The organism is Streptococcus mitis, assembly GCF_946190375.1.
Lineage (GTDB): Bacteria > Bacillota > Bacilli > Lactobacillales > Streptococcaceae > Streptococcus > Streptococcus mitis_CJ.
This window is the reverse complement of the sequence record NZ_CAMIAF010000013.1, coordinates 1-55,221: the sequence shown is the minus strand read 5'-3', so window position 1 is coordinate 55,221 and position 55,221 is coordinate 1. Positions and strand designations below refer to the sequence as shown.

Genomic DNA, 55,221 nt, shown 5'->3' with positions numbered 1-55,221 from the left:
ATCCGCCAGCTCTTTGATCGTTTTTAAGTCTTCACTCATGGTTTAAGTCCTGCCTTTTAACCGTTGGTAGATATTGTTCAATGGCTTTTTTGAGGTAGCGTGCGATATTATGCTTAGAATATTCTTCACGTCTGCTGGCAACATAAGACAAGTGGTCTTTAACACTATTTAGCCCTCTTAATTCTTTCAGTTCGTCATAGAGGGGGTAAACATGGACTTGCAATCCTGCCATGATTTTTGTATCTTGCATTTCAAACGGACTTAGCAACATATTTTCTAGCAATAGCGTGGTGTACTTGCTTTTCATTGCTTCAATAGCTAGCTTATCTTCGGTTTCTGCTTTGCGTGCTTTATCTTCTTGATAGGCGGTATCTTCTAACTTATAGCTGTTATCGTCTGCTCGACGTTTCTTTCGTAACCAGAAATCCAATGTTAAACCGTCCGCATCAATCGCTCGATAGAGATAATGCCAACGCCCCTTAATTTTGATATAGGTTTCATCCATTTTCCACGAATAGAAGGACTGTTTATTTTTCTTTTTCCAGAGATGATAGAGGATTTTACTGTATTCTTGAACCCACCGATAAATCGTAGTGTGATAAACATTTATTCCACGGTCATAGAGCAATTCCTGAACTTCACGATAGCTCAGATTGTAACGTAGGTAATAACCAACAGCGACAATGATGACGTCTTGTTGGAATTGTTTGCCTTTAAAATGATTCATCTCTCAAGCCTTACTAACCTTTTTTCTGCTCTTTGAGAAGCTGAAGGTCGTGCTAGTAACTACCTATTTGGTTTGATTAATTCCATCATTTATCTGGTGCTTGCCCTTCAAAAAGGCTTCTATGGTGAGGTTTTAACAACTCTCTATTTTACAATTATGCAGCCAATTGGTCTCTTGGTTTGGATTTATCAAGCCCAGTTTAAGAAAGAACAATAAGAGTTTGTCGCACGTAAACTAGACGGCAAGGGTTGGACCAAGTATCTTTCCATTAGTGTTCTTTGGTGGTTGGCCTTTGGCTTCATTTATCAGTCTATTGGTGCCAATCGTCCCTATCGCGATTCCATCACCGATGCGACCAATGGTGTAGGACAAATCATCATGACAGCTGTTTACCGTGAACAGTGGATATTCTGGGCAGCTACCAATGTCTTTTCAATCTATCTCTGGTGGGGAGAAAGCCTGCAAATTCAAGGCAAATATCTAATTTACCTCATCAACAGTCTAGTTGGTTGGTACCAGTGGAGCAAGGCAGCTAAGCAGAATACTGACTTACCTAACTAGGAAAAGATGTTTTAGGTTTTGGGATAAAACAGATAGAGTTGATAATAAAGGATTTTATATTATGAAAAAGAGGATTGGCGGATCCTCTTTTCTTGTTGAAAAGATAAAAAACTCACTAGCCTAGAAATAAGGTAACTGAGTTCTACTCTGTATTCAATTTTTAGGAATGAGAAGGTCTAGATAAAATTGCACAACTTCCTGGTCTGTAAAGTCTTGCCCTTTTTTGAGCCACCAGGTCAATGTCTCGATAAAGTTGGTTACAACTAAGTGTTGGAGATAAGAAGCAGGCAGACTTGGATGAGCTTCTTTCAACTCATCAGACAGCATGGGATAGACGTGGTGTTCCAACTCTCTCTGGAGTTGGCGGAGGAAGTAGTCATTTTTGGAGAATAGCAGACTGGTGATATGGTCTTGATTTTTCTGAAAATGCAGAAAGAGGTGGGCGAGGTAATCTTCGGTTGAAATGGCTTGCTCTCTTTCAAAGAGATGATGGAAGAGGTAGCGACAGAGCTCGTCCAGAAGTAGCTCCTTACTCTCATAGTGACAGTAAAAGGTGGAACGTCCCACATCTGCGAGATCAATGATATCCTGAACAGTAGTGGCCTCGTAGCCCTTAGCATTCAAAAGTTGTAGAAAAGCTTGATAGATAGCTTTTTTTGTTTTACTGATACGGCGGTCAATCTTAGTCATATGGACACTTGAGGCAAATTGTTCAGAACTGAATAAAGCTGACGCTTTGCTTCTATCCTTTCTTTGAGTTTTAGTGGATAATAATAATGAACAAGATGTTCATAAATCTATTATAACAAAGGAATGAGAAATATGAAGGCAAAATATGCTGTTTGGGTGGCTTTTTTCTTAAATTTAACTTATGCCATCGTCGAGTTTATTGCTGGTGGAGTATTTGGTTCGAGCGCTGTTCTTGCTGACTCTGTGCATGACTTGGGAGATGCGATTGCAATTGGAATATCAGCCTTTCTAGAAACCATCTCTAATCGTGAAGAAGATAATCAGTACACCTTGGGCTATAAGCGGTTTAGTCTGCTAGGAGCCTTGGTAACAGCGACAATACTCATGACAGGATCTGTTCTAGTCATTTTGGAAAATGTTACGAAGATTTTAAATCCGCAACCAGTCAATGACGAGGGGATTCTCTGGTTAGGAATGATTGCGATTACTATTAATGTGTTAGCGAGTCTAGTGGTTGGTAAGGGAAAGACAAAGAATGAGTCTATTCTGAGTCTGCATTTTCTGGAAGATACCCTAGGGTGGCTGGCTGTCATCCTAATGGCCATTGTTCTTCGATTCACGGACTGGTATATCCTAGATCCACTTTTGTCCCTTGTCATTTCTTTCTTTATTCTTTCAAAAGCTCTTCCACGTTTTTGGTCTACACTTAAGATTTTTTTGGATGCTGTGCCGGAAGGTATTGATATCAAGCAAGTAAAGAGTGGCCTGGAGCGATTGGACAATGTGGCCAGTCTTAATCAGCTTAATCTCTGGACTATGGATGGTTTGGAAAAAAATGCCATTGTCCATGTTTGTATGAAAGAAATGGGGAATATGGAAGCTTGTAAAGAATCTATTCGAATTTTCCTCAAAGATTGTAGTTTCCAAAATATTACCATTGAGGTTGATGATGACCTAGAAACCCACCAAGAACATAAGCGAAAGGTGTGTGACTTGGAGCGGAATCATGAGCATCATCATTAGAAAAAACGGCCTTGATAGAGGTCGTTTTGTAATCCTAATCATTCCTTGTACTTTCTCTCAAAGTCAGTCTGGTTCCCAGCATAGTCAAGCTAGGAATTTTGCGACCGTGGAGTACTTCCTTGTTAAGAATATCCATACCTGCCCGGCCCATTTCCTCGGTATAGACCGTGATGCTAGAAAGGGGTGGATAGACCTGCTTGGTCAGACTAGTGTCGTTAAAGGAAATGAGGCTGACACGGTCTGGTAGGCTGATTCCAGCTTCTTGGAGCGCACGGAGGGCACCGATGGCTAAACTATCGCTAGCTGCAAAAAATGCTGGCGGGAGTTGATCTCCCAAACTCTGAATAGCCTCCTTCATCAAGTCATAGCCAGACTGGGCAGTAAAGCTTCTTTGAAAGACCAGTTCATCATGATAGATTCCTTTGGTTTGACTGTAGTTCTTAAAGTTTTCAAGCCGCTTGTCCTGAATGATTTCTTCTTGGTCAGTTGTTTCCTCAAGGCCTGTGAGAATTCCAATACGGTTCATCCCTTGGCTGAGGAAATGGTCTACAACTTGTTTCACAGCAGTGTAAAAGTCAGTGATAATACAGGTATGACCTAATGAGAGGGTATCGCTGTCTAAAAATACAAGAGGCTTTTGGTATTCTTCAAAGGCAGAAATCTGAGCTCGGCTAAACTTTCCGATGCAGAGAATCCCAATCACTTCCTCGCTTAATGTAAAAGGATGGTCATTAAAATAGCGCAAGATATCATAGTCCAGTTCTTGGGCTCTTTTTTCAATACCGAGACGAATCTGGTAGTAGTAGAGGTCGTCTAGTTCCCCCTGCTCGCTGACCCATTGGATAATGGCAATCTTCTGCTTGGGCTTGTGGGATTCGCCTGTCTTGAGGTGCTTAGTGTAGTCCAACTCTTCAGCAACGGTTAAAATACGGTGCCTGGTTTCTTCTGTAACAGATAGACTCTGGTCTCGATTGAGGACACGGGATACGGTCGCGATAGAGACAGAGGCTAGCTGTGCAATGTCTTTTAAAGTAGCCATAAATCCTCCTTGATTAGGTTAGTATATCATATTTTTCTGCTTTTTACCGATAGTTTAGTAAAAGTTTAGTAAAAAGGATTGACCTTGGGAAATCCCTTGGATACAATAGAAGAAAACGATTACACGTTAAGACGACTTAACGAACAGTAAAAGGAGAAATCATATGACACAACATCTTACTGCTGAAGCGCTTCGCAAAGACTTTCTTGCTGTTTTTGGTCAAGAAGCGGACCAAACTTTCTTTTCACCAGGTCGTATCAACTTGATTGGTGAGCACACAGACTATAATGGTGGACATGTATTTCCAGCAGCCATTTCCTTAGGAACTTATGGGGCTGCTCGCAAGCGTGACGACCAAGTTTTATGTTTCTACTCAGCTAACTTTGAGGACAAGGGCATTATCGAAGTGCCTATCGCTGACCTCAAGTTTGAAAAAGAGCACAACTGGACCAATTATCCAAAAGGAGTTCTTCATTTCTTGCAAGAAGCTGGGCACGTGATTGATAAAGGTTTTGATTTTTATGTTTATGGGAATATCCCAAATGGTGCTGGATTATCTTCTTCAGCATCCTTGGAACTCTTGACAGGAGTCGTGGCAGAGCATCTCTTTGATTTAAAACTAGAGCGTCTCGATTTGGTTAAAATCGGAAAACAAACAGAAAACAACTTTATCGGAGTCAATTCTGGTATCATGGACCAGTTTGCTATCGGAATGGGAGCGGACCAACGTGCTATTTACTTAGATACTAATACTTTAGAGTATGACTTGGTGCCACTTGATTTGAAGGACAATGTCGTTGTTATTATGAATACCAACAAACGCCGTGAACTAGCAGACTCTAAATACAATGAACGCCGTGCTGAGTGTGAAAAAGCAGTGGAAGAGTTGCAAGTTGTCTTGGATATTCAGACCTTGGGTGAATTGGATGAGTGGGCCTTTGACCAATACAGCTATCTGATTAAAGATGAAAATCGTTTGAAACGTGCTCGCCATGCTGTGCTTGAAAACCAACGTACCCTTAAAGCGCAAGCAGCCCTTCAAGCAGGAGATTTGAAAACATTTGGTCGTTTGATGAATGCGTCACACGTTTCTCTGGAGCATGATTATGAAGTAACTGGTTTGGAATTGGATACTCTTGTTCACACAGCTTGGGCACAAGAAGGAGTTCTCGGTGCTCGTATGACAGGGGCAGGTTTTGGCGGATGTGCCATTGCCTTGGTGCAAAAAGATACTGTTGAGGCCTTTAAGGAAGCTGTTGGAAAACACTACGAGGAAGTAGTTGGCTACGCTCCAAGCTTCTATATCGCTGAAGTTGCAGGTGGCACTCGCGTCCTTGACTAGTCAAAAGGAGGCTCTATAGTGACCTTAGTAGATAAATTTGTAACACATGTCATTTCTGAAAGTTCATTTGAGGAAATGGATCGAATCTACCTGACCAATCGTGTCTTAGCACGAGTGGGAGACGGTGTTTTGGAAGTTGAGACCAATCTGGATAAATTGATTGACCTCAAGGACCAGCTTGTCGAGGAGGCGGTTCGATTAGAGACGATTGAGGATAGTCAGACTGCGCGTGAAATCCTTGGTGCTGAACTGATGGATTTGGTGACCCCTTGTCCGAGTCAGGTCAATCGTGACTTTTGGGCAACCTATGCCCACTCTCCTGAGCAAGCGATAGAGGATTTTTACCAACTCAGTCAGAAAAATGACTACATAAAACTCAAGGCCATTGCTAAAAATATTGCTTATCGTGTTCCATCTGACTACGGAGAACTTGAAATTACCATCAATCTCTCTAAGCCTGAAAAGGATCCAAAGGAGATTGCGGTAGCCAAGTTGGTGCAAGCTAGCAATTATCCTCAGTGTCAGCTTTGTCTAGAGAATGAGGGCTACCATGGTCGAGTTAACCACCCAGCTCGTAGCAATCACCGGATTATCCGTTTTGAAATGGCTGGTCAGGAATGGGGCTTCCAGTATTCGCCCTATGCTTACTTTAATGAGCATTGTATTTTCTTAGATGGCCAGCATCGTCCCATGGCCATTAGTCGTCAGAGTTTTGAACGTCTATTGGCTATCGTAGAGCAGTTTCCAGGATATTTTGCAGGCTCTAATGCCGACTTGCCGATTGTGGGGGGCTCTATTCTAACTCATGATCACTATCAGGGAGGCCGTCATGTATTTCCTATGGAATTGGCTCCCTTGCAAAATACTTTCTCTTTTACTGGTTTTGAGCAGGTCAAGGCTGGGATTGTCAAGTGGCCAATGTCAGTGTTGCGTTTGACTTCGGATTCCAAAGAAGATTTGATCAACTTAGCTGACAAGATTTTGCAGGAATGGCGCCAGTATTCAGATCCTAGTGTGCAGATTTTGGCAGAGACAGACGGGACACCGCATCACACCATCACACCTATAGCGCGTAAGCGTGATGGACAGCTTGAGTTGGACTTGGTTTTACGAGATAATCAAACATCACCAGAACATCCTGATGGCATCTATCATCCCCACAAAGATGTTCAACATATCAAGAAGGAAAATATCGGCTTGATTGAGGTCATGGGCTTGGCAATCTTGCCACCACGTCTGAAAGCAGAAGTGGAGCAAGTCGCTAGCTATCTTGTAGGAGAAGCTGTTACAGTTGCCGATTATCATCAGGAATGGGCTGACCAACTCAAAGCCCAACATTCAAATCTAACAGATAAAGAAAAAGCCCTTGTAATCGTCAAGGACTCTGTGGGTGCTATCTTTGCGCGTGTACTTGAGGATGTAGGAGTCTACAAGCAGACGGAACAAGGGCAGACAGCCTTTATGCGCTTTGTGGAACAGATCGGAATTTTGCCAGACTAGGAGCTTTCTCCTTGCACAGTCCTATAAAAAGTAGTATCATAGTGTCGTTTGAAATATCAGGAGGAAACGATGAAAGATTTTCATTTTGACGCTATATCTGCCTTTGAAAATTACGAAATTGAAAAAATGAGAGATGGTCACGTTGTGGTAACGACAAAAGTAGTGGACTCGTCGCTCAACTACTATGGCAATGCCCATGGTGGCTATCTCTTTACTCTCTGTGACCAGATCAGTGGTTTGGTGGTTATCTCGCTGGGGCTTGATGGAGTGACACTCCATTCTTCTATCAACTACCTCAAGGCAGGAAAACTCGACGATGTGCTGACCATTAAAGGAGAATGTGTCCATCAAGGTCGCACAACCTGTGTGGTGGATGTTGATATTACCAATCAAGAGGGCAGAAATGTCTGCAAAGCAACCTTTACCATGTTTGTCACAGGTCAGCGGTCAGAAGAAAGACAGGTAAGGATATAAAGAGTAATTTAATAGAGTGAGGTGAATTTTGGAATTTATAAAATTTGCCTTACTCATTTTTTAATATTGATATGATTTAATTCTAAAATAGAAAATTTAGTAATGTGGTAGAAAATACAAGAGTTGTGTTTTAATTTCTATGGTATAATTAAAAGTATGAAGATAAAAGAAATAAAGGAAGTTACTTTACAACCGTTCACGAAATGGACAGGTGGTAAAAGACAATTATTGCCTGTTATTAGAGAATTAATGCCTAAAATCTATAACAGGTATTTCGAACCTTTTGTTGGAGGTGGAGCTTTATTTTTTGATTTAGCTCCTAAAGATGCAGTTATTAACGATTTTAACACTGAACTAATAAATTGCTATCAACAAATTAAGGACAATCCTCAAGAATTGATTGAAATTTTGAAAATTCATCAGGAATATAATTCAAAAGAATATTATTTAGATTTACGTTCTGCAGATCGTGATGAAAGAATAGATATAATGTCCGAAGTACAAAGAGCTGCACGTATTCTATATATGTTGAGAGTGGACTTTAATGGTCTATATCGTGTGAATTCTAAGAACCAATTTAATGTTCCATATGGACGTTATAAGAATCCTAAAATTGTTGATGAGGAATTGATATCTGCTATTTCAGTATACCTAAATAACAATCAACTAGAAATTAAAACGGGAGATTTTGAAAAGGCTGTTTTAGATGTTCAGCCAGGAGATTTTGTATATTTTGATCCCCCGTATATTCCATTGTCAGAGACAAGTGCCTTTACTTCCTACACTCATGAGGGGTTTTCTTATGCAGATCAAGTAAGATTAAGAGATACCTTTAAGAGATTGAGTGATACAGGAGCTTATGTTATGTTATCAAATTCTTCTAGTGCGTTAGTAGAGGAGTTGTACAATGATTTTAATATCCATTATGTTGAAGCTACCCGAACTAATGGAGCAAAATCTTCAAGTCGAGGAAAAATTTCTGAAATTATAGTCACAAATTATGAAAAATAACGAATATAAGTATGGAGGTGTTCTTATGACAAAACCATACTACAATAAAAATAAGATGATTCTTGTTCACTCAGATACGTTCAAGTTTTTATCAAAAATGAAACCAGAAAGCATGGATATGATTTTTGCTGATCCACCTTATTTTTTAAGTAATGGTGGAATATCTAACTCTGGGGGACAAGTTGTTTCTGTTGATAAAGGAGATTGGGATAAAATTTCTTCATTCGAAGAAAAACATGAGTTTAATCGCAAATGGATTCGCCTAGCAAAAGAAGTTCTGAAGCCTAATGGGACGATATGGATTTCAGGTAGTTTGCACAACATATACTCAGTTGGAATGGCATTAGAGCAAGAAGGTTTTAAAATTCTGAATAATATTACTTGGCAGAAAACAAACCCTGCCCCCAATTTATCTTGTCGTTATTTTACCCATTCTACTGAAACCATTTTATGGGCTAGAAAAAATGATAAAAAAGCTCGTCATTACTACAATTATGATTTAATGAAAGAATTGAATGATGGAAAACAAATGAAAGATGTCTGGACCGGCTCTTTAACAAAGAAAGTTGAAAAATGGGCTGGGAAACATCCAACTCAAAAACCAGAGTATTTGTTAGAACGCATTATTTTAGCCTCTACTAAAGAGGGTGACTATATTCTAGACCCATTTGTTGGTAGTGGCACTACGGGTGTTGTTGCGAAGCGATTAGGTAGAAGATTTATAGGTATCGATGCTGAAAAAGAATATTTAAAAATTGCAAAGAAGAGATTGGAGGTATAGAGAATGAAAAAGGGGGGCATTGGAGGAGCGAACACTGCAACAGGATTAGCGTTTGAATTACAGACAGATTTTCCAACATTTTTATCCAAACAAGCAGGTTATAGTATTGAAAATATTGACTATGATACAAAGAGACAGGGAAAGGGGAAAGAGACAAAAATTATCAAAGGAACGAAGTTACGTGAAAAACCTATGAGGTGGAAAATCAAATTTTTAGAAAAAGAAGTTGGACAGATTTTCCAAAAAGATGGTTTATATCGTTATTTTGATGAAATTGATGATTTTGATTATACTAAAATCATATCCGCCAAATTATTACCTGACGAAGCAATCTTTGTTATTAGTAAGAATACTGTGTATATAATTGAGAAAAAAACACAGAGTGGAGGCGGTAGTGTAGATGAAAAGTTGCAAACATGTGATTTTAAATTAAAACAGTATAAGAAACTATTTTCACCTTTAAATAAGGAGGTTTGTTATTCTTATCTATTAGATACAGATTGGTTTAAGAATCCTCGGTATAAAGATGTCTTAGATTATATCATTAGTGTAGGCTGTAAATATTATTTTAATTATATTCCGTTAGATGCGATTGGCTTACCATTACCTAAACAAGAGGACAATTAATTATGAATTTAAAAAATTATTTAATAAAAACTCCACAAGAAAGGTTAATGATTTTCTTAGAATCATTATCAATTACCAACAGAACTCCTGAATATTATGTAAATTGGGAGAAAGTTGATCGTGAGACAAAGAAGTATGAACTAGAGTTGAACACTTTAAACTACTTAATTGGTAAAGATGATATTTATATAGAAGCTCTTGACTTGTTCACTAAACAACCTAATTTATTAAAAGCAATTCCTAGTCTGATTGCAAGTCGTGATAATGTTTTAGATATTCTGACAATAGATAATGACGATAATATGTCTTTTGAGCGATTGGATTTTAAAACGATAGACGCTAGCAGAATAGATGATTACATCAAATTTATTGAGAAATCTGGTTTATTAAAGTTTTTACAACAACATGCTAATCGTTCATTAGTTGATTATGTTTATGGAGTGGAGACTGGATTAGATAGCAATGCACGAAAAAACCGAAGTGGGACAACCATGGAGGGAATTTTAGAGAGACACGTAGCAAAAATTTCTCAGGAACAAAAATTGGATTGGAAAGCTCAAGCTACAGCCCAATATATTAAAGATAAGTGGGGGATTAAAGTACCTGTCGATAGGTCTGAAAGAAGATTTGATGTTGCAGTTTATTCCCGAGAAAAACATAAGGTTTGGTTGATTGAAACGAATTACTATGGCGGAGGAGGAAGTAAATTAAAAGCGGTTGCTGGAGAGTTTACTGAACTCAGTCAATTTGTTGTTAATTCAGATGACGATGTTGAATTTGTTTGGGTTACTGATGGTCAAGGATGGAAAACAGCACACTTACCATTAGCAGAAGCATTTAGTCATATTACGAATGTATTTAATTTAGAGATGTTAAGAGAAGGATTTTTAGCTGATTTATTTTTATAATGATTGCTCATTAGCTACACAAAAAAGAGGTTCACACCTCTTTTTCTTATTTCTTTTTATGATTTAATACGGCATTGAGGATAATGGCGAGTAGGCTGGCTACAACGATTCCGTTTGAGAAGAACATTTGGAAGGCTGTCGGCATGCTGATAAAGAGATTACTGTTATTGAGTCCGACACCTGCAGCGATTGATACAGCTGCAATAAGGAAGTTGTGTTCATTGTTAGCAAAGTCAACACGGGCGAGGATTTGCATCCCTTGAATAGACACAAAACCAAACATTACCAGCATGGCACCACCGAGAACAGGGCTTGGAATGATTTGGGCAAGGGCACCAAACTTAGGAAGGAGTCCAAGGAGAACCAGGAAACCAGCTGCGTAGTAGATTGGCAGGCGAGTCTTGATACCTGATAATTTAACCAAACCAACGTTTTGTGAAAATCCTGTGTAAGGGAAGGTGTTAAAGATTCCTCCGAGAAGTACGGCCAAGCCTTCTGCGCGGTAACCGTTGCGCAGGCGCGTGCTGTCGATTGGGTCTTTCGTGATATCAGACAAGGCCAGATAAACACCAGTCGACTCAACCATAGACACCGTTGCGATGATACACATCATGACAATAGATGAGATTTCAAAGGTTGGCATCCCAAAGTAGAGTGGAGTTGGGACATGTACAAGAGGTGCTGCTGCAACAGGAGAGAAGTCAACCAAGCCCATGCTAGCAGCAATGGCGGTTCCAACAACCAGACCAATCAAAATAGAGATAGACTTGATAAATCCTTTGGTAAAGATGTTGATCAAGAGGATAATCAGAACAGTAATAGCTGCAAGCAAGAGACTTTGACCAGTTGGCTCTGGAACGTTATTTCCCATATTTCCAATAGCGACAGGAATCAAGGTTAAACCAATCGTAGTAATAACAGATCCTGTTACGATAGATGGGAAGAGATTGGCCACTTTTGAGAAGATGCCTGAAACAAGAACCACGTAAATCCCTGATGCGATAAGGGCACCAAACATAGCGCCACTACCATGGCTTTGCCCAATCATAATCAAGGGAGCGACGGATTGGAAGGCAACTCCAAGAACGACTGGGAGTCCAATCCCAAAGTATTTGTTGAGTTGGAGTTGAAGGAAGGTTGCCACCCCACACATGAAGATATCTGTAGAAATCAGGTAGGTCAACTGCTCAGCTGAATAGCCAAGGGCAGTCGCAATCATGATGGGAACCAGGATGGATCCTGAGTACATGGCTAGTAAGTGCTGTAAGCCAAGAACGGCTGCTTGCGAGTGTTTTTCTTGAGTTTGCATTAGAGATCTGCCTCCTTAAATACGACCTGACCATTTTCAAAACGATCCAAACGAGCGAGTGATAGAACAGGGTAGCCTGCTTTTTCAAGCAAATCACGGCCATCTTGGAAGGATTTTTCAATCACAATACCGATAGCTTCGACTGTGGCACCAGCTTGTTCGATGATTTGAATCAAGCCTTTGGCAGCTTGGCCATTAGCAAGGAAATCGTCAATAATCAAGACCTTGTCCTCTGGTGAGAGGAATTTTCCAGCGATAGAAACGGTACTGGTTACCTGCTTAGTAAAGGAGTAAACTTGGGCAGTTAAGATACCTTCGTTCATAGTGATGTTCTTAGCTTTTTTAGCGAAAATCATGGGAACGTTTAAGACTTCAGCTGTAAAAACGGCTGGGGCAATACCCGACGCTTCAATGGTTACGACCTTGGTAATGCCAGCAGCAACAAATTTTTCCGCAAAGACCTTACCGATTTCTCGCATCAAGCTAAAGTCAACTTGGTGGGTTAAAAAGGAATCCACCTTGAGGATGTTGTCACCCAAGATATGCCCATCCTTGAGGATACGCTCTTCTAATAATTTCATAAGACCTCCTAAAGTCTAAAAGCCAATCCATTTGCTTGTTTCAGATTTCTACCCAGTAAAACGGATAGAAAAAGGACCTACTTAATCTCTAAGTAAGTCCCCAAAATAGGCATGGCAAAAACGACCATACCTCACTTCTGACTTACTTATTGTTAGGTGTTCCGGCACCTTGTAGAAACGTCGTGCCAATTCACGACATAAACAAGTAAAACGATATTCAATTTAACATAGGCTTGTGCCAATGTTTTTATTTTACACCAAAAAACTTTAGAAATCAAATATTTTGTTAGTGTTTTGGTTTTAAAAACGAACAAAATGAAGAAAAATAGACAAATTTTCAATTGTAAGCTAACATTTGTACTCAATGAAAATCAAAGAGCAAAGTAGGAAGCTAGCCGCAGGCTGTACTTGAGTACGGTAAGGCGACGCTGACGTGGTTTGAATTTGATTTTCGAAGAGTATTAGAAGATTTTTTCATCATAAAAGACATATTATCAAGTTTTTAAACACTTGACAATATGTCTTTTTAACTTTAAAGACTTTTTCCAAATCTTTATTATTCTACTCGCTAAATCTTAAAAAATAGCCATCTGGATCCAGAACTGCAAATTCATGAGGATATATAAAGCTATCTCCTACTCGAAATTCTCTTTTTGTCAGGGGACGATGGATAGGATAGTCAGCTTCCAGCAGTTTTTGGTGGAGCTGAGGAACATCTGCAATGCCAAAGGAAATATTGACACCGCGCCCGAAAGGATAGGTCAGCTGAGCTAATTCTTCTGCGCTGCCTTCTTCTAGCATAAGTTGGCAGTCTTCAAGCGAGAGGAAGAGAAATTTCTCCTCTGGACGCTCGTATTCGGTAGAGAATCCTAGCAAGTCGCAGTAGAAGTGGCGTGATTTTTCGATGTCAGATACTACAAATTCAGGAATGACAGCTTGATAGTCCATTCGTTTTCTCCTTAGAGTTCAATCTCCATGACAATGGGTGTGTGGTCTTGGCGCGCACCGGAGTCAATCATATCAGACTTGGTCACCTTGTCAGCCACGCGGTTGCTTGTCAGCCAGTAGTCGATTCTCCAGCCTGTATTGTTGATTTTAGAAGTCTTGCTGCGTTGTGCCCACCAAGTGTAGCGTTCTGGAACATCGCCATGAATATGGCGGAAGGTGTCGGTAAACCCAGTTGCCAAAAGGTTGGTAAATCCAGCACGTTCCTCGTCGGTAAATCCTGGTGAACGGCGGTTGCTGGCAGGATTTGCAAGGTCGATTTCATTGTGGGCTACATTGTAGTCACCGGTCGCAAGGACTGGTTTTTCTTTGTCTAGTTCAGCCAAGTACTCAGCATATTTAACATCCCAGACTTGGCGTTCTTCCAAGCGTTTGAGGCCATCGCCAGCGTTTGGAGTGTAAACTTGCGTTACGAAAAAATCATCAAATTCTAGCGTGATGATACGACCTTCCAAGTCCATGGTAGACGGAGCACCGATTTCTGGGAAAGTGACAGTGGGTGTGAGTTCTTTCTTATAGAGGAACATGGTTCCAGCATAGCCTTTACGGGCAGGCTCTTGAGAAGAGCGCCATGTGTTTTCGTAGCCTGGGAAGAGTTCTTCTAAAATTTCCAAGTGTTTCTTTGTAGGACCCTTGGCAGAAAGCTTGGTTTCTTGGATAGCAATGATATCAGCATTTTCAGCGACCAAGGTTTGTAGGACTTCTTGGGACAATTTAGCACGAGCTGAGTCACTAGTTAGGGCAGCATTGAGGGAATCAATATTCCATGAGATAAGTTTCATAAAGTTACCTTTTTCATTCAGATTATAGATTTTATTATACCAAAAAAAGGACTATTTCCCCAACGTATGGTTTGAAAAATCACTCTTTAGACTTTATCCTGAGAAAATAAAAATTCCCTAAACTATTTAGAAAAAAATCTAAATAGTTCTTGTATTTAGAATGGAAAGGTGTATAATATTATTTAGAAAAACATCTAAATAGAAAGTGAAGTGTAAAATATGTCAAATAAGAGAACAATCCTTCTTTTTGTGGTCTTGGCTTATGCCCTTGCTTGGATAATATGGTTGGCACTATGGCTAAGTGGTGTTGGTCTAAATTCTCCATGGAGTCAGCTTGCTAGTATTGTAGCCATGTGGATGCCTGCACTTGCAGTCTTTATTTTAGGGAAAATCACGAATCAACCTAGTGGAATCAAATCTAAATTAGTCGTGAATCTCAAGAGGAACTGGCACTTTTACTTACTAGCTATCTGGTTACCAGCAGTCATCAGTTTTTTAGGAGCAGGACTTTATTTTCTTGTATTCCCTAGCAATTTTAGCCTTGGCTTTGAATCTATTCAAGCCATCTTACAAGAAAAAGGTGTCTCTCAATCAACCATTCCCTTATCTTTCTTGGCTTTGATTCAAATCCTAGCTAGTTTGACCTACGCTCCTTTTCTTAATAGTTTCTTTGCATTGGGAGAGGAAATTGGTTGGCGGGGCTATCTTTACCCAGTGCTAAGAGAACGCTTTTCACTAGTCCAGACTCATGTCTTACTTGCTTTCATTTGGAGTCTATGGCATCTACCAATCAATTTGCAAGGATATAATTATGGACTATCTTATTTTGCTTATCCTGTTTTGGGAGTTGTTGCTATGTTTCTATTTTGTTTTAGCCTAGGAATATTGTTGAGCTGGTTGTTGGAAAAGACAGGTTCTATCTGGGCTTCTGCCCTATTTCATGGGGCAATCAATGCAACTGCCGGTATTGGGTTACTCTTTCAATTACCAGGAGAAAAAGTTTCAAGCCTCTTGATTTTAGGCCCATCACCGACAGGAATACTATCAGTTCTACCTTGCTTAGTCCTAGCCCTACTAATATTACAAAGGGAAAGGAGCCATTATGAGTTTTGCAAATAGTTTTAAAGCCTTATCTCATCCAGTTAGGAGAGAGATTTTAAATTTACTCAAAGCAGGTAGATTATCTGCAGGAGAAATTGCCAGTCAATTCGAGTTGACAAGTGCAACTATTTCACACCATCTCACGATTTTGAAAGCAGCGGATTTGATTCATGAAATGAAAGAAAAAAACTTTATTTATTATGAGTTAAATACATCGGTTTTAGAGGATATAATGGTTTGGCTAGCAGATCTGAAAGGAGATCATTTTGATGAAGATAAAAATCAATAAGAAATTGGTATTATTTACGAGCATTCTCATCCTACTACCTTCCCTTGTAGGTTGTGTTTTCTGGAATCAATTACCAGAGGAGATACCCACTCATTTTAATCTACTGGGTCAAGCAGATGGCTACAATCATAAAATGTTTGCTATCTTTGGATTACCTACTCTCATGCTTTTGATGCATTGGTTGCTTCTATTTTTAATGATTAAGGATCCTAAATCTAGCAATATCAGTTCAAAAATACAAGTTTTGATTTACTGGATTATTCCTTTTGTATCTTGTCTATTAATGATTTCTATCTTCGGAGAATCTTTGGGTTATTCCATGATGAGTGGGCTACTAGCTCAGATTTTTATGGGAGTCGTTATGATCGTAATTGGAAATTATCTACCAAAAACACACCGAAATTATATAATCGGTATTCGACTTCCGTGGACCTTGGAGAGTGATAAAAACTGGAGAAAAACACATCGATTAGCTGGAAAAATTTGGGTGTTAGGAGGATTGTTATTGTTTCTAAATTCCTTTGTTCAAATATATGTTTACTGGGTGTTTTTCTTGACACTTCTACTTGTGGTGTTGATGCCTGGTGTTTATTCATATCAATTATCAAAATCAGAATCTTGAAATAGCTACTGGAGTCATTAGTTTGAGAAGTTGGTCTGATAAGTCTATTTACCCAACGTATGGCTTGAAAAATCACTCTCTTTCGTTTATAATTAAGAATGATTTTATGAAAGGGAGTGAAAATAAATGAAATTTTACTCATATGACTATGTACTTAGCCAAATCAGTCAGCAAAATGGCATCATGATTGGCTTGGGGATTCTTCTCCTAGCTATCACAGGATTTTTTGCTTTTAAGGCTTATCGAGATAAAAAGGGGACTAAGTTTCGGGAATTGGTCATGATTTTGGCCCTGACTTTAGTGGCCATGCTTTTGGTGACAATTTCAAAATACCAGACCAATCAAGCCTCTAACAATCAATTTCAAACCTCCCTTCATTTTATAGAGGTCGTTTCTAAAGATTTGGGAGTGGATAAATCAGAAGTTTATGTCAATACTTCTGCAACCACTGATGGAGCGCTTGTCAAGGTAGGTTCAAATTTCTACCGCGCTATGAATGGGAGCCAACCAGACAAGTATCTTTTAGAGAAATTAGAATTGCATCAAACAGACGCTATTGAATTGGTGGAGGTAAACAAATGACACTCAATTATATGGAAATTTTAATCAAACTGGCCTTGGGTCTTTTCTCGCTTGTTTTTGTTATCAATGTGACAGGAAAGGGAAATCTGGCGCCTAACTCTGCGACAGACCAAATTCAGAACTATGTTCTCGGTGGTATTATCGGTGGGGTGATTTACAATAGTTCTATTAGCATTCTCCAGTACGCAGTGATTTTGATGATGTGGACGATTTTGGTTTTGACCCTCAAGTGGCTTAGTAACAATGTTCATTTTGTCAAACGCTTGATTGATGGTAAGCCAACTCTCCTCATCAAAAATGGTCAGATTGACCCAGAAGCCTGTCGTTCAGTTGGTTTGTCTGCAGCGGAAGTAGCCCTCAAGCTTCGTAGCCAAGGGATTTTCCAGATGAAGCAGGTCAAACGCGCTGTGCAGGAGCAAAATGGCCAACTCATCGTGGTCCAAATGGGAGATGAAAATCCTAAGTATCCAGTTGTGACTGACGGTGTGATCCAAGTCGATGTTTTGGAGTCGATTGGTCGTAACGAAGAGTGGTTGCTTGATAACCTCAGCAAGCAAGGGCATGACAATGTAGCCAATATCTTTATCGCTGAGTATGACAAGGGTGCGGTCACAGTCGTAACCTATGAATAAGAAAAACCTGGGGTCTTGGCCTCAGGTTTCTATTTGCAATCAGAAAGGGATGTTATGTCCATTATTCAAAAACTTTGGTGGTTTTTCAAGTTAGAAAAACGCCGTTATCTAGTCGGGATTGTGGCCCTGGTATTGGTTTCCGTCCTCAATCTCATTCCCCCTATGGTTATGGGGCGGGTCATTGATGCCATTACTTCGGAGCAATTAACCCAGCAGGACCTCCTTCTTGACCTATTTTACTTGCTGCTTGCAGCCTTTGGGATGTACTATCTGCGCTATGTTTGGCGTATGTATATTCTTGGGACTTCCTACCGTTTGGGACAGATTATGCGCTCTCGCTTGTTTGAGCATTTCACAAAAATGTCTCCAGCTTTTTATCAAACCTACCGGACGGGGGACCTGATGGCACACGCAACCAATGATATCAATGCCTTAACTCGTCTCGCCGGTGGCGGAGTCATGTCAGCAGTGGATGCTTCTATCACGGCTTTGGTGACTTTGTTGACCATGCTTTTTAGCATTTCATGGCAGATGACCTTGGTTGCCATTCTTCCCCTGCCTTTCATGGCTTATGCGACCAGTCGTCTAGGGAGAAAGACCCACAAGGCCTTTGGCGAATCACAAGCTGCCTTTTCCGAACTTAATAACAAGGTACAGGAGTCCGTATCAGGTATCAAAGTGACCAAGTCTTTCGGTTATCAGGCGGACGAGCTCAAGTCCTTTCAGGCAGTCAATGAATTGACCTTCCAAAAGAACCTTCAAACTATGAAATACGATAGTCTCTTTGACCCTATGGTTCTCTTATTTGTTGGTTCCTCCTATGTTTTAACGCTCTTGGTCGGCTCCTTGATGGTTCAGAAGGGACAGATTACGGTTGGGAATCTGGTCACCTTTATCAGCTACTTGGATATGCTAGTTTGGCCTCTTATGGCTATCGGCTTCCTCTTTAATATCACTCAGCGTGGGAAGGTTTCCTACCAGCGGATTGAGGAACTCTTGTCTCAGGAATCACCTGTACAAGACCCTGAGTTTCCTTTAGACGGTATTGAAAATGGACGTTTGGAATATTCCATTGACAGCTTTGCCTTTGAAAATGAGGAGACATTGACGGATATCCACTTTAGTTTGGAAAAAGGGCAAACCCTGGGTTTAGTCGGGCAGACAGGCTCTGGAAAAACGTCCTTGATCAAGCTTCTCTTGCGTGAGTACGATGTGGATAAGGGAGCCATTTATCTGAATGGCCACGATATTCGTGACTATAGTCTGACAGACCTTCGTAGTCTTATGGGCTATGTTCCTCAGGACCAGTTCCTCTTTGCGACTTCAATCTTAGACAATATACGCTTTGGGAATCCTGATTTACCACTTTCAGCGGTCGAGGAAGCTACTAAGCTAGCCCAAGTTTACCAAGACATTGTAGCCATGCCTCAGGGCTTTGATACCTTGATTGGTGAAAAGGGAGTCAGTCTTTCTGGAGGTCAAAAGCAACGGCTAGCTATGAGTCGGGCTATGATTTTAGACCCTGATATCTTGATTTTGGATGATTCTTTGTCGGCTGTGGATGCCAAGACGGAGTATGCGATTATCGACAACCTTAAGGAGACGCGAAAGGACAAGACAACCATTATTACGGCTCATCGCCTGAGTGCAGTTGTCCATGCAGATCTAATCTTGGTTCTGCAAAATGGTCAAATTATTGAACAGGGCACACACGAAGACTTGCTAGCTTTGGATGGCTGGTATGCCCAAACCTACCAGTCTCAGCAGCTGGAAATGAAAGGAGAAGAAGATGCAGAATAAGAAAGAACAATGGACTGTATTGAAGCGCTTGATGTCCTATCTCAAGCCTTATGGCCTCCTTACCTTTTTGGCGCTCAGTTTTCTACTAGCGACGACGGTCATTAAAAGTGTCATTCCCCTTGTGGCTTCCCACTTTATCGACCAGTATCTCAGCAATCTCAACCAACTCGCTGTGACCGTTTTGCTGGCCTACTATGGCCTTTATATCCTACAAACTGTGGTTCAGTATGTCGGTAATCTTCTCTTTGCACGGGTGTCATACAGTATTGTTAGGGATATTCGTCGCGATGCCTTTGCCAATATGGAGAAGCTGGGCATGTCTTATTTTGACAAGACGCCAGCAGGCTCCATCGTCTCTCGTTTGACAAATGATACCGAGACTATTAGTGATATGTTTTCGGGGATTTTATCTAGCTTTATCTCAGCAGTTTTCATCTTTCTGACAACTCTTTATACCATGTTGGTGTTGGATTTTCGTTTGACAGCTTTAGTCTTGCTCTTTCTCCCCTTGATTTTCCTTTTGGTCAATCTCTATCGGAAAAAGTCAGTGAAAATCATCGAAAAAACCAGGAGTCTCTTGTCGGATATCAATAGTAAGTTGGCAGAGAATATCGAGGGAATCAGGATTATCCAGGCCTTTAATCAAGAGAAGCGCCTGCAAGCAGAATTTGATGAAATCAACCAAGAACACTTGATCTACGCCAACCGTTCTGTAGCCTTGGATGCCCTCTTTTTGAGACCTGCCATGAGTTTACTGAAACTTCTGGGTTATGCTGTCTTGATGGCCTACTTTGGCTACCGTGGCCTTTCTATCGGGATAACAGCTGGAACCATGTATGCCTTTATCCAGTATATCAACCGTCTCTTTGATCCCTTGATTGAGGTGACGCAAAACTTTTCAACCCTTCAAACTTCTATGGTATCTGCAGGCCGTGTCTTCGCCTTGATTGACGAGAAGACCTATGAGCCTCTTCAAGAAAATGGACAAGCCAAAGTCCAAGAGGGCAATATCCGTTTTGAACATGTATGTTTCTCTTATGATGGAAAACATCCGATTCTGGATGATATTTCCTTTTCGGTTAATAAGGGTGAAACCATAGCTTTTGTAGGGCATACAGGTTCTGGGAAATCTTCGATTATCAATGTCCTCATGCGCTTTTATGAATTTCAGTCAGGGCGAGTTCTCTTGGATGATGTGGATATTAGGAACTACAGTCAGGAAGAGTTGAGAAAAAACATCGGGCTGGTCTTGCAGGATCCCTTCCTCTATCATGGGACCATTAAGTCCAATATCGCCATGTACCAAGAAATCAGTGATGAGCAGGTCCAGGCTGCGGCAGCCTTCGTGGATGCAGATTCCTTTATTCAAGAACTTCCTCAGGGATATGATGCACCTGTTTCTGAGCGTGGTTCGAGCTTCTCTACTGGTCAGCGTCAGCTTCTTGCTTTTGCTAGAACAGTCGCCAGTCAGCCTAAAATTCTGATTTTGGATGAAGCGACAGCCAATATTGACTCTGAAACAGAAAGTTTGGTTCAAGCTTCTCTGGCTAAGATGAGACAGGGGCGGACAACCATTGCCATCGCTCACCGCCTTTCTACCATCCAAGACGCCAACTGCATCTATGTTTTGGACAAGGGGCGTATTATCGAGAGCGGAACTCATGAAGAACTTTTGGCCTTGGGAGGAACCTATCACAAGATGTATAGCTTGCAGGCAGGGGCCATGGCATAATACTCGTTGATTTTCATTGAGCATAAGAAGGAAATCCTTCAAATTACAGATTTCTTTCACCGCCTTTTCTATTTTGTGGTATAATGAAAAATGTTGACAAATAGTATAATAAAAACAAAGGAGAAACAGCATGCTGAAATGGGAAGACTTGCCCGTGGAAATGAAATCAAGCGAGGTTGAGTCTTACTACCAGCTTGTCTCTAAAAGGAAGGGTTCGCTGATTTTCAAGCGTTGTTTGGACTGGGTTTTGGCCTTGGTTGTACTGGTTCTGACCTCTCCCATCTTTCTCATTTTGAGCATTTGGATCAAGTTGGATAGCAAGGGGCCAGTGATTTACAAGCAAGAGCGCGTGACCCAGTATAACCGTCGGTTCAAGATTTGGAAGTTCCGTACCATGGTGACGGATGCGGATAAAAAAGGAAGTCTGGTGACTTCAGCTAACGATAGTCGTATTACCAAGGTTGGTAATTTCATCCGCCGTATCCGTTTGGACGAACTGCCTCAGTTGGTCAATGTTCTTAAAGGTGAGATGTCCTTTGTTGGGACAAGGCCTGAAGTGCCACGTTACACAGAGCAGTATAGCCCTGAAATGATGGCGACCTTGCTCTTGCCAGCAGGAATTACCTCTCCAGCTAGCATCAACTACAAGGATGAGGACACTATTATCAGTCAAATGACGGAGAAAGGTCTGTCGGTTGACCAAGCCTATGTCGAACATGTCCTTCCTGAAAAGATGCGCTATAACCTTGCCTATCTCCGAGAATTTAGTTTCCTTGGAGACATCAAAATCATGTTTCAAACCGTGTTTGAAGTGCTAAAATAAAGTAGTCATAAGAAAATGAGTACAGATAAAAGGAGCAAATCAATGCCAAATTACAATATTCCATTTTCACCACCCGATATTACGGAAGCAGAAATTGCTGAAGTAGCGGATACCCTGCGTTCTGGTTGGATCACAACAGGTCCTAAGACAAAAGAACTGGAGCGTCGCTTGTCTCAATATACACAGACGCCTAAGACTGTCTGTCTTAACTCTGCAACTGCCGCTCTTGAGTTGATTTTACGTGTGCTTGAAGTGGGTCCTGGAGATGAAGTCATCGTTCCAGCTATGACTTATACAGCTTCATGTAGTGTCATCACTCACGTAGGAGCAACCCCTGTCATGGTGGATATCCAAGCAGATACGTTTGAGATGGACTATGACTTGCTTGAGCAAGCTATCACTGAAAAAACCAAGGTGATCATCCCAGTAGAGCTTGCAGGGATTGTTTGTGACTACGACCGTTTGTTCCAAGTAGTGGAGAAGAAACGTGACCTCTTTACTGCGTCAAGCAAGTGGCAAAAAGCCTTTAACCGTATTGTGATTGTCTCTGATAGTGCCCATGCTTTGGGATCTACTTATAAAGGACAACCAGCTGGTTCTATCGCTGACTTTACTTCTTTCTCATTCCATGCCGTTAAGAACTTTACAACGGCAGAAGGTGGAAGTGCGACTTGGAAAGCCAATCCAGCGATTGATGACGAAGAGATGTACAAGGAATTCCAAATTCTTTCCCTTCATGGTCAAACTAAGGATGCCCTTGCCAAGATGCAACTGGGCTCATGGGAATACGATATCGTCACACCAGCCTACAAGTGCAATATGACAGATATCATGGCATCACTTGGATTGGTACAATTGGATCGTTACTCAAGTTTGCTTGGTCGTCGTAAGGATATCGTGGATCGCTATGATCGTGGTTTTGCAGGTTCTCGCATCCATCCTTTGGCACACAAGACTGAAACTGTCGAATCTTCACGCCACCTCTACATCACCCATGTAGAAGGAGCAAGCTTAGAAGAACGCAATCTTATCATCCAAGAATTGGCCAAAGCAGGAATTGCAAGTAATGTCCACTACAAACCGCTTCCGCTCTTGACAGCCTATAAGAATCTTGGCTTTGATATGGCGAATTATCCTAAGGCCTATGCCTTCTTTGAAAATGAAATTACGCTCCCTCTTCATACTAAACTAAGCGATGAAGAAGTGGACTATATCATTGAGACTTTCAAAACAGTTTCTGAAAAAGTACTAGCTTCATCAAAAAAATTGTAAAAAAGTCTTGACAAAGGAAAAACAAAGTATTAAAATAAGTTCAATAAATCAGAAAAGTAACTATTTTTGATCTTCAGGGAGCCTGTGGTGATTGTGAACAGGTGGTTGGAAGTAGTGAAAGTGGGCTGATTTTAAAAATGAATTTGAAACAATGAAAATTCGGTGCGCACACCTTACAGTGCAACTTGTTGTTAGACAAGGCAGAGATGTAAAGGGATAGTCTCTTTATAATTGAGGTGGCACCGCGTTACCAACGCCCTCACATGGAAGTATATTCTGTGTGTGGGCTTTTTTCATATCTTGAAATCAATACTGAAAGAGGAAAATTTTATGACAACTAAAGGTTATTTTGGACAATTTGGTGGTAGTTTCGTACCGGAGCCGATTCAGGCTTTGTTGGATGAGTTGGAAGTGACATTTGAAAAGTACAAGGATGATCCAGAATTTTTGGCAGAATTTCGTCATTACTTAAAGGACTATTCAGGTCGCGAAACACCGCTCTATTTTGCAGAAAGTTTGACAGAGCACCTAGGTGGAGCTAAGATTTATCTCAAACGTGAAGACCTGAACCACCTTGGTTCTCACAAACTCAACAATGTTTTAGGACAAATTCTTCTTGCTAAACGTATGGGCAAAAAACGAGTGATTGCGGAAACAGGAGCTGGTCAACATGGTGTTGCGACAGCAGCGGCTGCAGCCAAGTTTGGTATGGCCTGTGATGTCTACATGGGGGCAGAGGATGTGGAGCGTCAACGTCTCAATGTTTTCCGTATGGAGATGATGGGAGCAACTGTTCACGCAGTTGAAACTGGAACGCGTACCCTTAAGGATGCGGTTGATGCAGCCTTTGGAGCATGGATGAATGACCTTGAAGCCTTCTACGTTTTGGGATCTGCTGTGGGACCTCACCCATATCCAACCATTGTTCATGAGTTCCAAAAGGTCATCAGTGAAGAATCTCGCCGTCAAATCTTAGAAAAAGAAGGCCGTTTACCAGACTACGTTATTGCCTGTGTAGGTGGTGGCTCTAATGCCATCGGTGCTTTTTCTCAGTATGTGGCTGATGAAGAAGTCAAATTGGTTGGGGTTGAAGCTGCTGGTCACGGACTTGATACAGACAAGCACGCAGCTACTATGACAAAAGGTAGTATCGGAATTGTCGACGGCATGAAGACTTATGCAGTCTTTAAGGAAGATGGAGAGCTGGCTCCAGTTTACTCTATCTCAGCTGGATTGGACTATCCAGGGGTTGGCCCAGAACACGCCTACTTCAAGGATTCAGGTCGCGTGGAATATGGGGCTACGACAGACGAAGAAGCGGTTCAAGCTCTCCTCCTTCTCAGCAAGACTGAAGGAATTATCCCAGCGATTGAAAGTTCGCACGCTATCGCAGAAGCAGTTAAACGTGCACCGAAACTAAGTAAAGACGACATTATCATCATCAATGTCTCTGGTCGTGGAGACAAGGACGTAGCTGCGATTGCAGACTACCTAGAAGCTAAAAAATAATAGATGGAAAAATTACAGTCTTTTCTCTCACAGAGAGCTTGTGGTTGCTGGAAACAAGCAGAGAAAGCTGTAAGGTTGGGTCCATTTGAAATAAGAGAAAAAAACATAATTCTCAAGGGAGTGCCCTTTATCGCACAGCCTGTTACAGGAGCTTTCTGAGACAGGAATGAGAGATAGGAGAAATCCTATAATTGAGGTGGCACCGCGAATTTCGTCCTCACGCAAGTTATTTTGCGTGGGGATTTTTATATGTCTATTATAGGTTCAGCTGTTTAGTTTTAGATTATTGTTCATTATTAAATAGATTGCTACAAAAAATTTGCGAACGAAGTGAGCTTTTAAAAGATATTTCCCGCCATGGTGGTATCCTATAGAAGCAAATATGCTTCTATAGGACGGAATTTTTGAGAGTAAAATAGTTCGGGGAACTATTTTAGCCTGAGCCTAGAAATGAATGAGCGAGGAGCTCAAAAATTAGGTCTTTCATTTAATGGATTTCTAAAATCATCCACTGGATAATTTTACCTCCCGTCCGCACTATTTAAGGGAAATAGAAAAAGATAAAAAATTAAAAATAAGGAACTGAAAGGGAAATTACAATGGAACGAATCATTCATGGAGATGTCTTATCACCAATCTTGGCTTATATGCGCCTAAAGGGGCAACACAAGGTTATCTTAGAGAGTATTCCAAGAGACAAGGAAACAGCTCGTTTTTCTATCCTAGCTTATAATCCAGTTTTTGAGATTAAGTTTGAAAATGGAGTTCTTTATCAAAATGGTCAAGTGATTGATCGGGATCCCTTGGATTTCCTTTATCAAGTGACTCATAAGAGCCAACACCACTCAGATCTACCTTTTGGTGGTGGGGCAATTGGTTTTGTTGGTTACGATATGATTTCGCTTTATGAAGAAATTGGTCACATTCCTGAAGATACAATTGGAACGCCAGACATGCATTTCTTCGTTTATGAGAGTTACATGGTCTTTGACCACAAGAAGGAAAAAATTCATGTCGTCGAGGATGCTCTCTATAGTGAGCGTAGTCAAGAAGAATTGGAAAAAGCCTTGAACCAAGTGCTTGAGGAATTACGCATTCCTGCTCCAAATGAATTTGAAGACTTGGATCTATCTCCGTTAGACTTCAAACCGCATATCGCTCCTCAGAAGTTTGAGGAAATGGTGGAAACAGCTCGTGACTTGATTCGAAATGGTGACATGTTCCAATGCGTGCTCAGTCAGCGCTTCTCAGCAGAAGTTACTGGGAATCCATTTGACTTCTACAGAAATCTCCGCGTGACTAATCCTTCTAATTACCTTTATTTCTATGATTTTGGGGATTATCAAATCATCGGAGCTAGTCCAGAAAGTTTGGTTTCTGTCAAAAATGGCATCGTGACAACCAATCCGATTGCAGGGACACGACCAAGAGGAGCTACGGATGAAGAGGACAAGACTTTGGCGACAGACCTGCTTTCTGATGAGAAGGAAACAGCAGAGCATCGGATGTTAGTAGACTTGGGTCGTAATGATATTGGCCGCATCTCTGAAACGGCCAGTGTCCAAGTCACCAAGTATATGGAAGTGGAGCTCTTCCGTTATGTTATGCATTTGACCAGCGTGGTCAAGGGGCGTTTGCTTCCAGAACTCACTGCTATGGATGCTTTGAAAGCAACACTTCCTGCTGGAACTGTTTCTGGAGCACCAAAAATTCGAGCGATGAGACGCATCTATGAACTGGAAACGGAAAAACGGGGCGTATACGCAGGAGCAATCGGCTACTTGTCTGCGACGGGTGATATGGATTTTGCCATCGCCATCCGAACTATGATTCTCAAAAATCAAACAGCCTATGTGCAGGCTGGGGCAGGGATTGTCTACGACTCCATCGCCCAAAACGAATACCAAGAAACCATTAACAAGGCTAAATCTATGACTAGAATTGGAGAACTAAGACCATGATTTTATTGATTGACAACTATGATTCTTTTACCTATAACTTGGCGCAGTACATTGGGAATTTTGCAGAAGTTCAGGTTTTGAGAAATGATGATCCCAAGCTGTATGAAGAAGCTGAAAAAGCAGATGGTCTGGTCTTTTCTCCTGGTCCTGGTTGGCCAGTTGATGCTGGAAAGATGGAAGACATGATTCGTGATTTTGCTGGCAAGAAGCCGATTTTAGGGATTTGTTTGGGCCACCAAGCTATCGCAGAAGTCTTTGGTGGTAAGTTAGGTTTGGCTCCAAAAGTCATGCATGGGAAACAGAGCAATATCAGCTTTGAAGCGCCATCTGTTTTGTATCAAGGCATCGAGGATGGTCGTGCAGTCATGCGTTACCACAGTATTTTAATTGAAGAAATGCCAGAAAACTTTGAAGTGACAGCTCGTTCGACTGATGACCAAGCCATAATGGGGATTCAACACAAAAACCTACCGATTTATGGCTTCCAGTACCATCCAGAGAGCATTGGAACGCCAGATGGCTTGTCTTCTATTCGGAATTTTATCGAGAAGGTTGTAAAGTGAGGAAACTAGGATGAAAGAGATTATTGAAAAACTAGCAAAATTTGAAAATTTATCAGGTGTGGAAATGACGGATGTCATTGAGCGTATTGTAACTGGGCGTGTTACTGAGGCGCAGATTGCTTCTCTTCTTTTGGCTCTTAAGATGAAGGGGGAAACACCTGAAGAACGCACAGCCATTGCCCAAGTCATGAGAGGACATGCCCAACATATTCCAACTGAAATTCATGATGCTATGGACAACTGTGGTACAGGTGGGGACAAGTCTTTCAGCTTTAACATCTCTACAACTGCAGCCTTTGTCTTGGCTGGTGGCGGTGTTCACATGGCAAAACACGGTAACCGTTCGATTTCTTCTAAATCTGGTTCTGCAGATGTCCTTGAAGCCTTGGGCATCAACCTAGACCTCAAACCAGCTGAACTAGGTAAGGTCTTTGATAAAACTGGAATCGTCTTTCTCTTTGCTAAAAATATGCACCCAGCCATGAAATACATCATGCCAGCTCGTTTGGAACTAGGAATTCCAACGATCATGAACTTGACTGGTCCACTGATTCATCCAATGGCTTTGGAAACACAGCTTCTTGGAATTAGTCGTCCAGAACTTCTAGAAAGTACAGCTCAGGTTTTGAAAAATATGGGTCGTAAACGTGCCATCGTGGTTACTGGACCAGAAGGATTGGATGAAGCTGGTTTGAATGGAACAACCAAGATTGCTCTTCTTGAAAATGGCGAAATCACCTTGTCAAGCTTTACTCCAGAGGATTTGGGAATGGAACGTTACGCTATCGAAGATATTCGTGGAGGCAATGCTCAGGAAAATGCAGAAATTTTGCTTAGCGTTCTTAAAAATGAACCAAGTCCATTCTTGGAAACTACAGTTTTAAATGCTGGTCTTGGTTTCTATGCTAATGGTAAGGTAGATAATATCAAGGATGGAGTTGCCTTAGCTCGTCAAGTGATTGCTAGTGGCAAGGCCCTTGAAAAACTCAGACTGTTACAGGAGTACCAAAAATGAGTCAGGAATTTTTAGCACGAATTTTGGAGCAGAAAGCGCGTGAGGTTGAGCAGATGGAGCTGGAGGAAATTCAGCCCCTGCGCCAGACCTATCGCTTGGCTGACTATCTAAAACAACACCAAGACCGTCTACAGATAATCGCTGAAGTTAAGAAGGCTAGCCCTAGTCTGGGAGATATCAATCTCGATGTGGATATTGTGCAACAGGCCCAGACTTATGAAGAAAACGGAGCAGTGATGATTTCTGTTCTGACAGATGAAGTTTTCTTTAAAGGACATTTGGATTATCTACGGGAGATTTCCAGTCAGGTACAGATTCCAACGCTCAACAAGGACTTTATCATCGATGAAAAGCAAATCATCCGCGCTCGAAATGCAGGTGCGACAGTCATCTTGCTCATTGTGGCAGCCTTGTCAGAAGAACGTCTTAAGGAACTTTACGACTATGCGACAGAGCTTGGCTTGGAAGTCTTGGTGGAGACCCACAATCTAGCTGAACTAGAGGTGGCATACAGACTTGGTGCTGAGATTATCGGGGTCAATAATCGTAATTTGACCACCTTTGAAGTTGACTTGCAGACCAGTGTAGACTTGGCCCAGCACTTTAAGGAAAATCGCTACTACATTTCTGAATCTGCTATTTTCACAGGGCAGGATGCGGAACGAGTAGCACCATACTTTAACGGAATTTTGGTGGGAACAGCTCTCATGCAGGCAGAAGATGTAGCCCAGAGAATCAAGGAGTTGCAGATTGACAAAGGTTAAAATTTGCGGATTATCGACCAAAGAAGCGGTGGAAACAGCCGTATCAGCAGGAGTCGACTACATCGGTTTTGTCTTTGCACCTAGTAAAAGACAGGTGACTTTGGATCAGGCTGCCGAGCTGGCAAAGCTTATTCCTGCAGATGTCAAAAAGGTTGGTGTGTTTGTTTCACCAAGTCGGGCAGAACTGCTAGAAGCGATTGACAAAGTTAGTTTGGACTTGGTTCAAGTTCACGGTCAGGTGGCAGATGATTTGTTTGAGAATTTGCCTTGTGACAGTATTCAGGCTGTGCAGGTGGATGGAGAGGGACATGTCCCTAATTCTCAGGCAGATTATTTACTCTTTGATGCCCCTGTGGCTGGGAGTGGCCAGACCTTTGACTGGGGTCAACTGGATACGATGGAATTAGCTCAGCCTTTCTTTATAGCAGGTGGGCTTAAGGAAGACAATGTAGCAAAAGCAATTCAACACTTTACTCCCTATGCAGTCGATGTATCGAGCGGAGTGGAGACAGATGGACAAAAAGATCAGGAAAAGATTAGAAGATTTATAGAGAGGGTAAAGCATGGCATATCAGGAACCAAATAAAGATGGATTTTACGGAAAATTCGGTGGACGTTTTGTCCCAGAAACATTGATGACGGCAGTTTTGGAGTTGGAGAAGGCTTATCGTGAAAGTCAGGCAGACCCAAGTTTCCAAGAGGAATTGAACCAACTTTTGCGCCAGTATGTGGGACGTGAAACTCCTCTTTACTACGCAAAAAACTTGACCCAGCATATCGGCGGAGCCAAGATTTATCTCAAACGTGAAGACCTTAACCATACAGGGGCCCACAAGATTAACAATGCCTTGGGACAAGTTTTGCTTGCCAAACGCATGGGTAAAAAGAAAATTATCGCTGAAACAGGTGCTGGTCAGCACGGTGTGGCAACTGCAACTGCTGCAGCCCTCTTTAACATGGAATGTACCATCTACATGGGTGAGGAAGATGTTAAACGCCAAGCCCTCAATGTGTTCCGTATGGAGCTTTTGGGAGCTAAGGTTGAGGCAGTGACAGACGGTTCGCGCGTGCTCAAGGATGCGGTCAATGCAGCTCTTCGTTCATGGGTGGCAAATATCGACGACACCCACTATATCCTTGGTTCTGCCTTGGGGCCTCATCCTTTCCCAGAAATCGTTCGTGACTTCCAAAGTGTCATCGGTCGAGAAGCTAAACAACAGTACCGTAACTTGACAGGACAAGATCTGCCAGATGCTTTAGTAGCCTGTGTTGGTGGTGGTTCTAATGCCATCGGGCTCTTCCATCCCTTTGTAGAAGATGAGTCAGTAGCTATGTATGGAGCTGAAGCAGCAGGACTTGGTGTAGACACAGAGCACCACGCAGCGACTTTGACTAAGGGTCGTCCGGGTGTCCTTCACGGTTCTCTCATGGATGTGCTCCAAGATGCCCATGGTCAAATTCTTGAAGCCTTCTCTATCTCAGCAGGTTTGGACTATCCTGGTATCGGTCCAGAACATTCTCACTACCACGATATCAAACGTGCCAGCTATGTTCCTGTGACAGACGAAGAAGCCTTGGAAGGATTCCAACTCTTGTCTCGTGTGGAAGGGATTATCCCAGCCTTGGAATCTAGCCATGCTATCGCTTTTGCAGTGAAATTGGCCAAAGAACTCGGTCCAGACAAGTCCATGATTGTCTGTCTATCAGGTCGTGGGGACAAGGATGTGGTTCAAGTCAAAGACCGCTTGGAAGCAGACGCAGCAAAGAAGGGAGAAGCTCATGCCTAAGACACTAACAGAAAAATTAAACGTTATAAAAGCAGCTGGAAAAGGAATTTTCGTTCCCTATATCATGGCTGGAGACCACGAAAAAGGTTTGGATGGACTAGGAGAAACAATCCACTTTTTAGAAGATTTGGGTGTCTCTGCCATTGAAGTGGGCATTCCCTTTTCAGATCCTGTCGCAGATGGACCTGTTATCGAAGAAGCTGGCTTGCGCAGTTTAGCCCACGGGACTTCGACACAAGCTTTGGTTGAAACCTTGAAAACCATTGAAACAGAGGTTCCGCTGGTCATCATGACCTACTTCAACCCCCTCTTTCAGTACGGTGTGGAGAACTTTGTCAAAGATTTGGCAGATACAGCGGTTAAAGGCTTGATTATCCCAGACCTGCCTCATGAGCATGCCAACTTTGTAGAACCATTTTTGGCAGATACAGATATCGCCTTGATTCCTCTAGTTAGTTTGACGACAGGAATTGAACGCCAGAAAGAGTTGATTGATGGTGCAGAAGGATTCGTCTATGCGGTTGCCATCAATGGGGTGACAGGGAAATCTGGCAATTACCGTGCAGACTTGGACAAGCACTTGGCACAACTTTATCAAGTGGCTGACATTCCAGTCTTGACAGGTTTTGGTGTATCAAGTCAGGCTGATGTAGAACGCTTCAATGCGGTATCAGATGGCGTTATCGTTGGTTCGAAAATTGTAAAAGCTCTCCACCAAGGAGAGCAGATTGAGGACTTTATCAAACAAGCAGTAGCTTACCAAAAATAATCACGTAAGCAGAAAGTAAGAGGAAAGGCACGAAAGGAAGTCTTTCCTTTTTCTTTTGCAGGAGAAAGGCCAGGATGCCCGTCGCAGAAGCGAACTGAATCAAGATGAGTAACTCGGTTGCGCTAAATACGAGAGCGCAAGAAGCTAAAAAGAGAAAATCCCCTGCTCCCATGCGGATATCGATAAAATGAGCCACAATTCCAAGGACAAGGAAGAAGACCATGACCAGATTCCAACCAGAGGAAGCCATGAGGATTAGGTGGAAAGTCATCCAGACCAGTAGGGGATATTCCTGATGGCGAAAGTCGTAGATGCCCAAGGTCAAACCAGCGGTGATTAGGATGACTTGTCCCAAGGAAAGGAAGTCCCAAGAGTAAGATAGAAATAGGAGACCTAATCCTAGTTCAAAAAGGGCATACCAGACTGGATAAGGAGCCTTGCAGTAGCGACAGTGAAAGCGATTGAGAACTTGCGAGAGAATCGGAATCAAATCTAAGGGGCGCAAGGGAGTCTGACAGGAATCGCAGTGACTAGCTGGACTGATAATGGATTGCTCAGGAAAACGGTCAATGACCAAACCAAGAAAGGAAGCGAGAATGCTCCCGACAAGAAAAAAATAAATATCAATCATACTTATCTATTCGTAAAAAATGAGAGAAGTAGTATAATAAAGAAACATAGATAAGATGGTGAGGAAAAGATGACAATTCGTTTTGAAGAAAAGGTGAGCACAGAAAACGCTCAACGCGTATGTCAATGGTCCAATTCCTTTGGCAAAGTCTTTCAAGAACAATGGATGGGAACAATGATTCCTTTTCCCTTGACAATTCAAATCTTGCAAGATTTGGAAGGAGTCTTTTCTATCTTTGATGGACCAGAGTTTGTGGGGCTTATCCAGAAAATCAGGCTAGAAGACAGGAATCTTCATATCGGACGGTTTTTAATCAATCCCCAGAAACAGGGGCAAGGCTTAGGTAGTCAGGCCTTAAGGAAATTTGTTAGTTTGGTCTTTGAAAATGGAGACATAGATAGTATTTCTCTAAATGTCTTCGAGGCAAATCAGGCAGCCAAGCATCTTTATCAAAAAGAAGGATTTGAAATCGTTAAAACCATTGAAGCACCTGTACGAAAATACCTTATGAAAAAGTTTAGATAGAAAGCAAAAAAGCCTTGGTTCCAAGGCTTTTTAATGTTATAAACTCATTAAAATAACTCCCAGTTAGATTTGGAATATTTTTTATTCTGTGTCATATAAAAATAAATAAAATGAATGGCTATAGCTAGAGCTAAAATGGTTGTTATACTCACTACTATTATAGGATTAGAAGCAAAGATTAAAGAGAGAATAAAGGCAGCCAGATAGAGTGTCGCTTGGACACAGTAGTAACTTTTCGAATAGCGAAGATAGTGTTTGTTATAGGGCCCATTTACTAGGACAGCAGCTTGAAAGAGGCCAAATCCGATATAAGAGAAGCTGGTTGCAAAGAGACGATTAGCTTCAGGATTCTGAAGAAAACTCATCGATACAGTCATCATCATAAGTCCAATGAAAATAGGATAGTGACTGTAAATTAGAAATAGTCCCTTTTGATTAGATTTTTCATCAATAGCATGGTCGAATTGACCAAAATAAAACAAGAACAGAGAAAGCATAATAATGAAATAAAGAACCGAATAAATCGAGAAATTCTCGATTGTAAAGAAGTTAGCTAGCTCCGTAATCATCTCTCCAAACATAATAATGACAAGAAGGGAGATGCGCTCGATTAAATGGGGGAGATTTACCTGGTAATGCTTATCTTTATTAAGCAAGATACTTGGCATAATAAATGTTAGCAGAATACTAGTAAATAAGATATAGACTCCAAGGTAAATAGGAAGAAGAGCTGTTAGATAGACTCCTAAACTTCCTAGACCTGTTATCCATAGAAAACCTTTGATACTTTCCCGATTAACATCATCGGTTGATTTTCTAAAAAATTCAACCAAATATTGAAAAAATAAGGTAAGGGTTAATGTACCAATAGCCCAACAGAGATAATGAAAATATTGTTGCCAATCAGGTCCAATCATATTGGCTATAAAGAGTAAAATTCCCATTTTGATAAACATGATTACTATGTTAAATAAAGAGTTCTTTCCATAGCGATTGGTATAATCGGTTTGAATCATCCAGGAATCGATGAGAACCAAAGTAGCAATGAGAAAATCAAGGAAAGAATTCCAAGTCAAAATACCGTTATGAAGATGGTCAATTAAAGTAGTTACTTTTGAAATTGCAAAAACAAAAACTAAGTCATAAAAAAGTTCTGAAAATTCTACACGTTTATGTTTAATAAGAGTTGTCATCTTAAGACCTTTCTATTTTAGAAGTACAATTTATTATAACAGAAAATGGTAATGAGAGAAAAGGATATGCTTAAATAACTTTATGTGGCGCGAATTGTCAAAACTTTGGAACATATTTACCTCATGTACCAGCTTACAGGCGGAATGTTTGACGATTGATAATGAAGTACGTGTATTTTGAGGCAAAAGATTTCGAGACTCCATTACGTAACTCCCATCTATAAAAAAATGATTGTTTCATTATAGCAAATCTAAAGAAACACGCTAAAAAGCAACCCTAACGAGTTGCTTAATATCCTATTAAAAATTAACTGTGTCAGGATCATCCTGAGTTTTGATGCCTTGAATCTTATCCAAGACTGCCATATCTTCCTCTGATAAGTCGAAGTCGAAGATATCCAAGTTACCTTTTACATTTTTAGGTGTCACAGACTTAGGTAGTGGCAAGAAACCTTTTTGAAGGCTCCAACGTAGAGCAACTTGTGCCACAGATTTACCGTTACGTTTAGCCACTGCTTCAACATCTTTATTTCCAAAAATGCTACCTGTACCTAGTGGACTATAGGCTTCAAGAAGGATATCGCGCTCTTGGCAATAGGCAACTAAGTCTTCTTGGTTACAACCTGGAGCCAAGAGGATTTGATTGACATGTGGAACAATTTCAGCTGTTTCAATAAGAGCTTCTAGGTGGTGTTGCATAAAGTTAGACACACCGATAGCACGCACCTTACCTTCTTTGTAGGCTTCTTCCATAGCCTTCCATGCACCCGCATTGCCAGCCTTCCAATCATCATTCTCACGAAGCGCCTTTGGATTAGGCCAATGGATAAGTAAAAGATCCAAATAATCCACACCAAGTCTTTCGAGAGACTCATCGATAGAAGTCTTAGCTAACTCGTAATCATGCTTATCATTCCAAAGTTTGGTAGTTAGGAAAATATCCTCACGTGCCAAATTACTATCAGCAATCGCTTTACCTACAGAAACCTCGTTACCGTAAATTTGTGCGGTATCAATATGTGTGTAACCCGCCTTAAGTGCGAAGCTAACACTGTTATAGGCTTCTTCGCCTTCAGCAATTTGCCAAGTTCCAAAACCAATTTTAGGAATAGCAACCCCATTTGCAAGTGTATATGTTTCCATGATTTTCACCTTTTCTTTTTTTAATAGTACTATCTTAAAGAAGATAAGGCAAAAATGCAAAGATTTGCTACGGATATTATTATGAATAGTTCCTTACTTCTTTTTCCGCTGTTGGTAACAGCCTTTGGAGATATTATTACTTGGGAAAAGAATGAATTTGTTGGTATTGTAAAATACAATCTTCAAGACTGCGACATTATTATCAAGAGCCTGAAATATTTTATTCAGTATTATAGGAGGTTTAATACCCTTTCTCATAAATTTGTCCCTCCAAAAACAAAACGTCTATTCGGATGGTACCGATAGACGAAGAATGTATTAAGATATTACAAGTCCTAAAAATTGAACAGGAGAAGGCCAATAAAGAGCTAGGAATCAAGAATAGGTATAAAATGATTTTTCAGCATTATGGATATGCCTACGATGTTCCAGATATTGCAACAGTCAATAAAGCTATAAAAGTAATGTTGAAGGAATTGCAAATTTCTCCATTGATTACTACCAAAGGAGCTAGACACACTTATGGTAGTTATCTATGGCACAATAATATTGATTTGGGAGTTATTGCGAAAATTTTAGGACACAAAGATATCTCTATGCTGGTTGAAGTTTATGGTCACACATTGGAGGAAAAAATTAGTGAGGAATTTATGGCTGTGAAAAGTTTGTTGTAAAAACACGGCAAATTGCACGACAATTTTTAAAAGGAAAGCAAAAAAAGCCTTGAAACCAAGGATTTTCCTGTTGTATTTAGATGCCCCCTACAGGGATTTGGAAAGGACTTTCATATTGAGAGCAATTAAAAATATTGAAATATAAGTGATTTTAGGTATTTTCAATGTCATGATTTAAAAATGGGACAAAAGTGGGGCAAAAACCATACAGATTCTAAACTGTATGGTTCTTTTTTTATCTAACCAAGAAAGGTTAAAACTTATTAAAACAAATGCAATCAACTGTTGAAAACTTTTTAGTCCGTGTAATATAAAAACAAGTAAAAAGTTGAACTATAGGGAATATTGTGTCATAATAGGTAATAGATGAATAATTAATAGATTGGAAATAATGCTTTCTTACCTTAACAAGTTGAATTGGTTATACATTTTTTCGTCGCAATTGTGTCTATCTCTCGAGTTTAGCTAGTTTTTATAAGCTCTGGTTTCTAATCAATATAACAAATTTTAGAAGTGCATAAGACAAGATGGTGACATTACTACAGTCATTTCTAGTCACCATATGTTGCTGGCACAGGCTGTTTGTAGTGTTGGCTATTTACTAGTCAGTTTAATCGGAGTGTTTAATTTTTATTGTTGAAAGGTTTTTATATGGCGAAAATTCTATCTTTAGGTCTGACAGGTAAGAAATTACTTGCTCAGGGGTTCTTGTTTGTTCTGCTAGGTCTCATCTTGATGGTCACGGGGACTTGGTTGCCAGTAAAGGTTATTCGACTGGTTCTGTTTTTAGCTTGGATAGCAACGGTCTTAGATTTAGTATTACGTATTTTCAAAAAAAGTCAGTCAACGGACACCTTGGGAGTTGCACTGGTTAAATTGTTAGTGCTGGGATATTTGCTTGGCTCCAATCTTGCGACGGATGTGCCGATTTATATTTTGGCTCTTGTGATTGGAGTTTATCAGATTTTTCATGCTAGTATTAACCTTGTCACCTATGTTCTCTACCGCAAAAACAAAATTCGACCTCGTTTTCGTCTCTTACTAGATGGACTCGTACTAGTTTTTCTTGGTGGGACTAGTCTTTTGTCCTCTACAGGAAATTCTGTCTTTCAACTCTTTGTATTAGGGGCTTATTTTTTCCTTTATGGTGTGTCCAATATCCGTGATGGTTTCTTGTTTGAGGAGGAAATTGGGAAAAACCATCTCAAACGTCGCATTAGAATTAGCTTACCTATTGTCCTAGCCGCTCTCATCCCTGCAAGAACTTTAGCAAAAATCAACAAATTCATGCAGGAAAATGCTGATGAGAGAGAGGATATCCATCTTGGAATGGTGAAGTTTGGTAAGACAGCGGTGCTTGAAATTTTTGTTCATACAGCTGAGACCTCTCTGTTTTCGGCAATTGGTCATGTGGATATCTGCTATCAAGGCCGTGTTATTTCTTATGGCAACTATGATCCGTCTTCTGAGACCTTATTTGGCATGGTAGGAGATGGTGTCTTATATTTCTGTGATCGTGACAAGTACATTGACCTATGTAAACGTGAGAGTCAAAAAACGCTTTTTGGTTATGGGATAGATTTGACGCCTGAAATGGAAAAAGCAGTTCAGAAAAAGTTGGCTGAATTGAAACAACTGACGATTCCATGGGAGCCAAGTGCAGATAAAATCATGACAGGTGATGGTAAGGAAGACTACACCTACGCTTATAAAATCAGACATGAGACAGATGGGGAACTTTATAAATTTATCAAATCTAAGTTTAAATCCTACTTTGTCTTATCTACAAACTGTGTGCTCTTGGCTGATACCATAGTCGGTCAGGCTGGCACCGATATCCTCTCACCCAAAGGATTTATCGCTCCAGGAACTTACCAAGCCTACCTTAATCGAGAGTTTGAAAAACCAAATAGTATAGTCGTATCTAAACATGTTTATTAAGGAGAATTTATGAACTTAGTAAAAAAATACACCCCGTTAATACTTTTTATAGGGCTGGTTGCTCTTGTAATTCTGAATGCATCGAGCTTTATATCAGGAGCAATCTCTCTCTTTGATGTAATATCAACCTTGATTTATGGTGCTGTTATTGCTTTTGTGCTTAATGTTCCTATGAAAAAAATTGAACAGTACTTAGTTAAATTGAAGGTAAAGGCAGAGTTGCGTCGTCCGATTGCCATGGTACTTGTTTTCCTAGCTCTTATCTTAATCGTGATTGCTCTTTTGGTTTTGGTGCTGCCAACCCTAGCCCAGACTATTAGTCAGCTGGGAACAGTCCTTTCAACAGTCCTTACTCAACTTGGGAAATTGCTAGGCAGCTCGGAATTTGTAACCAAAGACATGTTGTCAACTATCGTATCAGGCATACAGGGACAATCTAGTTCTATTAGCCAAGCTTTGATAGGTTTTTTATCAGGTCTGACTAGTAATATCGGCAATATTTTTTCAAGTTTGATGAATGCCTTTTTGATTATAGTCTTCACCTTTTTATTTTTATCCAGTAAGGAACATTTGGCAGCGATGACGAGTCGACTTCTAAAAGTTTTTCTTCCAGAGAAGGTGGTGATAAAGTTGACTTACATTGGACAAGTAGCACTAGAGACTTATGACCAATTTTTGATGAGTCAGCTGATTGAAGCAGTTATCATAGGAGTTATGATAGCGGTTGGTTACAGCGTGTTTGGGATACCCTATGGAGTAATGACAGGTATCTTTGCAGGAGTGCTATCGTTCATTCCTTATGTAGGGCCTATGATTGCTTGTGTTGTGGGAGCGATTTTTATCTTCACAGTGAGTCCTACTCAAGCCTTACTTTCTCTTCTTCTATATCAAGTTATACAGCTGATTGAAGGAAACCTTATTTATCCTAGAGTTGTAGGTCAGTCTATTGGTTTGCCAGCTATTTTCACGCTTGCGGCTGCTAGTATTGGAGGCAATCTCTTTGGCTTACTTGGGATGATATTCTTTACACCGATATTTGCTGTTATCTATCGATTGGTTAAGGAATTTGTCGTTGCAAAGGAAAATCAGCTAGATTAAGAAAAACTAAATTTAATAAGATATACTGAGAAGAGAGTGAGAGATTCTCTTCTCTTTTATTTTTAAATACTTTTCTACAAAAAGCTATTAGACGTTAAAAAAAGCCTTGGTTTCAAGGCTTATTTCTGTTGATTTAGATGTGCCCCCTGCAGGGCTCGAACCTGCGCCCCATAGCTTAAGAGTCTACTGCTCTACCAACTGAGCTAAGGAGGCAACAGAAAAAGCTGAGAATGTAACTTCCCAGCTATTTTAATATGCCCAAAATGGCAGCTAGATTATTTACGAAAGGCATCAAGGATATAGGTGAAACCAACAATTAAAAATGCAAAGGCAACGACATAAACGACAAAGACACTTGTAGCTACTGGATTGAACAAAATCACTAGACCTAGTAAAAATGCAAGCAACGCTATCCACATGATATGGTTGCCAATAATAGGGAAAATCAATCCCAGACGATTGCCTTTAAAGAAAGCTATAATGGCTTCTACAATTAACCAAATTCCTAAAATAGTTGGAATGACAACTGGCAGCGTCACAAAGCCATAGGCAACGAGGTAAAGAGCTAAGAGAAGATTAACAATCCCTTGGAAAAGATGAGCTGGTGAGCGAAGCTCTTTTGGTACAGAGAAATAGCCTAAAATAGCTGCTATAGAAGAAACCAGTAAACCAAATGCAATCCACCAGCTGTAAGCAACAAGATTAGCTACTGGGTTTGTAAATAGGAAAAGTCCTAAAAGGACAAAAACAACTCCTGCAAGGAATAGCAGTAAACGATTAGAAAATTTCATTTCAATACCCCCTATATAGTATAGTATAGTATAGTTTGATAATAAAAATATTATACACCTTTTTAGAGGAAATGTCAATAAACAAAATGGAAAATTTGGAAGTTTCAGTCTGATTTATGAAAAGAAAATCAGTTTTTATTATTTTGAAAATAAAAAGAGAAGATAAAATTTGTCTTCTCTACATGAAAATATTGTATGGAATCAAAGCAAAAGTAACTGGCTTTACACTATTTGTAAAGATGTAATTTGATTCAAAAAGAAAAGATAGATTTAAAATGTGGGACAAATGATGGGGTAAATCAGTTATAGACAAGCAAAAAAAGCCTTGATTTACAAGGCTTTTTCCTGTTGTATTTAGATGCCCCCTACAGGGATCGAACCTGTGACCCACGGATTAAGAGTCCGCTGCTCTGCCAGCTGAGCTAAGGAGGCAAATAAAAAGCTGTATTGGTGCCGAAACTTCACGGTTTGTATTGAACCCGCGCAATTAAGCAGGTGGGCAACTCGCTCTAACTGAAGCTGTTTCCGTGTGAGACGGCCTACATGCTGTTAGAAGACTTTTGTTTCCCTAATAATACAAAAAATAGTCGGTCAACACTTAAGTGTGAAGTCGTACACCACAGCGTTTCTATGTTTATATGATACCACTTTTTCAAAAAAAATCAAGAGGAAAGTGCAATTTTTTGAAAAGGATTTCAGATTTTTCGCAAACGGTCGATAGCTTCCTTTCTTTGAGCCAAAGCCCGTTCATATTTACCAGTATCTTCTGCTTGGAAATAGTGATGATTACGAATTTTTTCTGGCAGATAGTCTTGCTTGACCCAATTTCCAGGATAGTTATGTGGATAGAGATAGTCTTGGGCATTCCCTAGTTCCTTGCTTCCACTGTAGTGCCCATCACGCAAGTGTCGCGGAATAGGCAAGTGCCCTGATGTTTTGAGGTCAGCAAGTGCCTTATCCATAGCTACATAGGCTGAGTTGGATTTTGGAGAAAGGGCCAAATCAATCACGACATTGGCAATGAGAATGCGGGCTTCTGGGAACCCAATCTTCTGGGCAGCATCAAGAGCAGTCACGGTGTGAATCTGGGCTTCAGGATTGGCCAAACCGATATCTTCATAAGCGATAACAGTCAAACGACGAGCGAGACTTGGCAAATCACCAGCCTCAATCAAGCGGGCAGCATAGTGAAGACTGGCATCAACATCTGAGCCACGGATAGACTTTTGCAGGGCTGAGAGAACATCATAGTGGCCATCTCCATCCTTATCCATAGTGATGTAGCTCCGCTGCAGACTATTTTCCATGATGTCTAGAGTGATATGGCGGATGCCCTTGTCATTTTCGGGAGTAGAGAGAACAGCCAAGTCCAGTGAGTTGAAGGCAGAGCGAAGGTCTCCGTTTGTAGAGGTCGCAATGAAATCCAGCGCCTCCTCATCTAGTTCTACTGGAAAATCAAAACCACGCTCAGGGTTACTTAGAGCTATCTGCAGGGCCTCTTTGACGTCTTGGTTAGACAGAGGTTCCAACTCAAAAATTTGAACACGGCTACGAATGGCAGGAGTGACAGAAAAGAAAGGATTTTCAGTCGTAGCGCCAATCATGATGACCAGACCACTTTCCAAGAGAGGCAAGAGGAAGTCTTGCTTGGTTTTATCTAGTCTATGAATCTCGTCTAGTAATAGGACGAGACCACCAGAGAATTTAGCCTCTTCCGCAATTTCTTGCAATCGCTTTTTACTATCAACTGTCGCATTGAAAGTTCGAAAGGCATACTTTGTTGTTCCAGCGATGGCAGAGGCAATACTGGTCTTGCCGATTCCTGGAGGTCCATAGAGAATCATGGAGGACAGGCGATTGGCTTCCACCATGCGGCGGATGATTTTTCCAGGTCCGACCAGATGTTCCTGACCGATGACCTGGTCGATGGTTTTAGGGCGCATGCGAAGCGCGAGATTGTCTGGCATAGCAGTCCTTTCTAACGTGGATTTTCTGATGTATATGTGGTAAGATGGTAGTATCTATTTTAGCATATTTCCGAGCAATCGGGGCGATTTAAGAGTCGCATAGAAAGAGGACAAAATGGCAACATATGGATTTTTAGATGTTTTAGAGGAAGAGTTGGAGAAGAATTTTCCCTTTGACTTTGAGATTAGTTGGGACAAGCGTAACCACGCGGTTGAAGTGAGTTTTCTATTGGAAGCGCAAAACGCTGCAGGTGTGGAGATGGTAGATGAAGACGGAGAGGTTTCGTCAGATGACATTCTCTTTGAAGAAGCAGTCCTTTTCTACAACCCTGCTAAGTCAACAGTCAATGAGGAAGACTATTTGACTGTCATTCCTTACCTACCTAAAAAAGGATTCTCTCGCGAATTTTTGGCCTATTTCGTCCTTTTCCTTAAAGATACTGCCGAGGTTGGGCTGGATGCCCTCATGGACTTTTTGGAAGACCCAGAAGCAGAGGAATTCGTCATGGAATGGAACCAAGAAGTCTTTGAAGAAGGAAAAGTTGGCTTGGAAGAAGGAGAGTTTTATCCTTATCCGAGATATTAGGAGTTTGACATGGACATAGAGATTTCTGATTTCACAGGCTGTAAGATTGCTTTGTTTTGTGGGGATAGGCTCTTGACTATCTTACGCGATGATAAGGCGAGCATTCCCTGGCCCAATATGTGGGAACTGCCCGGTGGTGGACGTGAAGGCGATGAAAGTCCTTTTGAGTGTGTAGCGCGTGAAGTTTATGAAGAACTGGGAATTCATCTAACTGAAGATTGTCTGCTTTGGAGTAAGGTTTACCCAAGTATGCTTTTTGCAGATAAACAATCTGTATTTCTAGTTGGCAAGTTGGCTCAGGACCAATTTGACAAGATTGTCTTTGGAGATGAAGGACAGGGCTATCAGTTGATGAATGTCGAGGAATTTTTGACATCCAGTCAAGTAGTTCCGCAGTTGCAAGAGAGATTAAAAGATTATTTAAAAGTAAGTGATTAGAAAGGATAGTTCAGTTACATTTCTAAACTGAACCCGCCCAAAACACTGTGCCAAAAAGATAAACTTTTCTTAGACACAAGCGTCTTCAGAGAATTTCCTATTTTGGCTTTTTGTTTTACGGGCTTGGTATCTTAAATATGGAAACATGGCAAGAGTTAAAAGTTACAGTGAAGCGTGAGGGAGAGGAATTGGTTTCCAATCTCTTGATTGAGTTGGGAGCGCAAGGTGTTGCGATTGAAGATAGCATGGACTATGTGGGAAATGTCGACCGCTTCGGCGAGATTTTCCCAGAGGTTGAGCAGCAAGAAGAAATCGTTGTGACAGCCTACTACCCTGACACGGTGGATGTAGCAGTGGTTGAGGCGGATTTGCAGGCTCGCTTAGCAGAATTGACAGACTTTATGGATTTGGGTGAGGTCAAAATGGGGACCACTGCCTTGGCTGAGGAAGACTGGGCGGACAATTGGAAGAAATACTATGAGCCAGCTCGAATTACTCATGACTTAACTATCGTGCCTTCTTGGACAGACTATGAGGCGACTGCTGGGGAAAAGATTATCAAGCTGGATCCTGGGATGGCCTTCGGGACAGGAACCCACCCAACTACCAAGATGAGCCTTTTTGCCTTGGAACAGGTTCTTCGTGGTGGTGAAACGGTGCTGGATGTGGGGACTGGTTCAGGGGTTCTCTCTATTGCCAGCTCGCTGCTTGGTGCCAAGGAAATCTTTGCCTACGACCTGGATGATGTAGCAGTTAGAGTTGCTCAGGAAAATATTGAGCTAAACCCTGGTATGGAAAACATCCATGTAGCAGCAGGTGATTTGCTTAAGGGTGTTGAGATTGAGGCAGATGTGATTGTAGCTAATATCTTGGCGGATATCCTCGTTCATCTGACGGATGATGCTTATCGCTTGGTCAAGGATGAAGGCTACCTCATCATGAGTGGCATTATCAAGGACAAGTGGGACATGGTGCGCGAGTCGGCTGAGTCAGCTGGATTTTTCCTTGAAACCCACATGATTCAAGGGGAATGGAATGCCTGTGTCTTTAAGAAAACCAAGGATATTTCAGGTGTGATTGGAGGCTAGCATGCAGCAGTATTTTGTCAAAGGCAGTGCTATCTCTCCTGTCACCATCGAGGACAAGGAAACCAGCAAGCATATGTTTCAGGTTATGCGCTTGAAAGAAGATGATGAGGTTACTTTGGTCTTTGATGATGGAATTAAGCGCTTGGCGCGTGTGCTGGATGTGGAAAATCGTCAGTTTGAATTGGTTGAGGAACTAGCTGACAATGTGGAACTACCAGTCCAAGCGACCATCGCATCCGGCTTCCCCAAGGGAGACAAGCTGGAGTTTATCGCTCAAAAAGTGACGGAACTGGGTGCCAGTCAAATCTGGGCCTTTCCTGCCGATTGGTCAGTTGCCAAATGGGATGGCAAGAAATTGGGTAAAAAGGTTGAAAAACTAGAAAAAATTGCCCTTGGAGCAGCAGAACAAAGCAAGCGCAATATTGTACCAAGTATTCAGCTTTTTGAGAAGAAAGCAGATTTTCTAGCCCAACTTGACCAATTCGACCGCATCGTAGTAGCCTATGAAGAGTCGGCCAAGGAAGGAGAAGCCGCTGCGCTCTTACAAGCGGTCTCTGGTCTTGAAAAAGGAGCCAAACTGCTCTTTATCTTTGGTCCAGAAGGTGGTCTATCACCTGCAGAAATCGAAAGTTTTGAAGCTAAAGGAGCCGTTTTGGCAGGCCTAGGTCCTCGCATTTTGCGAGCAGAAACAGCACCACTTTACGCCTTATCAGCCCTTAGTGTTTTATTAGAATTAGAGAAATAAGAGGAAGAAAATGAAACAAAAACACCGTTCAGAATTTCCAGAGAAGGAACTTTGGGATTTAACAGCCCTATACCAAGACCGTGAGGATTTCTTGCGTGCAATCGAGAAAGCTCGCGAAGATATCAATCAATTTAGCCGTGATTACAAGGGTAATCTTCATACTTTTGAGGATTTTGAAAAGGCCTTTGCGGAATTGGAACAAATCTACATCCAGATGAGCCATATTGGCAACTATGGCTTTATGCCTCAGACGACAGACTATAGCAATGAAGAGTTTGCTGATATTGCCCAAGCTGGGATGGAATTTGAAACGGATGCCAGCGTAGCTTTGACCTTCTTTGATGATGCCTTGGTGGCTGCAGACGAGGAAGTCTTGGACCGTTTGGGTGAATTGCCTCACTTGACGGCAGCTATTCGTCAGGCCAAAATTAAAAAAGCCCACTATCTAGGGGCAGATGTGGAGAAGGCCTTGACCAATCTGGGTGAAGTTTTCTACAGTCCGCAGGATATTTACACTAAGATGCGAGCTGGAGATTTTGAAATGGCAGACTTTGAAGTCAATGGCAAGACCTACAAAAACAGCTTTGTCACCTATGAGAATTTCTACCAAAACCACGAGGATGCTGAAGTTCGTGAGAAATCCTTCCGTTCCTTCTCAGAGGGACTTCGTAAGCACCAAAATACGGCTGCGGCAGCCTATCTAGCCCAAGTCAAGTCTGAAAAACTCTTGGCAGATATGAAGGGCTATGACTCCGTCTTTGATTATCTTCTGGCTGAACAAGAAGTGGATCGTGCTATGTTTGATCGCCAGATTGACCTCATCATGAAGGATTTTGCGCTGGTTGCTCAGAGATACCTCAAGCATGTTGCCAAGGTAAATGGTCTTGAAAAGATGACCTTTGCAGACTGGAAATTGGACTTGGACAGCGCCCTCAATCCTGAAGTGACCATTGACGACGCCTATGATTTGGTCATGAAGTCGGTAGAACCTTTGGGGAAAGAATATTGTCAGGAAGTTGCTCGCTATCAAGAAGAGCGCTGGGTGGACTTCGCTGCCAATAGCGGCAAGGATTCTGGTGGTTATGCGGCGGATCCATATCGCGTGCACCCTTATGTCCTCATGAGTTGGACTGGTCGTTTAAGCGATGTCTATACCTTGATTCATGAAATCGGGCATTCTGGTCAATTCATCTTTTCTGACAATCACCAAAGCTACTTCAACGCCCACATGTCAACCTACTATGTTGAGGCTCCATCAACCTTCAATGAGTTGCTTTTAAGTGACTACTTGGAGCACCAATCTGACGACCCGCGTCAAAAACGCTTCGCTCTTGCCCACCGCTTGACAGATACCTACTTCCATAATTTCATCACTCACCTCTTGGAAGCAGCCTTCCAGCGTAAGGTGTATACATTGATTGAAGAAGGGGAGACCTTCGGAGCAAGCAAGCTCAACAGCATTATGAAGGAAGTCTTGACAGACTTCTGGGGAGATGCCATTGAAATTGACGACGATGCGGCTCTGACTTGGATGCGCCAAGCTCACTACTACATGGGCTTGTATAGTTACACCTACTCAGCTGGACTAGTCATCTCGACTGCTGGTTATCTTCATCTGAAACATTCAGAAACCGGAGCTGAAGACTGGCTCAATCTCCTCAAATCAGGTGGTAGTAAGACACCGCTTGAGTCAGCCATGATTATCGGAGCTGATATTTCAACCGATAAACCACTCCGTGATACCATCCAGTTCTTGTCAGACACAGTTGACCAGATTATTGCCTACAGTGCCCAGTTGGGAGAGTAGAGGAATAGAAATGTTGTTCTAGAATGATGTTTATGGGCTTGTTAAGCGTCATTATAATTGGATTGGCTGTAGCTATTTTCAAACACGCCGTTGAAGGCCGTGATGTTAAATTTGAACTTGTTGTAGAGTTGATATTGATCCTTATTTACTTCATTTTTTATCAGATTGTATTTAATTGAGAATTCAATATTAAGTCATTTAAGGCTGGCTTTTTGAACAGCTGCTAGAAATGTAGAGGTATTGACCATGTATCAAGAGTTACTAAGAAAAATAGCAGAAGAAAAACCAAGATATCATCAGGAGGAAATCCAGTGGTTGCTTGACCATTTGGGAGATCCTTCTCCAGAAATTCGCGATGACCTTGTTTTTACAAGCTTTGCTAGAGGGATTCAGGAAGAGCTATTTACACAGGAACAATTTCAGTTCATTGCTGAGGTGGTCTCAGCTGATGGAGGACTAGATAAAGAGATTGATATGGTAGGTCTGCCAACACTTGAACGTTCTTTTAGGGCACTTGTTTATGCAAATCTCTTGTCTGCAGATGCTAACCAGCAATCGGGTTTTTATCAGGGATTAAAAGCAGAAATTCGCAATGTCCTTTTAAATCAAGGTTTGCACTATCTTTCAAAAGAAAAAGACACGACAGGTTTTTCAAGTCAGTATGGTTGGGTTCACGCTTTTGCACACGGAGCCGATTTACTGACAGAGGTAGTTTGTCATCCAGACTTTCCTAAAAACAGAGTTCATGAAGTATTTGACATACTTGGCCAATTATTTAAAAGAATTGCCATTCGTTATACAGATGATGAGGATTGGCGTTTAGCCAGAGTACTTTATGAACCGATTTTACAAGGGAAGTTAGCGCAAGAACAAGTAGCTTCTTGGATAAAAACTGTTGATTTTCCGATAGAAGAAAGGGAAGATTTTTACAAATTTTCCAACTTTAGATCCTGCCTGTTGGAAGTCTATGTCCAACTTGACCAGAGAAATAGTTTACAAGATGACTTGAAAGAAGCTATCCAATCTTTTCAATACTAAGAAAAAGCGAGTCAGATTTTCCAATCAATTTTCTTGAAACCCTTTCCCTCTTTTGATAGACTAGTATCTAGTTTTTGAAAAAAGGAGAAAGAAAATGAAAAAATTTGTTGCTGAATTAATCGGTACTTTCATGCTTGTGTTCGTTGGGACAGGAGCTGTTGTTTTTGGAAATGGTCTTGATGGCCTAGGTCACCTTGGAATCGCCTTTGCCTTTGGTTTAGCCATCGTGGTTGCTGCTTACTCAATCGGAACTGTTTCAGGTGCTCACTTGAACCCAGCAGTTTCGATTGCTATGTTTGTAAACAAACGTTTGACATCAAAAGAGCTTGTCAACTACATCCTTGGGCAAGTTGTTGGAGCTTTCATCGCTTCTGGCGCTGTCTTCTTCCTCTTGGCGAATTCAGGTATGTCAACTGCTAGCCTTGGTGAAAATGCCTTGGCAAACGGTGTCACTGTCTTTGGTGGTTTCTTATTTGAAGTTATCGCAACTTTCTTGTTTGTCTTGGTTATCATGACCGTGACTTCAGAAAGCAAGGGCAATGGCGCGATTGCTGGTTTGGTAATTGGTTTGTCATTGATGGCCATGATCCTTGTTGGCTTAAACATTACTGGCCTTTCAGTAAATCCAGCTCGTAGCTTGGCACCTGCTGTCTTGGTAGGTGGTGCAGCCCTTCAACAAGTATGGATTTTCATCCTTGCCCCAATCGTTGGTGGTATTCTTGCAGCACTGGTTGCTAAAAATTTCCTTGGAACAGAAGAATAATTGAAACACAAAAAGCCTTGCTCCTCGTTTTGAGGAACAGGGCTTTTTTGTATTATACTCTTCGAAAATCTCTTCAAACCACGTCAGCTTTGCCTTGCCGTAGATATGGTCACTGACTTCGTCAGTTCTATCCACAACCTCAAAACAGTGTTTTGAGCTGACTTCGTCAGTCTTATCTATAACCTCAAAGCATTGCTTTGAGCAACCTGAGGCTAGCTTCCTAGTTTGCTCTTTGATTTTCATTGAGTATGAGTTTAGCGGTTGTCAATTTTCTCTGGATAGAGGTCGTGTTGGAAGAGGCGTTGTTCTGCCAAGCCTTCATACTTAGTTCCTGGTTTACCATAGTTGTAGTAAGGGTCAATTGAAATGCCACCGCGCGGAGTGAATTTTCCCCAGACTTCTAAATAGCGAGGGTCTAGCAAGTTGACCAAGTCTTTCCCGATGGTATTGATACAGTTTTCGTGGAAATCCCCATGATTTCGGTAGCTAAAGAGGTAGAGTTTGAGGGATTTTGACTCGACGCAGAGCTTGTCAGGAATGTAGGAAATATAAATGGTCGCAAAGTCTGGCTGAGCAGTGATTGGACACAGTGAGGTAAATTCAGGACAGTTGAATTTGATGAAATAGTCGTTCTCCACATGACGGTTGTCAAAGGATTCGAGGACTTCTGGTTGATAGTCAAAAATATAGTTGGTTTCTTTGTTGCCGAGGAGGCTTAGGTTTTTCATTTCTTCTTGTTGTGACATAATTTTTTCTTTCTAATCTTAAACACCACGTTGGTTATCGTAGAGGAGGGTATGGAGTTGAGGAAGGACGCGGACATTGCCCCAGCTATCGTCAGCAGCGATGCGTTCCCAGAGTTCTTTGAGACGGTCCAGTTGGTCTTGGACAATATTGCCTGTAGCCTTGGGCTCAGGATTTCCTGCTGATAAGAAGAGAACATCTGGTTGGTAGCGTTCTTGAATCCCTTTGGCAAAGGCTAAATCGGCATCATCAAAGATAGGGATTTTAAAGGTGACCTTGTCTGGATCCAGTTGGGAAACGATAAAGTCTAAAGTCTCGAAATTGACTTCCATCTTAGATGAAGGAGGTTTGGGACTCAGAGTGACCTGGTCGATGTCTTTTAACCAATTTTGCCAGCGGGAGCCTTGAGTTTCAACAGCAAGGGTGACACCACGTTCCTTGAGCTTGGTGACCAGTTGAGCCATGTTGGCTGCTAGGATAGCGGGATTTCCGCCAGACAAGGTAACGTAGTCGTAGCTCCCCAATTTATCCAAGGCAGCAATGACCTCGTCAGCAGTCATGCGAGTAGGTTTCTCAGAACCATCCCAAGTAAAGGCAGAGTCGCACCAGTCGCAGTGGTAGTCGCAACCGGCAGTGCGGACAAACATGGTTTTCTGCCCGATAGCACGGCCTTCACCTTGAAAGGTTGGGCCAAAAATTTCCAGAACTGGTAGTTTGAGGACACGCTCCCTAGTCATCTAACCACTCCCGTCTAAACTCTGCAAAGGCCGTAGGAGTCTCATAGAGGCGAACGTATTCCAAACGGAGACCGCGTTCATCTGGCAACTCTTGACTCATGGTTTGGAAAATCCAGTAAACCATATTTTCAGCAGTCGTGTTCATATAAGGCAGGGTTTCATTGAGATAGCGATGATCCAGATGGGGCTCTAAGTAGTTCTTGTAGATGGCTTTGATGTCTCCGAAATCGTAGGTCATGCCCCGCTCATCTAAAAATCCACTGACAGCAATCTGCAGATGATAGGTGTGGCCATGAAGGGATTTGCATTTTCCTTCATAGTGAAAGAGGTGGTGGGCAGCATCAAAGGTAAACTCTTTTGATACCAAGGTTCTGTAAGGATTGTAGATAAGCGACTCCCCAGTTTCCTGTTTGATTTCTTTGGGTGCAAAAAACATTAGCTCTCTCCTTTCTGTGAGAGATAAACATCTAGACCATGTTGACGTAGGTGGCAGGCTGGGCAATCTCCACAGCCGCTTCCGATAATCCCATTGTAGCAGGTTAAGGTCTTTTCACGAACATAGTCAAAGGCATCGAGTTGGTCAGCTAATTCCCAAGTTTCAGCCTTGTCCAGCCACATGAGAGGCGTTTGGATAACAAAGTCGTAATCCATGGCAAGGTTGAGAGTAACATTGAGAGATTTGACAAAGACATCTCGACAATCGGGGTAGCCTGAGAAGTCTGTCTCGCAGACACCTGTCACGATGTCTTTAATGCCTCGTTGCTTGGCAAGAACTGCCGCAAAGGACAGAAAGAGGTGGTTGCGACCGTCAACGAAGGTATTGGGAACTTCTCCCTCTTTTTGCTCAATCTCCAGATCAGAGGTCAAGGCATTTTCAGTGATTTGTCCCAGCAGAGACATATCCAAGATGTGATGACGAATGCCTTGTTCCTTAGCGATTTCTTCAGCAACTTGAATTTCGAGATGATGGCGTTGGCCGTAGGCAAAGGTGACAGCTTCGACAGTTTCATAGTGTTCTTTAGCCCAAAAGAGGCAGGTTGTGGAATCTTGACCGCCACTAAAGACGACCAAGGCTGATTGACGTTTCATAGTACTCCTTCCAAAATGCGAAATGTTCAGAGCACGCAAAAAGCTCCCATGAGGGAGCTAAAAAATACCAAGTCAAGGTTTTTTTTAGCGATGGCATGTCCCAAACATCGTAATATTCTACTTACAGTCTAGCATATTTTTTGAAAAATGGCAAAGGGCAAGAAAAAAGAGACCAAAGCAAGTACTTGGTCTCTCGTTTGATTAGCTCAATTCAGCAACGATAGCCTTGATTTGTTCTGCTGTGTGAACACCAGCAACTTGTTTCACAACTTGGCCGTCTTTTTTGAAGAGAAGAGTTGGGATAGACATGATTCCAAAAACACGAGCTGTGTTTGGATTTTCATCAACGTCCATTTTAACGATTTTCAAGACATCTTCTGAAAGTTCTTCAGACAATTTGTCCAAGATTGGACCTTGCATACGACATGGACCACACCAAGTTGCCCAAAAGTCTACCAAGACCAAACCGTCTTTAGTTTCTTGTTCGAATGTTGCATCTGTAATTGCTTTTGCCATTGTATTTCTCCTTTTTTTAGTTATATTGGCTTAAATCTTGTTTCATGAGATAGAAGAAGACATCTCCGTAAGTCCCATGGTAGTCCAAATTATGACCGTTATAAGTCAATTTTTGGACAGGGTAGTAGTCTGCGACGCCGATAAGGCAAGCTTGTTGCGAACGATCAAAGTCTTCATAAGAATCGAAGGTTACAGTTCTTTCGTTCTTGCTGGCATCTAGATAGGTAATTTCAATCATATTTAAAACTCCTTTGTTTAATGATGACTTTATTTTACTCCTTGTAAAAGAGAATGTCAAGAAAAATGATTGCGCACGCAACTTTTTTTAAAAATCATCTTAAATCAAGAAATCTAAACCAGTTTCCAAGCTTTCTTCGACAGCTTTTTGTAGAGTGGCCAGTGTCTTTTGCCCATCACCTGTCAGGCAGATAAAGCTAGAGCGCCTATCTTGATCACAACATCTGCGACTAAGTAGACCGCAATTTTTGGCTTCCAAGCGAGCCACCATCCGAGAAACAGCGCTCGGGCTCAGATGAAGTTTATCTGGCAGGTCAATCTGGCGTAGAGATTTTTCTTGAGCCAAGTCCAGATAGTAGAGCAGGTAGAACTCTTTCAAGGTCAGACTTTGCTCGCTCTGCTGGGCAATTGTCTCTTCCAAGAGACTTTCAATTTCTTTCTGACGCCGATTGAAGTCAAACCATTTTTCCAAATAGGTCATAGTATCTCCTTTCTTTTTAGAGTTATAAATAGAAGAAAGTCCATTTACGGACAGTCTCTATATCACAAGATGATTGCGCATGCAATAATTATACTACTTTTCAAAAGAGCTGGCAAGAAAGACGCAGGCATCCTTTATCCTAAATCATGCCTGTTTTCACAAGTCAAGAATTGTTTGTATCCCCTTTCCTCTCTAATTTTTAATGACTCTTGTGCATTTCCTTGAAATTTTCTGAAAAAAGAGTAAACTGGTATGCAAGAAGTCTATTTCGTGGAGTATAGGATGAAATTATATGTTCAATTAATGATTCTCTTTGTGATTTCTCTAATCGGAGAGGGAATCTCTAGTTTCTTTCATTTGCCCATCCCAGGCAGTATTATCGGTTTGATTATTCTTTTTCTAGCCCTACAATTCAAGTGGCTGAGAACAAGGCATGTCAACATGGTCGGGAATTTCTTGCTGGCCAATATGACCATTCTCTTTTTACCACCAGCAGTGGGAATTATGGAAAAGTTTGATGTGATTGCTCCCTATCTTTTGCCAATTGTTTTGATTGTCTTTTTTGCGGCTGTTATTAATATTATCCTTATTGCCTTGGTGGTTCAGTTTATCAAGAGACGATTTGAGGGAGATTATGAGAAAGGAGATGCCAAATGAGTGAATTTGTTTCTAATCCCCTGTTCGGGCTTGCCCTGTCTATCCTAGCTTATCTAGTGGGAATGCTGATTTACAGACGTTTTCCTCATCCATTGACAACGCCCTTGCTTTTGTCAGCTGTTTTCATTATTATCTTTCTAAAGGTGACGGGGATTTCTTACCAAGATTACTACCAAGGTGGGGTTTATCTGAATAACTTGATTGTCCCATCGACCGTGGCTCTAGGGATTCCGCTTTACAAGAGTTTTCACTTGATGAAGCACCATGCTCGTAGTATTCTCTTTGGAAGTCTGTTAGCTGTAGTGGTTAATACCTCTTTCACAGCCCTTGTGGCTAAAATCTTTGGCATGGACTTTTTCCTAGCCATTTCTCTCTTTCCTAAGTCAGTGACAACCGCTATGGCAGTGGGAATTACAGAAAAATTGCAAGGCTTGACCACCGTGACCTTGGTTGTTGTAGTGGCGACTGGGATTTTAACCAGTGTTATCGGACCAACCCTTTTGAAGTGGTTGAAAATTGACGATCCAGTAGCAGTTGGGCTTTCCCTCGGTGGAACAGGCCATGCAGTCGGAACAGGAACAGCCTTTCGATACGGTTCTGTAGCAGGAGCTATGGGTGGCTTGGCTATCGGTGTTACCGGTATTCTCTATGTCTTTGTCAGTCCTATTGTAGCCAGTTTGATATTGAGTTAAAAAGCAAGGAATTTGGGTTCCTTGCTTTTTAAAATCGTATTTTATAGACTATCACTTTTCTTTGCTTAGGAGAATGACTTGGTCATAGTGTTTTAAGTCTTCTTCTGTGTAGTGGTGAATGACTTCAATAACTGTTTGAGGTAGGGAGAAGAGCAATTCACTAATCTTTCTGCTATTTTCCAAGTCAAGATTGGCCTTAATCTCATCGGCTAAGATGAGTTGGCTATCATGGTAGAGGGCGCGAGCGATTTCTAGGCGTTGTTTCTCGCCACCAGACAGACTATCTCTGCTGAGCGTTCGATTTTTCAAATGTTCTAATCCTGTTTTTTTGAGGATATGGGTTAAACGTTCCTCCTTTTTATCCAGTCCTAGAAGGATATTGTCTTCCAGAGATAGCGTGTCAAAGTAATGGCTATCTTGGAGGATATAGGAACTAAAGCTTGTGATTTCTTTACGTGACAGGTTTTGACCAGCAAAGCTAATCTGTCCACTTGTCGGTATCTCTTCTCCATGAATGATATTGAGTAGTGTCGTCTTACCAGAGCCACTTTCCCCGATAATGGCGATTTTTTCTCCTTGCTTGATGTGCATGGAAATCGGAGACAGGAGGCTATTTCCCTCTTTTTCTAGGGAGATGCTGTCAAGTTGGATAGGGAAAATATTTTCTATGTTTCTAGGCGAGATGGAGTCAGACTGGCTCAAAAGTTTTTGGTATTTGTTGAGAAGAGTTCGAGTCGCTTTTCGGGTGTTGGTAAAGTAAGCCAACTCTTGGAATTGATAGCCGATATTATGGGAAACAAGATAGATAGCCACAAAACTCGCCGCATCTAAATAATTATAGTAGGTCATAAAGCCACCGATTACGATAGGTGTGACGGAACAAAAGGCATCGATGCTATTGATCAAGAGACTGTTTAAAGTGCGTTGCTTTTCATAGTTGATTTCGGCATCCAGACTGGTTTGTAATTGCTTTTGGTAGCGAACAAAAAAGAAGTCTTGTCCCTGATAATGGCGAATTTGTTGGCTACCGCCAATAAAATTTGTCAAGCTTGATAAGTAGCTCTGGTTAATAGTTGACCGCTTTTCAGAAAGTGAATCCAAGCGCTTGGATCCGATAGCACTGCAGAGGACAGGAAAGGAGTAGAAGAGGATGAAAATCAAGCCCAGATAAAAGTTGGTCCACAGGGCATAGAGAATGGACACAGTGGTGAAGCCAAGAGAAGACATAATGATAACCGTTGGCTCAATATAGCTTTCTTCTAGTTGCTTGACGTCGTTTTCTAGGTCGGACAAAATATCCTTTTCATCAATCTCATAACTATTTAAAAACCGTTTGAAAATAGCACTCTTGATTCCATATTTGAAATCAGTAATCAGACGGGCGTAGTAATAGCGTTTTCCAGCCAAGCCTAGCAAGAGGATGAGATTACCAAGGATTCCTAAAATCAAAACTTTCCAAAGAAGGCCTAGTTCTTGATTGGTAAAACTAGCAACAATGTTCTGAACAAGGGCTGGCGTGATAATCGCTTCCAGCCAAGTAATGCCAATAGAAAAGAAGTAAAGTAAGAGGTGGTTCTTAGTAACAAATCTTCTCAGCATAAAGACTTGATCTCCTTATTGATATACATGTAATTAGTTTTAAAGTTATTATACTCCTTTTTATTAAATACTTCATATAAAAATGAGAGGTATCATGTCTAGCTCTACAAGTAACTGAAAATTGTATTAAACCTTCGAGGAGATATGGTTTTAAAACATAAAACAATTGTTACTCTAAAAGTTTTTAAAGTTGGGATATGAAACAGATTGAATCTATAATAGTACACTGCGGTTGCTAAAACATTTCTAGAAATTAATTTGACTACCCTAATATATTTTTGCATATTTTGTTTCAATATACTATACTATCAATGCTTATTAGGATATAGTAAAACAATTATAAATATATGAAACAAGTGTGTTTAATGAGTGTTCATTTTTTATCAGAATGAATCGCTGATACAGGATTAAAAGAACTAAGTATTTCTTTTTGTTTTGAATGAGATACGTGAGTATAGAT

57 protein-coding genes, 2 tRNA genes, 6 pseudogenes, 1 riboswitch and 2 other annotated features (1 of these 68 only partly in view) are annotated in these 55,221 nt (G+C 41.2%); of the genes and pseudogenes, 40 read left to right on the top strand and 25 right to left on the bottom strand.

The genetic code is table 11. The annotated features are described in order from the left end of the window. The 3 genes and pseudogenes from N8M09_RS07320 to N8M09_RS11345 form a co-directional block, all read right to left on the bottom strand. Positions 1–39, bottom strand: the 5' portion of a protein-coding gene (locus N8M09_RS07320) for a plasmid replication protein (protein ID WP_001287840.1). 219 nt of this gene lie to the left of the window's left edge; 39 of the gene's 258 nt are visible here — the first part of the coding sequence; it begins with the start codon at positions 37–39; the stop codon falls past the left edge of the window. Then, positions 32–352: pseudogene (locus N8M09_RS11350) on the bottom strand (DNA replication protein); the annotation flags it as partial. The pseudogene N8M09_RS11350 and the gene N8M09_RS07320, both read right to left, overlap by 8 nt. A gap of 24 nt (positions 353–376) precedes the next feature. After that, positions 377–727, bottom strand: a pseudogene (locus N8M09_RS11345) (IS6 family transposase); the annotation flags it as partial. A gap of 39 nt (positions 728–766) precedes the next feature. On the opposite strand from N8M09_RS11345, the pseudogene pnuC reads away from it, so the two are divergent. Beyond that, positions 767–1,288 (top strand): annotated as a pseudogene (pnuC, locus tag N8M09_RS07310) (nicotinamide riboside transporter PnuC); the annotation flags it as partial. 153 nt (positions 1,289–1,441) lie between these two features. On the opposite strand, the gene N8M09_RS07305 reads toward pnuC, so the two are convergent. Then, entirely contained in the window at positions 1,442–1,978 is a 537-nt protein-coding gene (locus N8M09_RS07305; protein WP_261064729.1) for a TetR/AcrR family transcriptional regulator, read from the bottom strand. A 132-nt stretch (positions 1,979–2,110) separates the two neighbouring features. On the opposite strand from N8M09_RS07305, the gene N8M09_RS07300 reads away from it, so the two are divergent. Further along, positions 2,111–3,001, top strand: coding sequence for a cation diffusion facilitator family transporter (locus N8M09_RS07300; RefSeq protein WP_261064728.1), 891 nt, complete (start codon positions 2,111–2,113; stop codon positions 2,999–3,001). Positions 3,002–3,035: 34 nt separating this feature from the next. Here N8M09_RS07300 and galR read toward each other — a convergent pair whose 3' ends face one another. Next, on the bottom strand, positions 3,036–4,040 hold the full coding sequence (gene galR, locus N8M09_RS07295; protein WP_261064727.1) for a DNA-binding transcriptional regulator GalR: 1,005 nt from the start codon (positions 4,038–4,040) through the stop codon (positions 3,036–3,038). Positions 4,041–4,203: 163 nt separating this feature from the next. Between galR and N8M09_RS07290 the strand changes: the two genes are divergently transcribed. From N8M09_RS07290 to N8M09_RS07260, 7 genes are all read left to right on the top strand, one after another. After that, a complete protein-coding gene (locus N8M09_RS07290) occupies positions 4,204–5,382 on the top strand; it encodes a galactokinase (protein ID WP_261064726.1) in 1,179 nt (392 codons plus the stop codon). 18 nt (positions 5,383–5,400) lie between these two features. Continuing rightward, the gene (locus N8M09_RS07285) at positions 5,401–6,882 is read left to right on the top strand and encodes a UDP-glucose--hexose-1-phosphate uridylyltransferase (protein WP_261064725.1); all 1,482 of its coding nucleotides are present in this window, start codon (positions 5,401–5,403) and stop codon (positions 6,880–6,882) included. A 69-nt stretch (positions 6,883–6,951) separates the two neighbouring features. Next, positions 6,952–7,356 (top strand): PaaI family thioesterase, encoded by a 405-nt coding sequence (locus N8M09_RS07280; RefSeq protein WP_261013235.1) that lies wholly within the window; start codon positions 6,952–6,954, stop codon positions 7,354–7,356. Between the two features lie 156 nt (positions 7,357–7,512). Beyond that, positions 7,513–8,367 carry a DNA adenine methylase gene (locus N8M09_RS07275; RefSeq protein ID WP_261013236.1) on the top strand — a complete coding sequence of 285 codons (855 nt, stop codon included), beginning with the start codon at positions 7,513–7,515 and terminating at the stop codon, positions 8,365–8,367. Between the two features lie 25 nt (positions 8,368–8,392). After that, positions 8,393–9,148, top strand: a complete 756-nt coding sequence (locus N8M09_RS07270; protein ID WP_049552513.1) for a DNA-methyltransferase — start codon at positions 8,393–8,395, stop codon at positions 9,146–9,148. A 3-nt stretch (positions 9,149–9,151) separates the two neighbouring features. Then, on the top strand, positions 9,152–9,775 hold the full coding sequence (locus tag N8M09_RS07265) for a hypothetical protein (protein ID WP_261064724.1): 624 nt from the start codon (positions 9,152–9,154) through the stop codon (positions 9,773–9,775). Between the two features lie 2 nt (positions 9,776–9,777). Then, positions 9,778–10,683: a type II restriction endonuclease gene (locus N8M09_RS07260; RefSeq protein ID WP_261064723.1), complete on the top strand. Its 906-nt coding sequence runs from the start codon at positions 9,778–9,780 to the stop codon at positions 10,681–10,683. A gap of 46 nt (positions 10,684–10,729) precedes the next feature. On the opposite strand, the gene N8M09_RS07255 is transcribed toward N8M09_RS07260, so the two are convergent. The 4 genes from N8M09_RS07255 to N8M09_RS07240 form a co-directional block, all read right to left on the bottom strand. Then, on the bottom strand, positions 10,730–11,992 hold the full coding sequence (locus N8M09_RS07255) for a nucleobase:cation symporter-2 family protein (RefSeq protein WP_261064722.1): 1,263 nt from the start codon (positions 11,990–11,992) through the stop codon (positions 10,730–10,732). After that, positions 11,992–12,573 (bottom strand): xanthine phosphoribosyltransferase, encoded by a 582-nt coding sequence (locus N8M09_RS07250; RefSeq protein WP_261064721.1) that lies wholly within the window; start codon positions 12,571–12,573, stop codon positions 11,992–11,994. Before N8M09_RS07250 ends, N8M09_RS07255 begins: the two co-directional genes overlap by 1 nt. Before the next feature lie 129 nt (positions 12,574–12,702). Continuing rightward, positions 12,703–12,798: riboswitch (purine riboswitch) on the bottom strand. Positions 12,799–13,134: 336 nt separating this feature from the next. After that, positions 13,135–13,521 (bottom strand): bleomycin resistance protein, encoded by a 387-nt coding sequence (locus N8M09_RS07245; RefSeq protein ID WP_261064720.1) that lies wholly within the window; start codon positions 13,519–13,521, stop codon positions 13,135–13,137. Between the two features lie 11 nt (positions 13,522–13,532). Continuing rightward, on the bottom strand, positions 13,533–14,360 hold the full coding sequence (locus N8M09_RS07240; protein ID WP_261064719.1) for an exodeoxyribonuclease III: 828 nt from the start codon (positions 14,358–14,360) through the stop codon (positions 13,533–13,535). A gap of 219 nt (positions 14,361–14,579) precedes the next feature. On the opposite strand from N8M09_RS07240, the gene N8M09_RS07235 reads away from it, so the two are divergent. From N8M09_RS07235 to trpA, 17 genes are all read left to right on the top strand, one after another. Then, positions 14,580–15,479, top strand: a complete 900-nt coding sequence (locus N8M09_RS07235; RefSeq protein WP_261064718.1) for a CPBP family intramembrane glutamic endopeptidase — start codon at positions 14,580–14,582, stop codon at positions 15,477–15,479. Beyond that, the gene (locus N8M09_RS07230; RefSeq protein ID WP_000006510.1) at positions 15,463–15,750 is read left to right on the top strand and encodes an autorepressor SdpR family transcription factor; all 288 of its coding nucleotides are present in this window, start codon (positions 15,463–15,465) and stop codon (positions 15,748–15,750) included. The genes N8M09_RS07235 and N8M09_RS07230 overlap by 17 nt, the downstream gene beginning before the upstream one ends. Next, complete coding sequence (locus N8M09_RS07225; protein ID WP_000694118.1) at positions 15,731–16,372, top strand: SdpI family protein; 642 nt, start codon at positions 15,731–15,733, stop codon at positions 16,370–16,372. Before N8M09_RS07230 ends, N8M09_RS07225 begins: the two co-directional genes overlap by 20 nt. Before the next feature lie 126 nt (positions 16,373–16,498). Further along, positions 16,499–16,954 carry a DUF3290 family protein gene (locus N8M09_RS07220; protein WP_261064717.1) on the top strand — a complete coding sequence of 152 codons (456 nt, stop codon included), beginning with the start codon at positions 16,499–16,501 and terminating at the stop codon, positions 16,952–16,954. Next, positions 16,951–17,586 carry a DUF421 domain-containing protein gene (locus N8M09_RS07215; RefSeq protein ID WP_000174458.1) on the top strand — a complete coding sequence of 212 codons (636 nt, stop codon included), beginning with the start codon at positions 16,951–16,953 and terminating at the stop codon, positions 17,584–17,586. Before N8M09_RS07220 ends, N8M09_RS07215 begins: the two co-directional genes overlap by 4 nt. 54 nt (positions 17,587–17,640) lie before the next feature. Then, positions 17,641–19,386 carry an ABC transporter ATP-binding protein gene (locus N8M09_RS07210; protein WP_261064716.1) on the top strand — a complete coding sequence of 582 codons (1,746 nt, stop codon included), beginning with the start codon at positions 17,641–17,643 and terminating at the stop codon, positions 19,384–19,386. Continuing rightward, positions 19,376–21,118 (top strand): ABC transporter ATP-binding protein, encoded by a 1,743-nt coding sequence (locus N8M09_RS07205; protein ID WP_261064715.1) that lies wholly within the window; start codon positions 19,376–19,378, stop codon positions 21,116–21,118. Before N8M09_RS07210 ends, N8M09_RS07205 begins: the two co-directional genes overlap by 11 nt. 130 nt (positions 21,119–21,248) lie before the next feature. After that, positions 21,249–21,941 (top strand): sugar transferase, encoded by a 693-nt coding sequence (locus tag N8M09_RS07200; RefSeq protein WP_261064714.1) that lies wholly within the window; start codon positions 21,249–21,251, stop codon positions 21,939–21,941. Between the two features lie 42 nt (positions 21,942–21,983). Next, complete coding sequence (locus tag N8M09_RS07195; protein WP_261064713.1) at positions 21,984–23,213, top strand: DegT/DnrJ/EryC1/StrS family aminotransferase; 1,230 nt, start codon at positions 21,984–21,986, stop codon at positions 23,211–23,213. A gap of 34 nt (positions 23,214–23,247) precedes the next feature. Then, positions 23,248–23,477 (top strand) — a binding site (T-box leader). Positions 23,478–23,543: 66 nt separating this feature from the next. Then, a complete protein-coding gene (gene trpB, locus N8M09_RS07190) occupies positions 23,544–24,722 on the top strand; it encodes a tryptophan synthase subunit beta (protein WP_261064712.1) in 1,179 nt (392 codons plus the stop codon). Beyond that, positions 24,713–24,944, top strand: a binding site (T-box leader). It overlaps the preceding gene by 10 nt. Before the next feature lie 377 nt (positions 24,945–25,321). Continuing rightward, positions 25,322–26,683: an anthranilate synthase component I gene (gene trpE, locus N8M09_RS07185; RefSeq protein ID WP_261064711.1), complete on the top strand. Its 1,362-nt coding sequence runs from the start codon at positions 25,322–25,324 to the stop codon at positions 26,681–26,683. Beyond that, a complete protein-coding gene (locus N8M09_RS07180; RefSeq protein WP_070842873.1) occupies positions 26,680–27,246 on the top strand; it encodes an aminodeoxychorismate/anthranilate synthase component II in 567 nt (188 codons plus the stop codon). The genes trpE and N8M09_RS07180 overlap by 4 nt, the downstream gene beginning before the upstream one ends. Positions 27,247–27,256: 10 nt before the next feature. After that, on the top strand, positions 27,257–28,261 hold the full coding sequence (trpD, locus tag N8M09_RS07175; protein ID WP_261064710.1) for an anthranilate phosphoribosyltransferase: 1,005 nt from the start codon (positions 27,257–27,259) through the stop codon (positions 28,259–28,261). Beyond that, positions 28,258–29,025: an indole-3-glycerol phosphate synthase TrpC gene (gene trpC / locus N8M09_RS07170; protein WP_261064709.1), complete on the top strand. Its 768-nt coding sequence runs from the start codon at positions 28,258–28,260 to the stop codon at positions 29,023–29,025. Before trpD ends, trpC begins: the two co-directional genes overlap by 4 nt. Further along, the gene (locus tag N8M09_RS07165; RefSeq protein ID WP_261064708.1) at positions 29,012–29,611 is read left to right on the top strand and encodes a phosphoribosylanthranilate isomerase; all 600 of its coding nucleotides are present in this window, start codon (positions 29,012–29,014) and stop codon (positions 29,609–29,611) included. Before trpC ends, N8M09_RS07165 begins: the two co-directional genes overlap by 14 nt. Next, positions 29,589–30,812 (top strand): tryptophan synthase subunit beta, encoded by a 1,224-nt coding sequence (gene trpB / locus N8M09_RS07160; RefSeq protein WP_261064707.1) that lies wholly within the window; start codon positions 29,589–29,591, stop codon positions 30,810–30,812. Before N8M09_RS07165 ends, trpB (N8M09_RS07160) begins: the two co-directional genes overlap by 23 nt. Then, positions 30,805–31,581, top strand: coding sequence for a tryptophan synthase subunit alpha (gene trpA, locus N8M09_RS07155; protein ID WP_261064706.1), 777 nt, complete (start codon positions 30,805–30,807; stop codon positions 31,579–31,581). The genes trpB (N8M09_RS07160) and trpA overlap by 8 nt, the downstream gene beginning before the upstream one ends. Here the strand turns inward: trpA and N8M09_RS07150 are convergent. Then, the gene (locus N8M09_RS07150; protein WP_261064705.1) at positions 31,553–32,212 is read right to left on the bottom strand and encodes a prepilin peptidase; all 660 of its coding nucleotides are present in this window, start codon (positions 32,210–32,212) and stop codon (positions 31,553–31,555) included. The genes trpA and N8M09_RS07150 overlap by 29 nt on opposite strands. 69 nt (positions 32,213–32,281) lie before the next feature. Between N8M09_RS07150 and N8M09_RS07145 the strand changes: the two genes are divergently transcribed. Continuing rightward, the gene (locus N8M09_RS07145) at positions 32,282–32,737 is read left to right on the top strand and encodes a GNAT family N-acetyltransferase (protein ID WP_261064704.1); all 456 of its coding nucleotides are present in this window, start codon (positions 32,282–32,284) and stop codon (positions 32,735–32,737) included. A 47-nt stretch (positions 32,738–32,784) separates the two neighbouring features. Here N8M09_RS07145 and N8M09_RS07140 read toward each other — a convergent pair whose 3' ends face one another. Continuing rightward, on the bottom strand, positions 32,785–33,930 hold the full coding sequence (locus tag N8M09_RS07140; RefSeq protein WP_261064703.1) for a low temperature requirement protein A: 1,146 nt from the start codon (positions 33,928–33,930) through the stop codon (positions 32,785–32,787). 300 nt (positions 33,931–34,230) lie between these two features. Beyond that, positions 34,231–35,073 (bottom strand): aldo/keto reductase, encoded by an 843-nt coding sequence (locus N8M09_RS07135; RefSeq protein ID WP_261064702.1) that lies wholly within the window; start codon positions 35,071–35,073, stop codon positions 34,231–34,233. A 54-nt stretch (positions 35,074–35,127) separates the two neighbouring features. Between N8M09_RS07135 and N8M09_RS11370 the strand changes: the two are divergent. The 4 genes and pseudogenes from N8M09_RS11370 to N8M09_RS07120 all read left to right on the top strand — a co-directional run. After that, a pseudogene (locus tag N8M09_RS11370) lies at positions 35,128–35,304 on the top strand (T6SS immunity protein Tdi1 domain-containing protein); the annotation flags it as partial. Beyond that, a pseudogene (locus N8M09_RS07130) lies at positions 35,296–35,747 on the top strand (tyrosine-type recombinase/integrase); the annotation flags it as partial. The pseudogenes N8M09_RS11370 and N8M09_RS07130, both read left to right, overlap by 9 nt. A gap of 651 nt (positions 35,748–36,398) precedes the next feature. Then, positions 36,399–37,688, top strand: coding sequence for a DUF308 domain-containing protein (locus N8M09_RS07125; protein WP_261064701.1), 1,290 nt, complete (start codon positions 36,399–36,401; stop codon positions 37,686–37,688). 9 nt (positions 37,689–37,697) lie between these two features. Continuing rightward, a complete protein-coding gene (locus N8M09_RS07120) occupies positions 37,698–38,786 on the top strand; it encodes an AI-2E family transporter (RefSeq protein WP_004256071.1) in 1,089 nt (362 codons plus the stop codon). Between the two features lie 140 nt (positions 38,787–38,926). Here N8M09_RS07120 and N8M09_RS07115 read toward each other — a convergent pair. The 4 genes from N8M09_RS07115 to N8M09_RS07100 form a co-directional block, all read right to left on the bottom strand. Then, a tRNA-Lys gene (locus N8M09_RS07115) sits at positions 38,927–38,999 on the bottom strand. A 62-nt stretch (positions 39,000–39,061) separates the two neighbouring features. Continuing rightward, entirely contained in the window at positions 39,062–39,577 is a 516-nt protein-coding gene (locus N8M09_RS07110) for a DUF308 domain-containing protein (RefSeq protein WP_000672739.1), read from the bottom strand. Between the two features lie 359 nt (positions 39,578–39,936). Further along, positions 39,937–40,009: transfer RNA gene (locus N8M09_RS07105), tRNA-Lys, on the bottom strand. A 263-nt stretch (positions 40,010–40,272) separates the two neighbouring features. Further along, positions 40,273–41,544, bottom strand: coding sequence for a replication-associated recombination protein A (locus tag N8M09_RS07100; RefSeq protein ID WP_261064700.1), 1,272 nt, complete (start codon positions 41,542–41,544; stop codon positions 40,273–40,275). Between the two features lie 115 nt (positions 41,545–41,659). On the opposite strand from N8M09_RS07100, the gene N8M09_RS07095 reads away from it, so the two are divergent. From N8M09_RS07095 to N8M09_RS07065, 7 genes are all read left to right on the top strand, one after another. Then, positions 41,660–42,130, top strand: a complete 471-nt coding sequence (locus N8M09_RS07095) for a DUF3013 family protein (RefSeq protein WP_261064699.1) — start codon at positions 41,660–41,662, stop codon at positions 42,128–42,130. Positions 42,131–42,139: 9 nt separating this feature from the next. Next, positions 42,140–42,568 (top strand): NUDIX hydrolase, encoded by a 429-nt coding sequence (locus tag N8M09_RS07090; RefSeq protein WP_261064698.1) that lies wholly within the window; start codon positions 42,140–42,142, stop codon positions 42,566–42,568. 137 nt (positions 42,569–42,705) lie between these two features. Continuing rightward, on the top strand, positions 42,706–43,656 hold the full coding sequence (gene prmA / locus N8M09_RS07085; RefSeq protein ID WP_261064697.1) for a 50S ribosomal protein L11 methyltransferase: 951 nt from the start codon (positions 42,706–42,708) through the stop codon (positions 43,654–43,656). 1 nt (position 43,657) lies between these two features. After that, positions 43,658–44,401, top strand: a complete 744-nt coding sequence (locus N8M09_RS07080) for a 16S rRNA (uracil(1498)-N(3))-methyltransferase (RefSeq protein WP_261064696.1) — start codon at positions 43,658–43,660, stop codon at positions 44,399–44,401. A gap of 10 nt (positions 44,402–44,411) precedes the next feature. After that, positions 44,412–46,208 (top strand): oligoendopeptidase F, encoded by a 1,797-nt coding sequence (pepF, locus tag N8M09_RS07075; protein WP_261064695.1) that lies wholly within the window; start codon positions 44,412–44,414, stop codon positions 46,206–46,208. A 246-nt stretch (positions 46,209–46,454) separates the two neighbouring features. After that, complete coding sequence (locus N8M09_RS07070) at positions 46,455–47,246, top strand: DUF2785 domain-containing protein (protein ID WP_261064694.1); 792 nt, start codon at positions 46,455–46,457, stop codon at positions 47,244–47,246. A 94-nt stretch (positions 47,247–47,340) separates the two neighbouring features. Continuing rightward, positions 47,341–48,009: an MIP/aquaporin family protein gene (locus N8M09_RS07065; protein ID WP_261064693.1), complete on the top strand. Its 669-nt coding sequence runs from the start codon at positions 47,341–47,343 to the stop codon at positions 48,007–48,009. Between the two features lie 254 nt (positions 48,010–48,263). Here the strand turns inward: N8M09_RS07065 and queF are convergent, their stop codons facing one another. The 7 genes from queF to N8M09_RS07030 all read right to left on the bottom strand — a co-directional run bounded on the left by queF (position 48,264) and on the right by N8M09_RS07030 (position 51,813). Beyond that, entirely contained in the window at positions 48,264–48,755 is a 492-nt protein-coding gene (gene queF, locus N8M09_RS07060) for a preQ(1) synthase (RefSeq protein ID WP_000082579.1), read from the bottom strand. Positions 48,756–48,773: 18 nt separating this feature from the next. Then, positions 48,774–49,490 carry a 7-carboxy-7-deazaguanine synthase QueE gene (gene queE, locus N8M09_RS07055; RefSeq protein ID WP_261064692.1) on the bottom strand — a complete coding sequence of 239 codons (717 nt, stop codon included), beginning with the start codon at positions 49,488–49,490 and terminating at the stop codon, positions 48,774–48,776. Continuing rightward, positions 49,483–49,926 (bottom strand): 6-carboxytetrahydropterin synthase QueD, encoded by a 444-nt coding sequence (gene queD / locus N8M09_RS07050; protein ID WP_261064691.1) that lies wholly within the window; start codon positions 49,924–49,926, stop codon positions 49,483–49,485. The genes queE and queD overlap by 8 nt, the downstream gene beginning before the upstream one ends. Beyond that, entirely contained in the window at positions 49,926–50,579 is a 654-nt protein-coding gene (gene queC, locus N8M09_RS07045) for a 7-cyano-7-deazaguanine synthase QueC (RefSeq protein ID WP_261064690.1), read from the bottom strand. The genes queD and queC overlap by 1 nt, the downstream gene beginning before the upstream one ends. A gap of 201 nt (positions 50,580–50,780) precedes the next feature. Then, complete coding sequence (gene trxA / locus N8M09_RS07040) at positions 50,781–51,095, bottom strand: thioredoxin (RefSeq protein WP_007517190.1); 315 nt, start codon at positions 51,093–51,095, stop codon at positions 50,781–50,783. 16 nt (positions 51,096–51,111) lie between these two features. After that, positions 51,112–51,333 (bottom strand): DUF4649 family protein, encoded by a 222-nt coding sequence (locus N8M09_RS07035; RefSeq protein ID WP_261064689.1) that lies wholly within the window; start codon positions 51,331–51,333, stop codon positions 51,112–51,114. Between the two features lie 99 nt (positions 51,334–51,432). Beyond that, on the bottom strand, positions 51,433–51,813 hold the full coding sequence (locus N8M09_RS07030; protein ID WP_033676510.1) for a MarR family winged helix-turn-helix transcriptional regulator: 381 nt from the start codon (positions 51,811–51,813) through the stop codon (positions 51,433–51,435). 282 nt (positions 51,814–52,095) lie between these two features. Here N8M09_RS07030 and N8M09_RS07025 point away from each other — a divergent pair, with 282 nt between their 5' ends. Continuing rightward, positions 52,096–52,470: a CidA/LrgA family protein gene (locus N8M09_RS07025; protein ID WP_000781325.1), complete on the top strand. Its 375-nt coding sequence runs from the start codon at positions 52,096–52,098 to the stop codon at positions 52,468–52,470. Then, positions 52,467–53,162 carry an LrgB family protein gene (locus tag N8M09_RS07020; protein ID WP_001288952.1) on the top strand — a complete coding sequence of 232 codons (696 nt, stop codon included), beginning with the start codon at positions 52,467–52,469 and terminating at the stop codon, positions 53,160–53,162. Before N8M09_RS07025 ends, N8M09_RS07020 begins: the two co-directional genes overlap by 4 nt. Before the next feature lie 51 nt (positions 53,163–53,213). Here N8M09_RS07020 and gggC read toward each other — a convergent pair whose 3' ends face one another. Both gggC and N8M09_RS11245 read right to left on the bottom strand, forming a co-directional pair. Further along, the gene (gggC, locus tag N8M09_RS07015; protein ID WP_261064688.1) at positions 53,214–54,761 is read right to left on the bottom strand and encodes a streptosactin export ABC transporter GggC; all 1,548 of its coding nucleotides are present in this window, start codon (positions 54,759–54,761) and stop codon (positions 53,214–53,216) included. A gap of 373 nt (positions 54,762–55,134) precedes the next feature. Continuing rightward, a pseudogene (locus N8M09_RS11245) lies at positions 55,135–55,221 on the bottom strand (tyrosine-type recombinase/integrase); the annotation flags it as partial.

What these genes read in the sequence shown, in the direction of transcription:
- N8M09_RS07305 (WP_261064729.1), bottom strand. Translation starts at nt 1,978, where the DNA reads ATGACTAAGATTGACCGCCGTATCAGTAAAACAAAAAAAGCTATCTAT.
- N8M09_RS07300 (WP_261064728.1), top strand. Translation starts at nt 2,111, where the DNA reads ATGAAGGCAAAATATGCTGTTTGGGTGGCTTTTTTCTTAAATTTAACT.
- galR (WP_261064727.1), bottom strand. Translation starts at nt 4,040, where the DNA reads ATGGCTACTTTAAAAGACATTGCACAGCTAGCCTCTGTCTCTATCGCG.
- N8M09_RS07290 (WP_261064726.1), top strand. Translation starts at nt 4,204, where the DNA reads ATGACACAACATCTTACTGCTGAAGCGCTTCGCAAAGACTTTCTTGCT.
- N8M09_RS07280 (WP_261013235.1), top strand. Translation starts at nt 6,952, where the DNA reads ATGAAAGATTTTCATTTTGACGCTATATCTGCCTTTGAAAATTACGAA.
- N8M09_RS07275 (WP_261013236.1), top strand. Translation starts at nt 7,513, where the DNA reads ATGAAGATAAAAGAAATAAAGGAAGTTACTTTACAACCGTTCACGAAA.
- N8M09_RS07270 (WP_049552513.1), top strand. Translation starts at nt 8,393, where the DNA reads ATGACAAAACCATACTACAATAAAAATAAGATGATTCTTGTTCACTCA.
- N8M09_RS07265 (WP_261064724.1), top strand. Translation starts at nt 9,152, where the DNA reads ATGAAAAAGGGGGGCATTGGAGGAGCGAACACTGCAACAGGATTAGCG.
- N8M09_RS07260 (WP_261064723.1), top strand. Translation starts at nt 9,778, where the DNA reads ATGAATTTAAAAAATTATTTAATAAAAACTCCACAAGAAAGGTTAATG.
- N8M09_RS07255 (WP_261064722.1), bottom strand. Translation starts at nt 11,992, where the DNA reads ATGCAAACTCAAGAAAAACACTCGCAAGCAGCCGTTCTTGGCTTACAG.
- N8M09_RS07250 (WP_261064721.1), bottom strand. Translation starts at nt 12,573, where the DNA reads ATGAAATTATTAGAAGAGCGTATCCTCAAGGATGGGCATATCTTGGGT.
- N8M09_RS07245 (WP_261064720.1), bottom strand. Translation starts at nt 13,521, where the DNA reads ATGGACTATCAAGCTGTCATTCCTGAATTTGTAGTATCTGACATCGAA.
- N8M09_RS07240 (WP_261064719.1), bottom strand. Translation starts at nt 14,360, where the DNA reads ATGAAACTTATCTCATGGAATATTGATTCCCTCAATGCTGCCCTAACT.
- N8M09_RS07235 (WP_261064718.1), top strand. Translation starts at nt 14,580, where the DNA reads ATGTCAAATAAGAGAACAATCCTTCTTTTTGTGGTCTTGGCTTATGCC.
- N8M09_RS07230 (WP_000006510.1), top strand. Translation starts at nt 15,463, where the DNA reads ATGAGTTTTGCAAATAGTTTTAAAGCCTTATCTCATCCAGTTAGGAGA.
- N8M09_RS07225 (WP_000694118.1), top strand. Translation starts at nt 15,731, where the DNA reads ATGAAGATAAAAATCAATAAGAAATTGGTATTATTTACGAGCATTCTC.
- N8M09_RS07220 (WP_261064717.1), top strand. Translation starts at nt 16,499, where the DNA reads ATGAAATTTTACTCATATGACTATGTACTTAGCCAAATCAGTCAGCAA.
- N8M09_RS07215 (WP_000174458.1), top strand. Translation starts at nt 16,951, where the DNA reads ATGACACTCAATTATATGGAAATTTTAATCAAACTGGCCTTGGGTCTT.
- N8M09_RS07210 (WP_261064716.1), top strand. Translation starts at nt 17,641, where the DNA reads ATGTCCATTATTCAAAAACTTTGGTGGTTTTTCAAGTTAGAAAAACGC.
- N8M09_RS07205 (WP_261064715.1), top strand. Translation starts at nt 19,376, where the DNA reads ATGCAGAATAAGAAAGAACAATGGACTGTATTGAAGCGCTTGATGTCC.
- N8M09_RS07200 (WP_261064714.1), top strand. Translation starts at nt 21,249, where the DNA reads ATGCTGAAATGGGAAGACTTGCCCGTGGAAATGAAATCAAGCGAGGTT.
- N8M09_RS07195 (WP_261064713.1), top strand. Translation starts at nt 21,984, where the DNA reads ATGCCAAATTACAATATTCCATTTTCACCACCCGATATTACGGAAGCA.
- trpB (WP_261064712.1), top strand. Translation starts at nt 23,544, where the DNA reads ATGACAACTAAAGGTTATTTTGGACAATTTGGTGGTAGTTTCGTACCG.
- trpE (WP_261064711.1), top strand. Translation starts at nt 25,322, where the DNA reads ATGGAACGAATCATTCATGGAGATGTCTTATCACCAATCTTGGCTTAT.
- N8M09_RS07180 (WP_070842873.1), top strand. Translation starts at nt 26,680, where the DNA reads ATGATTTTATTGATTGACAACTATGATTCTTTTACCTATAACTTGGCG.
- trpD (WP_261064710.1), top strand. Translation starts at nt 27,257, where the DNA reads ATGAAAGAGATTATTGAAAAACTAGCAAAATTTGAAAATTTATCAGGT.
- trpC (WP_261064709.1), top strand. Translation starts at nt 28,258, where the DNA reads ATGAGTCAGGAATTTTTAGCACGAATTTTGGAGCAGAAAGCGCGTGAG.
- trpB (WP_261064707.1), top strand. Translation starts at nt 29,589, where the DNA reads ATGGCATATCAGGAACCAAATAAAGATGGATTTTACGGAAAATTCGGT.
- trpA (WP_261064706.1), top strand. Translation starts at nt 30,805, where the DNA reads ATGCCTAAGACACTAACAGAAAAATTAAACGTTATAAAAGCAGCTGGA.
- N8M09_RS07150 (WP_261064705.1), bottom strand. Translation starts at nt 32,212, where the DNA reads ATGATTGATATTTATTTTTTTCTTGTCGGGAGCATTCTCGCTTCCTTT.
- N8M09_RS07145 (WP_261064704.1), top strand. Translation starts at nt 32,282, where the DNA reads ATGACAATTCGTTTTGAAGAAAAGGTGAGCACAGAAAACGCTCAACGC.
- N8M09_RS07140 (WP_261064703.1), bottom strand. Translation starts at nt 33,930, where the DNA reads ATGACAACTCTTATTAAACATAAACGTGTAGAATTTTCAGAACTTTTT.
- N8M09_RS07135 (WP_261064702.1), bottom strand. Translation starts at nt 35,073, where the DNA reads ATGGAAACATATACACTTGCAAATGGGGTTGCTATTCCTAAAATTGGT.
- N8M09_RS07125 (WP_261064701.1), top strand. Translation starts at nt 36,399, where the DNA reads ATGGCGAAAATTCTATCTTTAGGTCTGACAGGTAAGAAATTACTTGCT.
- N8M09_RS07120 (WP_004256071.1), top strand. Translation starts at nt 37,698, where the DNA reads ATGAACTTAGTAAAAAAATACACCCCGTTAATACTTTTTATAGGGCTG.
- N8M09_RS07110 (WP_000672739.1), bottom strand. Translation starts at nt 39,577, where the DNA reads ATGAAATTTTCTAATCGTTTACTGCTATTCCTTGCAGGAGTTGTTTTT.
- N8M09_RS07100 (WP_261064700.1), bottom strand. Translation starts at nt 41,544, where the DNA reads ATGCCAGACAATCTCGCGCTTCGCATGCGCCCTAAAACCATCGACCAG.
- N8M09_RS07095 (WP_261064699.1), top strand. Translation starts at nt 41,660, where the DNA reads ATGGCAACATATGGATTTTTAGATGTTTTAGAGGAAGAGTTGGAGAAG.
- N8M09_RS07090 (WP_261064698.1), top strand. Translation starts at nt 42,140, where the DNA reads ATGGACATAGAGATTTCTGATTTCACAGGCTGTAAGATTGCTTTGTTT.
- prmA (WP_261064697.1), top strand. Translation starts at nt 42,706, where the DNA reads ATGGAAACATGGCAAGAGTTAAAAGTTACAGTGAAGCGTGAGGGAGAG.
- N8M09_RS07080 (WP_261064696.1), top strand. Translation starts at nt 43,658, where the DNA reads ATGCAGCAGTATTTTGTCAAAGGCAGTGCTATCTCTCCTGTCACCATC.
- pepF (WP_261064695.1), top strand. Translation starts at nt 44,412, where the DNA reads ATGAAACAAAAACACCGTTCAGAATTTCCAGAGAAGGAACTTTGGGAT.
- N8M09_RS07070 (WP_261064694.1), top strand. Translation starts at nt 46,455, where the DNA reads ATGTATCAAGAGTTACTAAGAAAAATAGCAGAAGAAAAACCAAGATAT.
- N8M09_RS07065 (WP_261064693.1), top strand. Translation starts at nt 47,341, where the DNA reads ATGAAAAAATTTGTTGCTGAATTAATCGGTACTTTCATGCTTGTGTTC.
- queF (WP_000082579.1), bottom strand. Translation starts at nt 48,755, where the DNA reads ATGTCACAACAAGAAGAAATGAAAAACCTAAGCCTCCTCGGCAACAAA.
- queE (WP_261064692.1), bottom strand. Translation starts at nt 49,490, where the DNA reads ATGACTAGGGAGCGTGTCCTCAAACTACCAGTTCTGGAAATTTTTGGC.
- queD (WP_261064691.1), bottom strand. Translation starts at nt 49,926, where the DNA reads ATGTTTTTTGCACCCAAAGAAATCAAACAGGAAACTGGGGAGTCGCTT.
- queC (WP_261064690.1), bottom strand. Translation starts at nt 50,579, where the DNA reads ATGAAACGTCAATCAGCCTTGGTCGTCTTTAGTGGCGGTCAAGATTCC.
- trxA (WP_007517190.1), bottom strand. Translation starts at nt 51,095, where the DNA reads ATGGCAAAAGCAATTACAGATGCAACATTCGAACAAGAAACTAAAGAC.
- N8M09_RS07035 (WP_261064689.1), bottom strand. Translation starts at nt 51,333, where the DNA reads ATGATTGAAATTACCTATCTAGATGCCAGCAAGAACGAAAGAACTGTA.
- N8M09_RS07030 (WP_033676510.1), bottom strand. Translation starts at nt 51,813, where the DNA reads ATGACCTATTTGGAAAAATGGTTTGACTTCAATCGGCGTCAGAAAGAA.
- N8M09_RS07025 (WP_000781325.1), top strand. Translation starts at nt 52,096, where the DNA reads ATGAAATTATATGTTCAATTAATGATTCTCTTTGTGATTTCTCTAATC.
- N8M09_RS07020 (WP_001288952.1), top strand. Translation starts at nt 52,467, where the DNA reads ATGAGTGAATTTGTTTCTAATCCCCTGTTCGGGCTTGCCCTGTCTATC.
- gggC (WP_261064688.1), bottom strand. Translation starts at nt 54,761, where the DNA reads ATGCTGAGAAGATTTGTTACTAAGAACCACCTCTTACTTTACTTCTTT.